The sequence below is a fragment of the Rouxiella badensis genome, from assembly GCF_026967515.2.
GTDB classification, from domain to species: Bacteria; Pseudomonadota; Gammaproteobacteria; order Enterobacterales; family Enterobacteriaceae; genus Rouxiella; species Rouxiella badensis.
Window position 1 is genome coordinate 1,090,820 of record NZ_CP114062.1, and the last position, 57,671, is coordinate 1,148,490.

Genomic DNA, 57,671 nt, shown 5'->3' on the forward strand with positions numbered 1-57,671 from the left:
TGCTCCCGGCAACGACGGGGCCAAATACCGGTGCCAGCAGCACGGGCACGGAAATATATCCGACCACCCGCGCCAAATTTTTGCCTGCGGCTCGCGCTATCACTGTTTGTGCCATGGGCGCGAGCAGGCCGCCACTCATGCCTTGTAAAATACGAAAGCCGATCAGCGAATTTGCCGACCAGGCCAGCCCACAGAGCGCCGAGGTGAGGGTGAAGGCCATAAAACAGGCGACATACACTGACTTAGTCCCTAAACGACTCACCAGCCAGCCGTTGAGAGGCAACGCCAGCGTCAGCGCCAGGAGATAGCCACTGATGACCCATTGAATCGTCGCCAGCGAAGCGTGCAGGTCGTGCGAAAGGCTGTCTAGCGAGACGTTGACCAGGGTAGAGTCGAGCTGAGACATAAAAGAGCCAAGCATCGTGACGCAGGCAATTTTCCACAGTGTGGCACTGACTTCTCCCGTTTCGGTAACGTATTCTGATTCATCGGTCTGTGGCTCAGGATTTGGCATGTTACCCCCTGAAGCAACTATAGCATTGAACGCTCAAGGGGCCGGTAAAGCTGCGCCTTTAAAAATCGGTTTTTGTTACGCTGAAGGCCAATATCAGGCAGGTGAGGGTACTCAGCGTAAACAGCAGATGCGACGCCAGCAACAGACCGCCAGAATCGATTACCTTACCCAGTAGAATCGGCACCCAATTGCCGACGTAAGCAATCACATAAAACAGCGAGATTAAACGGGCATGGCTGGCCTTGGGGGAAATCCTGTTCAGCAGCGTCGCGCTGCCGACAAAAATAGCGCCATAGGCATAACCTCCAATAACGATGCCAACTGCCGCCAGCGCGAGGGAGTGCCAGGCAATGGCGGCGGAAAAAATAATCACCGACAACGCCTGCATCAGACAGCCAACAATCAGCGAGTGACGGGCGTTAATGCCGCGACTGAGGATCTGGCTTATGCCAGCGATACTCAGATAGGCTGCTATCACATAGCCAAATACGCCGCGGTTATGCAGTCCCAGCAGCCTCTCTGCAACATTGGGCCCGAGGGACAGCATGCTGGCGGCGACGCCCCAGCAGGTGAATAGCGCGAGGGCACACAAGACGAATTTTGCTCCCATCGCCTTGAGGCCTGACTTCAGGCTGGTATCCCCACCGTGCAGCGGTTCGGAAGAGAGGGGAGTCAAAGAAACTTTCTCGCTCAACGTCCAGTTCAACGAGACCCCCGCCATGGCAATGGCCACCAGACCCATGATTATCATGAACGGTAACGTAGTGGGATGAAATCCCGTTTGCAGGGCGATGCCACTGAAAATAGGACCGAGCGCAAGACCCGTAGTAAAAGAGACGGTGGCAATTAATGCGGCTATTTTGCCAGAATCTTGGGGGCCGAAGCGCAGCAGGGCAATATTAGCCGCCCCGGTTAATGCCCCGGTCCCTACGCCTGCCAGCAAACGGGCAAAAAACAGCAGCCAAAAGGTATCGGCCAGCGAAAACAGCAGCGCACCGCAGAACACAATCAGCAGGGCAGGCAGAATGACGCGCCGCAGATCGGTAATGCGTCCGGCCACATTGCCGATACCCAGCAGCGAGATAAGAACGCCCCCGGCGTAAGCGCCATAGATTATCGTCAGGCTGATCGCTTTCAGACCTAAATGTTGTTGATAGAGGGGATAAAGCGGCGTCGGTGCGCTGCTGTTGAGCAGTGCAGCCATCAGTGCCATCGAAAGAAACAGTAAAATGGCAAAATGTGATTTACCGGCAGACGGCCGGGAGGTGAGCTGTTCAACGTTAAGACTTGATGACATGCGGTACTCCTGAGAACCCAATGGATGACCCGGCAATCGCCCGCCATACGTGTCGATGTATGGCGGGCGGATTCAGGGGATGCGCGCATCATAGCCTTGAGTAACAAGAGAAAAAATCGACAAGAATGCATCACGGTGATTCAATATTGCATGCTTAACATAAACCCTCTTGGGAAACGGAAATTTCAACATGAATTGGGATGATGCGCGTTTTTTCCTTGCGCTAGCGCGTTGTGGGACGTTACGTAAGGCTGCCGGTGAACTGAATGTCGATCAGGCGACCGTAGGCCGCAGAATAACGGCGCTTGAGGACAGCTTAGGTTCCAAGCTTTTTGTTCGCACGCCTAAGGCCTTTTCACTCAGCGCGCTCGGCGAAGCGCTGCTGACCCACGTTATCGAGATGGAAAACGCCGTCAGCGCGATAAACCGCAAGGCCAGCCATGGTGACGAGAGTCCGTCCGGCAACGTGGTGATTACCACCACCGATACGTTGGCGGAGGCCTTTGTGATCCCGGCGATTAAAATGCTGCGTCAACAGTATCCGGAAATCACCGTTTCGCTGCTGACGGCGGTCAACGTCTATGATATATCCTATCGCAATGCCGATCTGGCTATCCGCGGCGTTCGTCCTGAAGAGGATACGCTGGTGGTCAAGCGGCTCGCTAAGATTGAAATGGGGCTTTATGCCACTCAAGACTATCTCGACAGAAAAGGGATGCCGGTAAAAGGCACACAGCTACAGGGGCACGATCTGCTGATGTTTCCGCGCGATGCTGTACCTCGGCACTGGGCTAATTTTTGCGGAGAGAGTCTCACCAGTCCCAACGTCGTCATGCAGTCAAACTCACAGCTGTTGCTGCGTTCGGCCACACTTCAGGGATTGGGGATTGGCCTGCTGTCTTCGTTTCTGGCCGACAAGAGTCCGCAGCTTATTCGTCTTTTTCCCGAGAGCAAGGACTGGGTCGATATCTGGCTGGTGCTGCATCCTGATTTACAGCGCGCGGCCAAAGTCAGGGCGGTGATTCACGTGTTGGAGCAGGTGTTTGAAGGGGTCAACCGACAAGAGCTTCTTCCCTGAGGCTACCTGTCGATTGTCGCAACGCGGTTGTATGACTTAGTCCTCTGACTCAGGCCAAAACCAGCCCGAGAACGGCACCGACTGCCAGCACCCACAGGGGATGGATTTTCTTGTTCATGGCTAAAGCGGTGCAGAGCAGGATGACGCCGCCAAGCGCAAGGCTGGTGGCCGACGCCTCGGCAATCAACAGTCCGCTGGAAACCACCAGTCCGACGGTCACCGGCACGAGTCCGCTTTGTACGATTTGACGCCACGGCCTGTCTTTGTAACGCTTCCAGCCGCGCATCACCAACAGGGTGATGATTGACGACGGCCCAAATTTAGCGAGCGATGACACTAGCAGACCCGCCCATCCGGCAACCTGCCATCCGACCAGCGGCACAATCATCATGTTCGGGCCGGGAGCGGCCTGTGCAAGGGCGAACAGGGCGCTAAACTCCTGCGCGCTCATCCAGTGGTGGTTCTGCACCACCTCGCGCTGCATCTCGGGTAAAATGGTGTTTCCACCGCCGAAAGCCATCACCGACAGCTGGGTAAACAGCAGCGCCAGCGTGATTAATACGCCGATCATTTCTGGCTTCTCCAGTAAAGCAGGATGCTAACCGGTGCCAGCACCAGCATCACAAGCAGCATCGGCAGGCGTAAACCGGCAATAGCGAGAATACCGACGGCAACAATAGCCAGCGAGAGCCATTTTCCCTTCAGCGGCAGCAGCATCTTGATGCCGGTCGAAAGCAGCAGTCCGGCCGCACCCGCCGCGAGCCCGGCAAACAGGTGCTCGACCACCGGGTCATTCTGATAGCGGGCATAAACCAGACCCAGGCCAACCACAATGGCCGTCGGCGCGCAGATAAGGCCCAAAATTGCCGCCAGCGCCCCGCGCAGTCCGCGAAACTCGTTGCCTAACGCTACCGACAGGTTGATGATGTTGCCCCCCGGCAAAAACTGGCACAGGCCGAGCAACTCGGTAAATTCATTGCCGTCAAGCCAGCGTTTCTTCTCGACAATCATCCTGCGCGCCATCGGCAAAACACCGCCGAAGCCGGTGAGTCCTAAAATAAAGAAGCCCATAAAGAGGTCACGGCAGCTGGGCGCAGACGCGTGGTAGTCGATAACCTGTTCGGTACTGGCATTGTTATTCACGGGTGCAGGCATCAAAGGGCTCGGTAATAATAAAAGAGTTAATTGAGGTATGGTTTTTAAGTATGATGCCAGTTGAGATATCAATGTGTCTAATGCATTTGAAGACTATAAAGGATACCTAAAAGGTATGGCGGCGATTGACTTAAAACGTCTACGGGCATTTGTCACCGTGGTGGAAGAGGGCAATATTACTCGCGCGGCGCAGCGTCTGTTTATCCAGCAGCCTCCCCTCACAAGGCTTTTGCAGAGCCTGGAGGAGGAGTTCGGGGTGAAGCTGTTGGCGCGCTATCCTCGCGGTGTTGAACCGACCGAGATAGGTCGAGTGCTGTTTCAGGAGGCCAAGGCGCTGCTGGAACGCGCCGAAAATCTCAGCGCGACGATGCAGCGAGCCACCGAAGGTAAGCAGGGTAATATTCGGATCGGTTTTACCAGCTCGGCTGCGCTGCATGCCTTCGTGCCGACCGTGCTGCGGCGCTATCGCGAGGTTTATCCGCAGGTGACTGCGCAGCTTGAGGAGTCGGGGAGTACCGAGCTATTACAGGCGCTGGTTAACCGTACGCTCGATGTGGCGTTCGTGCGCACGCCGGTGCTGGGCATGCCGGAGCTGAAAATTGAACGTATCTTGCAGGAACCGATGATGGTGGCGCTGCCGGTTGGGCATCCGCTGGCACAGATTGGCGATGGCGCGGTCGAGCTTAAGACGCTTATTAACGAAGGCTTCATTCTGTACCGACGTCCGGCCGGACAGGGATTGTATGACGCGATTCTTGCCGCCTGTTATCGCGCGGGATTCAGCCCTCGCATTGTTCAGGAGGCGCCGCGACTGACCTCCTGTCTGAGTCTGGTGGGGGCGGGATTGGGGGTGTCGATCGTGCCTGCTTGTATGGTGCGACTCGGGGGTGAGGGCGTGGTCTACCTGCCACTTTCCGACGAGGCCAAACTGCATGCGCCGCTGTTTTTGGCGCAGCGCAAGGAGTCTTCGGCGATGATTGCGACATTCTGCGCGCTGGTTAAAGGCCAGCTTGATGAGATGAGTTAGGAGCGTTTATTTTGCCGCGTCGTCGTTTCGTTGATGTCGGGCGGTGGATTCCAGCGTGATATTGTCGTTTTCAACCGCGTGCAGCAGCGAGTCCAGCAGGCCAGGGAATCGCGCATCTAAATCTTCTCTGCGCAACGACAGCAGATTGGCACGACCGTCAGGGCGCTGCCAGATAACCCCACTCTCACGTAGCACCCGCCAATGGTGAGTCAGCGTCGATTTCGATAACCCCTGTAGCAGCATGCCGCAGGGATATTCACCCCCGTCTGCCAGCTTTTGTATCACCGCAAGACGTAATGGATTGCCTAACGCAGTCAGGACATTTTCGAGGCGGATCTGCTCGCGTTCAGGGTGGTTGGCAATCATATCTTTCCTGTTCGATACTCATAGGGTCGGCGTAAAAGCCCGGATGGCACGAGGCTTTGCAAGGCGCGGATCATAGCCCACAGCCGCTTGCCGATGCAATGTTCCTGCCAAAGAGCAGGACGATAGCACTGATAGTAAACAACGATTGTTCGTATATACTCGTACAATTGTAGTATGCTTTCGCGGTACAGCAATCTATCAACGCCGACGGGAAATGGTTCCCGCCTGATTCATTAGCCATCCTCTACTAAGGACATTATATGGCTCGCAAAACTCCTATCGAGCGCTACCGTAACATCGGTATCTCGGCACACATCGACGCCGGTAAAACGACCACCACCGAGCGCATCCTGTTCTACACCGGCATGAACCATAAATTAGGTGAAGTGCACGACGGTGGAGCGACAACGGACTGGATGGAGCAGGAGCAAGAGCGTGGCATCACCATTACCTCGGCGGCGGTAACCTGTTTCTGGCGGGGGATGGACCACACGTTTGACGAGCATCGTATTAATATTATCGATACGCCCGGGCACGTCGATTTTACTATCGAAGTTGAACGCTCGATGCGCGTTCTCGACGGGGCGGTGATGGTCTATGACTCCGTCGGTGGCGTGCAGCCGCAGTCTGAAACGGTGTGGCGTCAGGCCAATAAATATAAGGTTCCGCGTCTGGCGTTCGTCAACAAGATGGACCGCCCCGGCGCTGACTTCTTCCGAGTGCGTCAGATGATGATTGACAGGCTGAAGGCGAACCCGGTGCCGATTGTTATTCCAATCGGCAGCGAAGAGCACTTCACCGGCGTGGTTGACCTGCGCAAGATGCGCGCGATCCTTTGGGATGACGCGACGCAGGGGATGACGTTCAGCTATGCCCCGATTCCCGCCGAGTTGCAGGCGAGCGCCGAGACATGGCGTGAGAAAATGGTTGAGGCCGCGGCAGAAGCCAGCGACGAGCTGATGACCCAATATCTTGAGCAGGGCGAGCTGAGCGAAGACCAAATCACCTTCGGGCTGCGCCAGCGTACGATTGCCGGTGAAATTCAGCCGATGCTCTGCGGCAGTGCGTTCAAGAACAAGGGCGTACAGCGCATGCTCGACGCCGTCGTGGAGCTGATGCCTTCGCCGCTGGATATTCCTGCGGTAATCGGCACCGACGAAGACGGCAACGAGGTGCATCGTCACGCGGACGACGGCGAGAAGTTTTCCGCGCTGGCGTTCAAGCTGATGACCGACCCCTACGTCGGCCAACTGACCTTTGTGCGCGTCTATTCTGGCGTGCTGTCGAAGGGTGACAGTGTCTATAACCCGATTCGCGGCAGGAAAGAGCGTATCGGGCGTATCGTGCAGATGCATGCCAACGTGCGTCACGAGGTGGACGAAATCCGTGCGGGTGATATTGCCGCCTGTGTAGGGCTAAAAGAGGTGACGACCGGGGAAACTTTGTGCGATCCGAGTGAGATTATCACGCTGGTGCGCATGGAGTTCCCGGAGCCGGTGATTTCGCAGGCCATTGAACCCAAAACCAAGGCCGATCAGGAGAAGATGGGCATCGCGTTACAGCGCCTGGCATCAGAGGATCCGTCGTTCCGTATTCGCACCGATGAGGAGTCTGGGCAGACGATTATTTCCGGGATGGGCGAGCTGCATCTGGAGATTATCGTCGATCGCATGAAGCGCGAATTTGGCGTTGAAGCGAACATCGGCAAGCCGCAGGTGACGTATCGTGAGACCGTGCGTAAGAAAGCCGAAGACGTCGAAGGGAAGTTTGTGCGTCAGTCGGGCGGTAAAGGCCAGTATGGCCACGTCGTTTTCACGCTTGAGCCGCAGGAGTCGGGCAAAGGTTTTTCCTTTATCGATGCGACGAAGGGCGGCGTTGTCCCGCGTGAATTTATTCCTGCGGTGGAGAAAGGCGTGGTTGAGGCGCTCAACACGGGTATTTTGGCCGGTTATCCGGTGGTGGATGTCAAAGTGACGCTGACCTTTGGGTCGTATCACGAGGTGGACTCATCGGAAATGGCGTTCAAGATGGCGGCTATCTTTGGGTTCAAAGAGGCGGCACGGTTAGCGAGTCCGGTTATCCTTGAGCCGATTATGCGAGTCGAAGTGGAAACACCGGAAGACTACGCGGGGAGTGTGATGGGTGACCTGTCTTCGCGGCGCGGGACGGTGCAGGGCATGGAGGAAATTCTGGGCGGCGGGGGCAAGCTGATTAAGGCCGAAGTCCCGCTGTCGGAGATGTTTGGTTACTCGACGGTGCTGCGGTCAATGTCTCAAGGGCGCGCGACTTACAGCATGGAGTTCCACCACTATGCTGAAGCGCCGCGTAACGTCGCCGATGAGATTATCTCGTCGCGTTCCAGGTGATTGAAAGTAATATAAAAAGCCAGCCTGAAAGGGCTGGCTTTTTAATAAAGGAGGCTCAGGAGTACTGTTTGCCAATCCAACCAGTGGGAGCGAACTCCCCCCTGGTTTGCCCTATCTTAAGGGTTCACAGGCCATGAAAGCCGCAATCTCTGTATTTCCTCGTTTGATATGTAACTCGCATACCTCACCGCCCGTTATTATAAAGTCAAAGGTTTAATATTTTTAATGTTAGGGGCTTCAAGGTACCTCTTGTATAGGAAATCATCATTCTCTATATTGAGCTGATGAATGAAAATAAAATTTCCTCTCAAAAAAATATCATTTCAAGACAGCGCGGCAGACCGCGAGAATTTGACATGGATCAGGCATTGGACAAGGCGATAAAAGTCTTTTCCGAACGCGGATTTCACGCCAGTTCAATCAGCGATTTAACCCAGGCAATGGAGCTGGCCTCCGGTAGCGTTTATAAGGCGTTTAAAGACAAGCGCGCGATCTTTATTGCCGCCTTCGATCGTTATAAAAGCGTGCGCAATGCCCAGCTAGACGCCAACATCTCGCAGGGGATAACCGGGCGAGAGCAACTGGAACATGCGCTGCGTTTTTACGCCAATTCGGCGCAGGGTGAACAGGGAATTCTCGGGTGCCTGGTCGTCAGCGGCACCACGGAGCTGTTAACGTTTGACGACGAGATTGCCCTCAAGCTGAAGCTCAGCCTCGCCGCGAGTGAAAATATGCTCAAGGCGCTGATTCTCCGGGGCAAAGAGGACGATTCGATAGCCTCGACGGTTAATGAAGAAATTGTCGGCACGGCCATTCTCTGTATGACGCAGGGAATGAGGGTGGTAGGCAAAACAGGCCGCAGCAGCCAAGAGATGCAGTCAGTGGTTGATGCCGCACTTAAGATGCTTGGCTGAGAGGCGGCTATAAAATCCTCCTTGCTTGCTGCATTCCTTACGCAGGAAGCGGGGAGTTTTAGCTCTGCTGATAAATTTCCGGCCGGTTTATCTGCCAGACAAAGTTATCGGTATTGACCGGCATATAGCCCACCTTTTCATACAACCCGGCGGCCGTTGAGGTCACCAGCATAATGCGTCGCAGTTGCGTTAAGGTCGGGTGTTCAAGACAATAATTCATCATCCAGCGCGCGAGCCCCTGTCCCTGATGGTGCTCGATAATAAACACGTCGCAGAGATAACCAAAGGTGGCGAAGTCAGTCACCCGCCGTGTAAATCCGATCTGCTCACTGCCTTTATAGAGCCCAAAACACAGACTGTTGTCGATGGCTGCGTCAAGCCGTTCCCGGCTGATGCCTTTGGCCCACGTCGAACGGCTCAGGAAAGCGTGAATGAATGTCCTGTCGAGGGGAGATTTATCGGTTGTTATGACGTATTCACCGCGACGCCATGCGGCTTAATCTTTTTTCATCCGTCTCCGCCTAAAGATTATCCCAAAAAAAAGACCTTACAGAAGGCGTAAATCATTAGCGAGCCTTTGATATGCCTTTTCGACGGCGGCGATGTGCGCACTCTGTGAACTGGTATGCATCAATGCCAGCTCAGGGACGTCCACGACAAACGACGTACATAGCGGGTAATCCCGCACGCGGAACTCCGGTAAGATCGAGGTAAAAAACGCAGTCGTGGGGATCTCAAAGCCTGCTGCGGCATGCACTGCTGCCGAATCGCAGGTCATTAATGCGGCTGCATGTTTAATCCAGCTTAAAAAATGAACAGTTCTGGTTGAGAATCTGCTAATATTCACGTAACGAGGATGAACGACATCCGCAAACCCGAGTATCGGGAGTGCATATTTCTGCCACAGCTGCTCAACCATGCCGACGTGCAGGTTCGCGGGAATGCTGCGAATAGGCGTGCTCGCAGTCGGGCAAAACAGCACATAACCGCCGCTGTGCCAGGGTGAAGCGATCGCGGGCAACTCGAGCTGTTGCAGCCAGTGGTTACGCTTAAGTAACGGCGATACCGCGTCAGGAGCGACACCCAACGCCTGAAGGAAGAAGTCAATCATCGGCAAGGTCGAGAAATCGGGCCAAAAAACATGATTGCCAATATCGATGCGTAGATCCTGCTCGGGGATTGCCTTTAGTGAAACGGGAAGGGGCCGGCAGTGTGCGACCTTGCCTTCGGCTAAAGCATAGAGTTGCTCGACGTAATCGGGTGCCTTCGAGGGCCGATAAATTTTAACCTCGAGCGCAGGATTGAACGTTCGTAAGGCTTGAATCGCGGTGAGTCCAATGATGGAGTCGCCAAGAGCGACACCCATGCCATTGATGATGTGCAGAGTTTTTATCGTTGAATAGTCTGTTTCAATAGGCTGAGACGAGGCATTGGCTACGCCAATTTCTGGCGTCAAGGCAAAGTAGTCGCCGAAAATTTGGTCATCCTGCTCAAAATCGTAGGATGCGTGGATTAATCCATTGGCGTCGAGAAGACTGCCGCGATGGAAAAGAATGTCGTCGGGGCTGAGTTTCATAGCTATCCGTTGATTCACATTGCTTTAAAGTCGGTACTGGCTGCTTTTTTTACCTGTTATCGGCCCCTGAAAGGTCGGTTTTTTCCGCCAAAATGGGTTTTTTCGTGCCTTATTAAACGCCACTCGGCAGGTTATCTGTGGCATGATCGGGCAATAAATCAACAACATATTGATTCATATAGAAAAGGATAAACAAATCTACACAAAATAAATTATTGAGAAGATACCCCAAAAGCCCTATATTGGCCGCGATTTTTCACAGCGGTTAATTTTTCAATTCAATTTATTCAACTGCGGCGTTCCTGATAACCCGAGTTGTAGGAGAGATATGATGACGGATGAAGTCCGTATTGATACTTTAGGTGCAAATTCATTAAATGGAAACAATGAAACCTATTTGGCGAGACAAGCTGAATTTGAATCGAATGTTAGGAGTTATCCTCGCAAGCTGCCTTTGGCTATCGCCAAAGCGTTAGGCGTGTGGATCACCGACGTTGAGAATAATCAATATCTTGACTGCCTGGCTGGAGCGGGAACGTTGGCTCTGGGTCATAATCACCCTGACATACTGCAAAGCATCCAAAATGTCATTACTAGCGGCTTGCCGTTACATACGCTTGACTTGACGACGCCGTTGAAAGACAAGTTCTCGGCTTACCTGCTGTCTTTACTGCCTGGACAGGGTAAAGAGTACTGCCTGCAGTTCACCGGTCCATCCGGTGCTGATGCCGTTGAAGCTGCGCTGAAACTGGCTAAAAAGCATACTGGCCGTACTGGCGTGATTAGCTTCTCCGGTGGCTACCACGGTATGACCCATGGCGCACTGGCGGTAACAGGTAACCTGTCTCCGAAAGAAGCCGTTAATGGCATGATGCCAGAAGTGCAGTTTATGCCTTACCCACACCAGTACCGCTGCCCGCTGGGTATTGGCGGTGAAGCTGGCGTTAAGGCACTGACCTATTACTTCGAAAACCTGATCAACGACGTGGAAAGCGGTGTTCGTAAACCTGCGGCCGTGATCCTGGAAGCCGTTCAGGGCGAGGGCGGTGTTAACCCTGCTCCTGTCGAATGGCTGCAGCGCATCCGTAAAGTGACTCGCGAACACGGCATTCTGCTGATCATCGACGAAGTTCAGGCTGGCTTCTGCCGTACCGGTAAGCTGTTTGCCTTTGAACACGCAGGTATTGAGCCTGACATCATCGTTATGTCTAAAGCCGTGGGTGGCGGCCTGCCGCTGGCCGTTCTCGGTATCAAGAAAGAGTTCGATGCCTGGGAACCGGGTCACCACACCGGAACCTTCCGGGGTAACCAGCTTGCTATGGCAACCGGCCTGACCACGCTGAAGTACATGAAAGAAAATAATCTGGCCGATAAAGTGGCTGCGCAGGGCGAATGGCTGAAAGGCCAGCTGGCCGAGCTGCAGAAACGTTATCCGGTTATCGGCAACATTCGCGGCCTGGGTCTGATGATCGGTATGGAAATCGTCAAGCCTAACGAAGCGCCGGATCACATGGGTAGCTACCCGGCCGATCCACAGCTGTCCGCACTGTTGCAGAAAAAATGTTTCGAAGCTGGGCTGATCCTTGAGCGTGGCGGTCGTGGCGGTTGCGTACTGCGCCTGCTGCCATCCCTGCTTATCAGCAATGAAGAACTGGGTATTTTCCTGGATAAATTCGAACAGGCTTTGTTGGCCGCTGGCATCAAACCTGTCTGAGTGGAGTGATTTACCCTAATGTCCAAGTTAAACCCGATTCTGGCAGCTTCTGCGCAAAGTACTGAAGCCTACCAGCAGGCGATTGCCCAGAGTAGCGCGGCGGTTGTGCAGTGGCTGCAACAACCCGAGATGTATCAGGGTAAAACCGTTGCTGAGCTGCGTGAACGCATTACCCTGGATTTCAATCCACAGGGTCTGGGCAACCAGGCGGCGATTGAACGTGCGATTGAGTTCTTCCTGAAAGACAGCCTGTCGGTGCATCACCCTCAGTGCGTCGCACATTTACATTGCCCAAGCCTGGTGGTAAGCCAGGCTGCGGAAGTGCTGATCAACGCCACTAACCAGAGTATGGACTCGTGGGACCAGAGCCCATCAGCAACCATCATTGAGATTAAGCTTATTGAATGGCTGCGTTCTCAGGTAGGTTATCAGGCTGGCGACGCAGGTGTGTTCACCAGCGGCGGCACCCAAAGTAACCTGATGGGTCTGATGCTGGCCCGTGACGCTTTCTTTGCGCGTCAGGGGCACTCGGTACAGCAGGACGGTCTGACCGGTGACCTGAAGAAGATCAAAGTCTTCTGTTCTGAAAATGCACACTTCTCTGTGCAGAAGAACATGGCATTGATGGGTCTGGGTTATCAGTCGGTGACTCTGGTGAAAACCGACCGCTTTGCGCGTATGGATCTCAACGATCTGCGTGAGAAAGTGGAACTGGCGAAAGCCAACGGCGAGCAGATTCTGGCTATCGTTGCCACGGCGGGTACTACCGATGCGGGCGCGATTGACCCACTGCGTGATATCGCTGCGCTGGCGGCAGAACACAACATCTGGGTGCACGTTGATGCGGCCTGGGGTGGTGCACTGCTGCTTTCTGAGAAATATCGCGACTATCTGGACGGCATTGAGCTGGTGGATTCCATTACTCTGGACTTCCACAAGCAGTTCTTCCAGACCATCAGCTGCGGTGCCTTCTTGCTCAAAGAAGCGCGCCACTATGAGCTGATGCGCTACCAGGCGGCTTACCTGAACTCCGAGTTTGATGAAGCTCAGGGCGTGCCAAACCTGGTATCCAAATCGCTGCAGACTACCCGTCGTTTCGATGCATTGAAACTGTGGATGGGTCTGGAAGCATTGGGTCAGAAGCAATACGCAGAGATTATCGACCATGGCGTGACCTTGGCTCAGCAGGTTGCACAGTATGTGACCGAGCAGCCAGCGCTGGAGCTGGTGATGGAGCCTCAGCTGGCAAGCGTACTGTTCCGCTTCCGTCCTGAGCATCTGGCAGCAAGCAGCGATGCAGATATTGCGTTGCTTAACCAGAAGATTGGCGATGCGTTGCTGGATTCTGGCCGCGCTAACGTGGGCGTCACTGAATCTGACGGCATCACCTGCCTGAAAATGACGTTGCTGAACCCAACCGTTACGCTGGAAGACATCAAAGTCCTGCTGGCGCTGGTTGAAAGCACCGCGCAGAAACTGCTGACGGCGTAATACGTCTCTACAGCGGTTAAACGCTCTGAAAAGCCGATAACATCTCGATGTTATCGGCTTTTTTATTGCCTGAAATTCCCCCCACTTTATCTACACTCAATATTGCCATCTCTCATTTATGCATATACTATACCCCCCTATAGTATAAAGGATCCGATGAATGCCAAATTCAGCAGAAGATAAAAAGAAGGTCTTAGCCCGTATCCGACGCATTGGCGGACAGGTTGAGGCGCTGGAACGCGCGCTGGGCAGCGATGTTCCCTGCGTTGCCATGCTCCAGCAGATAGCCGCCATTCGCGGTGCCGCAAATGGCCTGATGGCCGAGATGATGGAAATTCATCTTAAAGACACGTTGTTGGCGGGTGAACCTTCCCTCAACGAACGAACTCAGTGTACCGATGAAATCTCTGGCTTCATCCGGTCTTATTTGAAATAGCCTTCGCGCCGACCGGCGACAAGGCCACCTGTTTATCTACCGATAGGAAGCATTATGAAATCACGTGCAGCCGTAGCATTTGGGCCTGGCAAACCGCTTGAAATCGTCGAAATCGACGTCGCTCCACCGAAAAAAGGCGAAGTGCTGGTAAAAATCACCCATACCGGCGTTTGCCACACTGACGCATTTACCCTGTCAGGCGACGATCCTGAAGGTGTTTTCCCGGCGGTTCTGGGCCACGAGGGCGGCGGTATTGTCGTAGAAGTCGGCGAAGGCGTAACGACGCTGAAGGCGGGCGACCACGTCATTCCTCTCTATACCGCCGAGTGCGGCGAGTGCAAGTTCTGTAAATCGGGTAAAACCAACCTGTGCCAGGCCGTGCGTGCGACGCAGGGTAAAGGGCTGATGCCAGACGGCACCACTCGTTTCTCCTACAACGGTGAGCCTATCTATCACTACATGGGCACCAGCACCTTTAGCGAATACACCGTGGTGGCGGAGATTTCGCTGGCCAAGGTCAATCCTGAAGCGCCGCTGGAAAAAGTGTGCCTGCTGGGCTGTGGCGTGACCACCGGTATCGGTGCGGTACATAACACTGCAAAGGTGAAAGAGGGCGACAACGTGGCCATTTTTGGCCTCGGCGGTATCGGCCTGGCGGCGATTCAGGGCGCGGTACAGGCTAAAGCCGGTCGCATCATTGCCATCGACACCAACCCGAGCAAATTCGAGCTGGCGCGTGAAATGGGCGCAACAGACTGCATCAATCCAAATGATTACGATAAACCGATTCAGGAGGTGATTGTTGAGATGACCGACGGCGGCGTGGAGTTCAGCTTCGAGTGTATCGGCAACGTCAACGTGATGCGTGCCGCACTGGAATGCTGCCACAAGGGCTGGGGGGAGAGCGTGATTATCGGCGTTGCGGGCGCAGGACAGGAGATTCGTACTCGTCCGTTCCAACTGGTGACTGGCCGCGTATGGCGTGGTTCAGCGTTTGGCGGTGTGAAAGGGCGTTCTCAGTTACCGGGGATGGTAGAGGATGCGATGGCGGGTAGAATCAAGCTAGATCCGTTTATCACCCACAAGCTGCCGCTTGAGAGCATCAACGAAGCGTTTGACCTGATGCACGAAGGCAAATCAATTCGTACGGTAATTCATTTCGGCGAGAAGTAACCCTCTACGTCACCCCGCTCTGCGCTGAGAGGCGCAGAGCGGGGCATTATCAGGGTCAAGACAGGGTAGAAACAACCAACCGACTGCGTTTAAGCTCGCGGGAATAGAGCACATAGCGGAGGGTGTGCAGCACTACCAGACTCAGCAGCATACGGAAGTTCCAGGCGATGGCCGCGCCGATAATCCCATAATGATGGGTCATCCACGGCAGATAAATCACGTACAGCGCAAGGTCGACAATCTCACACATCGCGATAATCCACGGCTTTCCACAGGCCTGGATCCACACGAAGGCCGGTTGAACCAGACCGTGCACCAGATACCCCGCCAGAAACATCGAAAAGATGATCCACGAGTGTTCGGCGAATCCTGGATTAATCCACACCGACAGGAACCATTTCGACAGGAAGATTCCGGCTACCGCAGGGATAACCAGTATCGCGAAAATCCCCAGCATGACTTTGTTGAAGTAGGCGTTAGCACTGCGAATATCGGTCGCAATCTTGGTGACCAGCATCGGAAACAGTACGCCACAAACGCTTACCGCGACGATGGCGATACGCGAAACCACATCGTAAGGCGTGGTGTAGTAGGCAAACACCGTGGCCCCGACGATAGACGCAACAAAGAAGCGGTCGATATAGAGCATAATCGGCGCAATGATGTTCCCCACCGACACCCAGCCACCGTACCTGACCAGTTCGAGTGCGATAGCTTTGGTGGTCGGGACGCTCATCAGCGAAATCGGCGTTACCGTTTTAATTTCGCTGCGCATCATCAGGTAAAAGGCGACGGCCATAATGCAGCGTAAAATGCACAGTGAAAGGGTGATGTAGAACAGACTTGGGGTGAAGAATGAGATGATCATTGGAACCAGATACATCAGGATCGAAAAAGGGGCCTTTCCGATGCTTATCTTCTTGAAGGCGCCAAAGGCTTCCATTACGCCGACAAAAATGGTTTGTGCGATAACAAATGGCAGGCTAAACGCCACAATCTTCATGCTACCGGCGATCTCTTCACGTATCTGCTGATTGGATACGTTAAAGAAATGCTCGGCTATCCAACGGCTCTCGACCCAGAACAGTACCGAAATCACCAATAAAACGCAGGTGATCATTAACCAACCGGTTTTCACCACGGTCAGCATGGCCCGCTCATTTTTCTCATCGAGATATTTTCTCACCGAGTTGGTGACCGAGCGTGTAATACCAAAATCAAAGACGGTCATTGAGCCTATCAGCACAATGATGAGAGTCAGAACCCCAAAACGTTCCAGACCTGTGTGCTTCATGACTACCGGGATCATAACGATCGCAACCAGGACCGGCAGGGCATATCCCAGCAAATTCCAGGATATATTGCGGATAAATCCGCTGCTGAAGATCTTCGAGATGTATTGTTTCATGGTGAACGTTGGCCTGGTAGACAGGAAATTTAGCAATAAAAAATGCCAGTACCGAATACACCAGAGAACTTATAAGCCTTTTATCTCAAGGTTATAAAGGGTGCATTCGGACTGGCACATGACTTGCCTGGCAGCCCGCTAGGCCTGCACGATTAGTCTTTATCGATGTGGCGTTTGTACTCGTAAGTATAGAATGCGTCGTAGCTGTAGTTCTGGCTATAGTAGTTCGCAGAGCGACGTACGATGGCGTTCAGGATACAGCCTTTAACGTTAACCCCACTCTGTTCCAGACGCTTGATACTGACCTCAACTTCCTTAACGGTGTTGAGTTCGAAGCGCGCAACCATCATGGTTGTACCGACAATCTGACCGATGATGCTGGCATCCGTTACGGACAGCACCGGCGGGGTATCGATAACCACCAGATCATAGTTCTGGTTAGCCCATTCCAGTAAATCTTCAAAACGCTTGCTGGTCAGAAGTTCTGCTGGGTTAGGCGGCGTACGGCCACGGGTAATCACCTGCAGTTCCGGGATCTCGGTCTCATGAATGACTTCAGAAACCGTCTGCTGTCCGGCGAGTACGCTTGAAAGCCCTTTACGTGGGTTGAAGCCGAAGTATTCGTGTGCAGAACCGCGACGCATGTCGGCGTCAATCAGCAGCACCTTCTTACCGGTCAACGCGATAACGGCCGCAAGGTTAACGGAGATGAAGCTCTTACCTGCCTGAGGTACCGCACCGGTAATCATCAGGATATCGTTTTTCGCTTCAATCATCGCAAAGTGCAGGCTGGTACGCAGGCTACGCAGCGATTCGACGGTAAGGTCGGCCGGGTCGGTGATAGCCAGGACTTCTCTGCTCTTCTTGGCCTTATTATTCTTGCTCAGATTACCCAGGATAGGGATGCTGGCCAGTCGGCTTTGATTGGAGGCAAAAGGAACGTTCGCGTAAACGGTAATGCCTTGCTCTTCAAGTTCCCGCGCACCTTCAATACCACGGCGCATCATGATTTTCATCACGATGAAAATAATGGCCAGCATTGCACCTAAAATCGCGGCCATAACTTCAATCAGTCCCAGACGCGGGAAGACAGGCGCAACTTCAGAGGTGGCGAAGTCGACGATACGAACGTCACCTACGGTACTGGCTTTATTGATGCTCAACTCTTGCTGCTTGCGCAGCAACTGCATGAAGATTTCCTGCTGAGAGTCAACGTTGCGCGTAAGGCGCATCAACTGTTGCTGGGTCTGTGGCAACTGGCTGATTTTATTGTTTAATGCCGCTTTTTCGTCTTCAAGAATCTTACGTTTCTCAAGCAGAGCACGGTAAGTAGGGTGCTCAGGAGTATAAAGTTGAGAAATTTCGGCTTCTTTAAACGTCAATTCGTTTAACGAGTTGTCCAGGTTGACCATGGTATCGAGCGCGGAGCGGATCTCGAGGCTCATATCAACAGAATCACGCTTTTGACGATAGGCGTTCAGGCGGTCTTCAGAATCATCCAGGTCTTTATGGACCATAGGTAATTGCTGTTTCAAGAATTCAAGGCTGTTTGCCGCTTCTTGAGAATTTCGCTCAACGTTCTGCAACAGGAAGTTATTCGCGATGCTGTTAAGGACTTTTTGATCTCTGTTCGGGTTTTCACCCTTCATTTTGAGTTCAATCATCCCGGTATCAATACCGGCATCGTTTGCCGACAGGCTTGCGACCAGCTTGTCATAGGCGTCACGGATTGGCACTTTACGTACCGTAAATACGGTGCCTTTTACCGCTTCCATTGAATCAACGGTAATCGTGATTCCATTTTGGGTATGCTGCTCACCCACTGTGCCTTCGAGTACCGTTTTACCTTCATTACTGAGGGTATAGGTATTTGGGCCCGTTACAGTGAACGTCAGCCAGAAGCCCATCGCGGCGGGAGGAACGTCAAGTTTGCTTATTTCGAGCTCACTAACAGGTGCATGCGTCAGACGAGCCCAACCTTTCCCGAAGAAAGGAAAAAAGTGTTCTTGCTGTTCAATGTCTAGATGTAAATCTTCGATAGTTTTGAACTGGACCAGCTTAGATTCAATCAATTTGATTTGAGCATCTGATTTAGGCTGGGAGTCAGGCAAGTATCGTTGAATATCGTTGAGAAGAGTAGAACCCGGATTACTTTCCACCTGTACCATGGCATCAGTACTGTAGATTGGAGTGGCGAAAAAGTAGAAAATTACGCCAAACACCATCATTACTGCTACGGTAATAACCACAAGCCAGCGGTCGTCGAGTATTGCGCCATATAAGCGCCCCAGGTCCAAATTATTGGCGTTGTTTTCTATCTTGGCTAATGTTGCGTCTCGTTTCTCTGACATTGTTAATCCCGCAATCAATGTGGTTATGGAATTTTGCTTAAAAGAACTTTCGTATAAACAGATACTAGCAGCTCAGGAAGAAGCCAAACAGTCACTTCGGCATACGCCGTTTGCTTTAAGGGTATGAGTCGATATGCGGGTTCCTTTTTTATTTCCTGTACTGGCCTAATGCCCAGGTTTACGGTTTGAAAATGACGCATTATTGTTCAAACACGCAATATATTGGCAACAAACTGCATTGGGTCGACTAAGTCTTGCCTAACCTGGAAATCATAACCCGATACTCGCCATGCAAAAGCGCCCTGATTCCAAAGTACTGCCTGAGCAACCATAGGTTCTTTTACCGAAGAGTCAGACGTCAGACTGACCAAAAACTCACCGGCCACACCGAGAATATTGGTTTTGATATACACCTTATACAGATTCAGCTCCTGCAAATATCGATCTTCCTGTGATTCTTGCAGGCTAAACAGGGTAGTGAACTCAGAGGTTGAACGTCTAATTACTTGTGCAACGCCCGTTCCCTCATACAGTCGAGACTGCATATAAAGTTTTTTTTGGAAATTTACGAAGTCAGAGGTGATATTGGCGAAGGCGGTATCACTTTCTGCCTTATTATAGAGAGCCAGTATCGTCCCTGAATTAGTTATCCCCAGCCCACGCAAATTATCCGTCGTGGATGAGAAACTATTTTGTGCCGTAATAAACGACGTAAACATCATCGAACCGTAAATACCGCTGCAGTAACCTAGCACAGCCTGTATTTTTGCAAATGGCTCACCTTCAAAATCGTGAAGGATATCGATGTAGTTTGTTCCTGACTCATTATCCGCACAGCGATGTGCGGCTAATATCCTCCTTTTAGGCGAAGACCCGCGAGAGGCTTTCAGAGTTTGACCTTTTTGGAAGCTGCTGTTTGTTCCCTGATGCGCAGAAACATCTTCAACCTCCATCAACATCAGCCAGGATTTATGCTGGTCCTGAAATGCCATCAACACTTCAGAATTCGCCCGGCCATTGGTAACAAACATTCCTCTTTTGAGGCCATCCAGACTATCAACTTGTACCATCGAAAGATAGCGGCCATTATAGTCGTAGTCGCCTGCAATTTGAGTATATTGCGACCCGCCTCGAATTAAGATTCCACCGTAACGGTTATTGGCAATAAATTTTACGTCTATTTTCCAGGCTTCAGAAATAGGACTGGTTCCTTTGGTGCCGCGTGATAAATAAACGCCAAGCCAGTTTTCCGTCCAAAAGTCGCCGGTTATTTGTACTGAGGCGTTTGGCCAGATTTGTTCGCCATTCGCAATAACGCGAATACAGTCTCTGGCATCACCAATATGTAGGTGAGAAAGTGAGAAACCGGCTTGGTTAGCACGAATACCGTCTGCACGTCCCGCACCGTTTAACATGTTGATGCGCAGATTCAACCCGGTGACCTGGGTATCATCACCGATAAGAATCATCGGCTTTGCATCCCACAGACTGTAGTTTTGAGGCCAGTCTTTATTGGCAATCAGGTGCGAAAGGCTCAAATTAAGGCCTTTATTGCCCAAGATTCCTGATATCACGACGGGGCTACTCAGGGTGTAAGTTCCCGTACCATAAACATCGTGTATCCCTGCCTCGACGGCATAATCAATTGCCGCCTTAATCGCTGAACTCCAATCACCGGCGGCACTATTTTCATCGGCAAAATCTTCAATCGTGATGAAATGATTGAGCTTTGCGCCGACGGTGCCGCGAGTATATTTCTGACGAATGGCGTAACCAGAGAGGCCGGCGCCACTATTGGAGTTTAACTGTTGGACGGCAGAGGCCGCCGAAAGCTGCGCCTGCGTTGCCTGAGCGTGCTGCACAGGCTCGTACGCTTGAGCTCTGCCTCCCATCCAACCGGCAAGAGCCGAAGGAACGAGCCAGCTAAAAAAGCGTCTGCGGGAAATAGTCATCGCTGTACGACCCCTGGTTAGAGCCAGATTTCACCGGCAGTTAACCCCTGTACAATTAACCTTGGGACAATAAATTTTTTGTACAATGGTAAGCCTGCCGGAACAGCACGTCATTTCCGACAGAAGTATTAAGTACACAACGGTACGGTCAGTTTATCCACGGAAGGCATTACACGCGTTAATAATATGTTCAACGTCAGCGTACGACAGAGAAGGGTCTGCAGGCAGACTTAGAATCTCATCATGGATAGCCTCATTGAGCGGGAAGCTCAAATGATTCATTTCAGGATAGGCTTCCTGTAAATAGGGTGGTTTAGGGTAGTGAATGATCGTATCAATGCCTTTCTCGTACAAATAGGCCTTCAACGCATCACGCTGTTCGCTGCGCACAACGAAAAGATGCCAGGTATGTTGCTCAGGCGTATTAACCACGGGGAGTTTAATCAACGGGTTGCTGATGCCCGCCAGATAACGATCTGCAATGCTGCGACGACTCTCTACTTCCGGCCAGAAGTACTTTAGCTTGACACTCAGCAGAGCAGCCTGAATTTCACTTAGTCGGCTATTAACACCCTGATAAATATTATAATAACGCTCTTGTGAACCATAATTACGAAGTGCTCTCAGGGTTGCCTCAAGTTCTTCATCGTTGGTCGTTGCAGCACCAGAATCACCCAGCGCTCCGAGATTTTTGCTCGGATAGAAGCTGAACGCCGAGGCGTCGCCCCAATAGCCTGCACGATGTCCATCAAGGGTAGCACCGTGAGACTGAGAACAGTCTTCGAGCACCAAAAGGTTAAACTCACGCGCGATTTCCATGATTTCTGGCATCGGGGAGAGGTAGCCATAGAGGTGTACTGGCATAATCACTCGGGTATTTGGGGTAATCGCTTCACGAACTTTGCTGACGTCGATGTTATAGCTATCGGCGTCCGGCTCTACAAACACCGGCTTTAAATTGTTTTCTGTTATCGCTAATACGCAGGCGATATAGGCATTGGCCTGAATGATGACTTCATCACCGTCTTTGATTTTACCCAGCAGTTTCCAGGCGCGAAGCACAAGCACAAGTGCATCGAGTCCGGACGCTAATCCGATACACGTTCTCACCCCACAAAATGCCGCAAATTCCTGCTCAAACTTGCGGACTTCAGGCCCGAGAATGTAATACCCGGAATCAATCACGCGTGCGCTTGCTGCTTTAAGCTCTTCCGCATAGGGTGTATTGATTTTCTTGAGATTGAGAAAGTTGATCATTTACGCATCCTTTTCTGGAGCATCTGGCAAAATAAAGTGTTCATTTTCTTTGTAGAAAGTCGCCAACATTACCGGGACATCGATTTCGTAAAAATGATTCGTCTCATCCTCGCCGTGATAGCGATGCGATATCTTCTTGATGAAGCGTAAGGCGGGGGCGTTGTCTTTACGTGCATCGACAACTAACACACCAATCCCTATATCATTCATAGATTCCAGCATCAGCAAAATACTTTCGATTGCTGAGGTCATGGTTTTATTTTCATTGAGAATCCAGCTGCCACAGTGGGCAATACTTTTCTCACGATCGACGCCGTAAGCACGCAAAGAACCTATGGGCTGCTGATTATCGATACGTTGAATGATGAAATAATATTCTTCACCTGCGGCTTCGCGTTTTTTGTAGTTTTCGAGCCACACTTTTTGCTGCAACGGGTCATCATCAACCGGTGTCAAAAATTGAGTACTTTTTGGGGCAACACGCAGGCTGTGAACAAATTCATAGTCGCTGGTTTCAACGGGGCGAAGCAGTATGGTTTTGCCATATTTATTCTTCATACTTGGCCTTTGCCTCTTCGATGAATACATCGTAATCGTGAATGTAATCGCCTTTGTCATACTTTTCGCTTGAGAGCACCACTAATGCACAGTCTTTACTAAAGTCATGCATTTCTACCCACACCATGTCATTGACCAACAGGCCTTTAGAGGGACTGTCCAGCCAGTGATCGCTGATTTTCATCCCGTCATTCAGGCGAACGCGCAGTTTACCGACCAGACAAATAAGGAACATTTTGTCACGACGGTGGGCGTGAAAGCCGCGATTTTGATTGGTATTGGTATTGAAGATGTAGAAAAGCCTTTTGATTTCAAAAGGAACTTGATTCATGGATTCCACGCTGACCAAACAGCCACGTTCATCGGTAAAAGTCACCAGGTCTATCACCGAATGCTGTGGCGGCTGCAAGGAGTCTGCTTTATCAGTGTGTGTAAATAAATTCATAATAATGCCTCTAACCTTATGATTAGTTATGATTTGGGGCCTTGAGGTTCGACCTCTTAAGCCAATACTTATGCCATCTGCCCGAACAGTTGGCTCTTCTATCACGTTCATCAACGAACGTGTATTGACAGACATCCCTGGTGGAATAAATTTTTTATATCATAAATGTCTTCGATGACCGCATTGCATGCACAATATCGCCGTCATGGCATATTTGAAATTTTTATAATTTAATTATTATAGTGCTCAGTTTTGTGAGCGAATTTATTGATTTACTTCTGGTCTGTTTTTGAGTGCAGCCCACGCGTGCCGACGTCAAGATTTATTAGAAACCCATGCCATAATTATTATTTAAATCAGCCGCATACCTTACCATTAAGCTTTTAATGCATTCCACACGATGAAAGCCTTGTTAAATACCGACATTCTTAGGAATAGGCGCATAAAAAGTTTCCGGTCATTGCGATAGAGATAATTCATAACGACCGGACTTACCGGAGTAAAAACGGTATTACGAACTTGCAGGCAGGTTGTATCCCCCTCCCACGGTACCAGATTTTCCATATTCAGCGTCGAAGGTTGAGACTCGTAAAGACAACCCAGATAGCGAGCCTTGACCCCTTCAAAGCCGTTAACGTCAATTATCTCTTCCACAACCCCCTGATCGTCGTAATGGCTAATGGTATGCAGAACTTCTTCAATACTTTTTCTTTTCAACTTATCGGCCGGCGAATAGCCCTGTATTCGTGAGATTAATCCAATTCCCCGTTTACCTGCGAGAACCTGCTCAGCGAAGGCAGTTCCGCCCGGGAACGGGTAACTGTCGACGTAAAAATCTGCTTCTTTGGCCAGTGCAAGATATTGCTCGTAAGGTAAGTACCTAAGTATCTTAATACGTTTTCCGTAGCGAATCTTTAACGGCCACCACCATAAGTTGGTTATCGGATTAATGCCAACCAGCGTAAAGCTAGCGTTCTTCCAGGTGTTCAAAATAAGTTTGATAAGCGGCCGCATATCATGGCCACGAAAGGGTTTGAACTTGATGGCTGACCCCGCGCTGAAGAAATTAAGCGGCTCTGCGTGGTAAGCCGCATGCTCAGCGCGAATATCTGCCACCGGGATGCCCAGAAACGAAGAGCGTCCCGCAATGGTTTTGTTCAAATCCAGACGTGCTCCATAGCTGCTCAACTGGAAATAGTAATCCGCTATTGAGCTGCCAAAGGTGAAGGCGTGGTCTGCATGATTAACGAAATAAACCTGAGTCTGTTGACGTTTTCTTACCAGGCCACAGGCGACGACGGCGGCAATGTCATCACAGTGAATATGCAGCACAATGCGCTGATATTGCGCGACCCACTGACGTATTTCAGTCACTTTATCGACGAGGTTATCTGCTGAAAGCACATGGACCTGACTAAACAGCGTTTTAGCGCGCGTCAGGGCTTTATCATCAGCTTTACGCGTAATTAATAAATCGGGTGAAGCCGGGTGCATTGCGGCCAGCTTTTCCATCAAACGCGTGTGGCCACCGATGATATAAGCTTCTGAAATAACGTGAAGGCAATCCTTCACCGGAACGTCTGGCGCCAGAGAGGGCAGCTGCGCCTCGGCTTTGTTAATCAGCGCCTGTTCCAACTCAGGATCGTCATATTGCCCAATATCCACGGTATGCAAAAGTGACCCATAGACTTCCGCAATTTTTAGGTTTTCTTCTAAATCAGAGGCATCAAATGCTTTTTGTCTGAAAGGCTGAATAAACGTTTTCATGCTGCTCCTGCCGTCACACCCTATTAGGCGTATCTTCTTTGAAACCGTCCACAATTGCATGGTGGCGAGCGGCGAAGAACAAAATAACGCCGCCGGATGAGCCAAACAGTAATGGGTTAAAGAAGCCGCCGGTTATCCAAAGTGCCAGGAAGAGTAAACTTAGCGCAATATTGATAAATCTACTTTCGATGCGGTTATAGCAATAACCAAAGATAACCATACCCAACGTCAGCAAAAACACGACTACGCCAGCGAACCCAAGGTCCATAATCATTGACAGTGATTGGTTCTCATAGAGATAGGGCGTATCTTTCGCACGAATCAGGCTGGGCAGGTAGTAACCTATTCCATGACCAAATATTGGATCATCCCAGATTCGCTCGGATAATGCGGTTGTTTGCACTACACGATAAATATCGGAGCTTGAGTTTACGTTCGCACCAAAGCGCGTGCCTACAATCTTGTCTGCAAAATCTCCGAGCGGCGTAAAGGCATACAGAAAATAACCCACCGCCATAAAGATGACCAAATAGGTCATTTTGGTCTGCATTTTCGAGTTAAAGATAAAACTTAACGCCATCAGCATCAGGCCCGATGCCCAAAAGAATCGTGAGAAGGTTAGCAGCAAAGAAAACAGCAACAGCAAAAAACAGATGTTATTTCTGATGCGGTGTTGAGTACTCAGCAGAATTTCGCTCAGCAAGACATAAAGCAAGAACGGTGTCGCGGAGTCGATAGGAATCTGTAAACGGGTCAGGAAGCTGTCGTCTACCCCCAGGGTCATCAAGTGAATATCCCACACCTTCGAGATGAGCTTAATGATGACGAGCGGGCTTATGCCGGTAACCGCACCTATTGCCAGGATGACGATTTTAGCAATCGCGATAAATACGGCTGCATTTTTTAGCGCCTTATATGCCAAGACTTCTCCTCCGAAACTTGCCGGAATCGAGGCCAGGAAGCCAAAGACTACAAACGTCAGCATCATGTCACGCACCTGACCTATTACGTTCGACATTTGGTTCAGGTTGTTAAGAGAATAAATCGCAAAAATGAAAATCATCAACGCCAGAGGCATTACGAGCTTAAAGAAACGTGCCATCGCTCTCGAATCGCATATTAAATGCAATCCGATCATCGGCACGCACAAAAAGCTCCTGCCCATGATGAGATAGATAGCAATTTTGGACAGAATCTTTTTCGGTTCATTGATCGTGAACATTCGAATAACCTTTTACCTGGCTATGGCATTGCATAGTTGCTTCACCAGGCATAGCGAAAACGGGACAACCCACAGTAATGTCTCAGCCAGTGCCGGGCTTAGCAACCTAGTACGTAAATAATGAAAAAGAATATATTTCGTACCAGACCGGTTTTACGAATGCTGTGGCTGCTAAATAATTTGAAACGAGAGAATATCCCTTTTTCAAACGATTCAATATAGGCAGTCAACAAGGATTTATCTTTGGGTTTAAGCACGTGTCCGTAATCTTCGAGAAAAAGCTGCGCTTGCGCACGCGTATTCATGACTGACTCACGAGCGCGCGTGAATTTTTTCTTCATTGATGCGCCGAACAGCATGTCACCCAGTGAGGCTGATTTAGCACCTACCTGATTGTTACCATGCTGACGGTAAAGAATAAGCGAATTATCCAGGAAACTAATGCGGCCAGTAGAAGAAGCCAGCAGGGCAATATACCAGTCGTGCATGATGGACTCGCTGATGCGGCTGTTCTGAGTCTCAATCAGAAGCTCGCGGTTAAGGGCCATCACGCAGCCTGTGACAGAGTTACTGACGATCAGCGCGGCAAAGTCAGGATTACGATTCAAATTCTGATACGTAAACATTGAAATATGCACGGGTGACAGATTTTTATCAGCCACACAAAGGTCTGAATGCAGGAGTATCGGGCCGCTTTGCTGTTGTTCAAGTTCGATAAATCTGTCGATGAACAAGCGCATTTTATTTGGCAGCCACAGGTCGTCCTGGTCGCTGAAGAACGTATAGTCCGCGTCGGTATTGGCAATCAAATAATTGAAGTTTTCCCGAGGCCCACCTTTTTTACCGTTATCGAGCAACTCTATCCGTGGATCCTGCTGGTTAAAACGTTGGATAATCGCCGAGGTATTATCAGAAGAATTATCATCCGAAACCAGAATGTGGCAGTCGTACTCTGGTAAATGTTCGAAATTTAACAAAATGGACTGAATCTGCTCTGTTACGTATTTCTCACCGTTATACGTAGCCAGGATAACGTTTATTTTTCTCATAGCGTCTCAGCGTTCAGGATCTTTTTAAGCTTACCCATCGCTAACCTTAAATGAGTAAGCTTTAAGACTTTGGTGTTTAAATCAAAACTTGCGAATTATTTCAGTAAGCGCGGCTTCCCAATTTGACAGCTGTACGCCCAAAGACTTTATCTTTTCGCCGGCAAGGACAGAATAGGCCGGACGTCGTGCAGGCGTTGGGTATTGATCAGTTGTCACTGCGTTAAGCGTCGGTTTCTTCTCGATTCGCCCTTGAGAAACGGCAACATCAAAGATCTTATCCGCAAATTCAAACCACGAAACTTCACGATCGCCGCCAAAATGGTAAATGCCCCCTTGGGCGTTGCTTTGAAGAAGCTCAATGATTGCAGTTGCCAGGTCGCCTGCATAGGTCGGACAGCCACGTTGGTCGCTTACAATGCCTAGTTCGTCACGTTTTTCGGCAAGATTGACCATCGTTTTCACGAAGTTACTGCCGTATTCGCTGAACACCCAGGCGGTACGAATAATCGCCGCTTCAGGTAAAATGGCCTGAACAGCGTTTTCGCCGTCAAGTTTGGTCTTACCATACACGCCAAGAGGATTCGTTGTATCCGTTTCACGATAAGGTTGGGTGCCCTTACCGTCGAATACATAATCGGTAGAGACATGGATCAGTTTAGCCCCGACGCTACGCGCGGCGTGAGCCAGGTTTTCAGGACCCAGCGTGTTTACACGAGCAGCGGATTCAGGTTCACTCTCTGCTTTATCAACGGCGGTGTAGGCACCCGCGTTGACGATGGCATCGGGTTTCCATGAAAGTACGGCTTCTTCAACCTGAGATTTGTTGCCGATATCCAGTTCGGCAGATCCCAGAGCGCGCACCTGCCAGCCCTCCGGGAGCCTGTCCTGAAAACAACGTCCTAACTGTCCGTTGGCACCCGTCAGTAAAATTTTCATTTAACCAGTTCTCGCAGTGTTTTGCCGCGTTTGTCTTTGTCTGACAGCAGTGGGTTATCGATTGGCCATTCAATGCCGACGTCCGGATCGTTCCATATCAGACAGGCTTCAAGCTCTGGCGCATAATAATTGGTGCATTTATATTCAAAATCAGCAACATCAGACAGCACCACAAAGCCGTGTGCCAAACCCGGTGGTACCCAAAATTGGGTCTTGTTCTCTTCGGAAAGCAGTACGCCGTACCACTTGCCGTAGGAAGCAGACTCAGGGCGAATGTCGACGGCCACGTCATAGACTTCACCACGAACTACGCGCACCAGTTTGCCTTGAGGATTAGCAGTCTGAAAATGCATGCCGCGCAAGACGCCCTTGCTAGAGCGTGAATGGTTGTCCTGAACAAACTCCAGATCGATGTTCAACATTTGCTGGTAACGTTTTTTCTCAAATGTCTCAAGAAAGAAACCACGACTGTCGCCGAACACCTTAGGTTGAATAATTTTGACGCCTACAAGCGGAGTATCAATGATTTCCATGTTAGATGTCCTTAAATTCAATCAGCTGGGTCAGATATTTTCCATAGCCGGTTTTTGCTAGAATTTTCGCCTGTTGTGCAACTTGTTCATGCGAAATCCAGCCTTTACGGAAGGCAATCTCTTCAAGACAGGCCACTTTAAAGCCCTGGCGTTTCTCAATGGTATGAATAAATTGAGAAGCTTCGAGCAGGCTGTCGTGTGTTCCTGTATCTAACCAGGCAAAACCGCGACCCAATTGTTCAACTTTCAGGTTACCAGCTTTCAGGTACATCTCGTTCAGCGTGGTGATTTCAAGCTCACCTCGGTGCGAAGGCTTGATTTGCTTTGCCATTTCAACAACGTGATGATCGTAGAAATAAAGACCGGTTACCGCCCAATTTGAACGAGGCTCAGTCGGCTTTTCTTCAATGGAAATAGCGCGATTCTTTTCGTCAAACTCTACGACGCCAAAACGCTCTGGATCCATTACCTGATAGCCAAAGACGGTAGCGCCATCAATATTGCTCACCGCGTGCTCAAGTTTACGACCGAAGCTTTCACCGAAGAAAATGTTATCACCAAGGACCAGTGCACAGCTTTCACCGGCAATAAAATCCTCGCCGATAATAAAGGCCTGGGCTAAACCATCCGGGCTTGGCTGAATAGCATATTGCAGTGAAATACCAAATTGGGAACCGTCACCCAAAAGACGAACAAATGCATCATTATCTTCGGGTGTGGTAATAATAAGAATGTCTTTAATACCAGCCAACATCAAAACAGAGATCGGATAATAGATCATCGGTTTATCATAAATAGGGAGCAACTGCTTCGATACACCGCGGGTAAGGGGATATAAACGCGTTCCTGAGCCGCCAGCCAGAATGATACCTTTCATGATTCTGTCACCTTAAAATTTATTTAGAAAGACCAAGACGCTCAGTCCAAGTACCCGCTTTAATAGTATTTACCCACTCGAAGTTATTCAGATACCATTGCACTGTCTTACGAATACCACTTTCGAAGGTCTCTTCCGGTTTCCAACCTAATTCACGGTCAATTTTTCCGGCATCGATGGCGTAACGTTTGTCGTGTCCAGGGCGGTCGGCAACCCAGGTAATCAAATCACGATAGTGTTTAATTCCTTCAGGTTTCTCTGGCACCAGTTCTTCAAGTAAATCGCAAATAGTATTAACTACCTCAATATTCTGGCGCTCATTATGGCCACCGATATTGTAGGTTTCGCCGACTTCACCTTCAGTCACAACCTTGTGCAGTGCACGGGCGTGATCTTCAACATACAACCAGTCACGAATCTGATCGCCTTTGCCATAGACCGGCAGAGGTTTACCCGCCAGGGCATTCAGGATGATCAACGGAATCAGTTTCTCAGGGAAATGATAAGGGCCATAGTTGTTAGAACAGTTCGTCACCAGGGTAGGCAGGCCGTAGGTGCGTTTCCATGCTCTCACCAAATGGTCACTGGCGGCCTTGGACGCAGAATAAGGGCTACTAGGGGAATAGGGGGTTTCTTCGGTGAATAGGTCGTCCACGCCGTGTAAATCACCATACACTTCGTCGGTGGAAATATGGTGGAAGCGGAAGGCGGCCTTGGCTTCTTCAGTAAGAGATAACCAGTATTCACGCGCGGCTTCAAGCAGGGTATAGGTACCCACTACGTTGGTTTGAATGAATGCGCCAGGACCATCAATAGAACGGTCAACGTGGCTTTCTGCCGCGAGATGCATCACCGCGTCAGGTTTGAATTCAATGAATACTTTTTTCAACGCTACTGCGTCGCAAATGTCTACCTGGGCAAAGCTATAGCGCGAATCATTGCTTACTGGAGCCAGTGAAGCCAGATTACCCGCATAACTAAGGTTATCGATAACCAGCACTTCATCATTGGTGTGCTGAATAATGTGTCTAACGACGGCCGAACCAATAAAGCCGGCACCACCTGTTACGATAATTTTCATTGTATCCTCAACAAATAAGGTAGAAGCAACGGAGGAGTTGTTATTTCCAATAGCGTTTGTGCATACTCAATGCGCGGTTCCATCCGAATGGCAGGGTTTTGTAATTCTTCCCCAACTTATATCCGGCTATTTTCATTGCATTATTTATACATGCACGTGGGATATACATAACTCCGTGTTTGAGCAAAAAGCGCAGCTCAGAAAAAATAAATTTTTTACCTTCACCACCTGCACCGCCAAAATTTTGATGAATCCACCGTTCTTTACCGTGGAAAACACCAATATCAAAGTAACGCTTAAATTCTTCAAGAGAAGTGTAATTATGAGAGTGACGAACCTGAGCTTCAGCCACATAGGCCACTTTATATCCTGCTAATACCGCCTTCCCGGCGAAATACATATCTTCACTGAGAATAGTATTAGAGGGGAATCCTCCTAACTCTTTAAATGTTGATATTCTATAGGCAGCAAATGAATTAGAAATGAAAACTGTTTTCAGGCCGACGCGGGCTGCGTCTGCCTGAGTATAAACATAGTTTTGAGCGGTATAGTTAAAACTGCGTGCATGCTGAGAGATAGGGGTCGCGTCAACATGAGGTAACTGGCGTCCATAGGCACAGGCAACTTTGGGATCTTCAAAGGCTGCAACCAGTTTTTGCAGGCTTCCCTCTTCCGGTATCGCATCCTGCGTTAGGAATATCACTATGTCACAGTCGGCGGGGGCGCAGTCTACTGCAAGATTTCGCGTCCCACCGTGATTAAACTCTTGAGAACTTATCCCAATGACATTGAACCCGGCCTGTTCCGCTAAAGCAGCCGTACCGTCACGGCTGCCAGAATCGATAACCTGAACATAAAGATCTTCAGGTACATACTTCTTAATGTTAGCTATCGACTCTTCCCATATTTTTCCACCGTTGTAAGTGGGTATAGCCAAGAAGTATTTCATCATCTTTTCCTGGTTTAGCCAGAGATGAATAATTGCCCCCACGCAATAATTACGTCATCGCTGACATATTGACGCGTGGGGACTCAGTCTTAATTCCAGTCACGGATATATCTTACTGTTTCAGTCAGGTTATTAACGCCGGTGATCGTTGGTACGATCTGGCTGATAACGCGGTTCCAGCGCACGATAGGCGCTGCAGTGACATAAACAATGTCGTAAGGCTGTAACTGGAAGTTGCTGCTAAGAACCATCGCCGACGCATCTTTTGCATTCAGCTGATAGATGTCGGCAATTTTTCCTTTATCTTGACCTGTTCCGTTGTGAATACCACGGATGACAAAGACACCGGAAGCATCAGCCATATCCTGAGCAATACCGTTAGCATTACCCAAGGCCTCGGCCAGGGTCATACCACTGCGGTCCATTTTAAGCGTGCTTTGCTGGCCAACTTCACCCATGACGAAGACTTTGAGATCGTCATTGCGTGGCACGTAAAGAATATCGCCAGGGTAGAGCAGACGGTTTTGAGTCATGTCACCGTTTTGCATCAGCGCCTGGAGGGAAATACGTTCATCGTGGCCGTTATGAGTCAGCACCACATTGCGCCAGTCGGCATTGGCGGTCAAACCGCCGGCGGCGTTGATAGCATCGACAACGGTCAACGGAATATTGGTAATTGACTGCTGACCTGACGTTGTCACTTCACCTGTTATATAGGCTCTCTGTGAGCGGAACGAGGCTACGCTAACGTCAACCTGTGGGCTTTCTACGAAAGCAGACAGACGTTTAGCAATCATGGTACGCACTTGATCAAGCGTGAGACCTGCAACGTGAACCTGGCCAATATAAGGATAGAAAATATTACCGTCTGCACCGACCCAGTTACCCGTGTCACTGGCGCTACGGTATTGGCCTGCTGGCGTGGTTAATTCTGGGTGATCATAAATAGTTATCATCAACACGTCACCGATCCCGATGTGGTACTGATAACTTTTTAAAAGAGTTGTTAATTGTGGATTAGGACGTGCAATTGCGGCAGGGGGCTGCATCTTATTGACCAGATAGGGGGTCATTGGATAGATGTTGACCAGCTTGTCCAGGTCGTAATCGCTGTCTGGGACCTCGACGACATTTTTACTCCCGGTAATTAAGCCTTGCCCTGGTATAACTGTACAGCCGCCCAAAATACCCACAGCAAAGAATAGCGCAGAAAGTTTAAACAGATTTTTGTGCATAGGTTCCAGACCATCTCGTTTTTTAAGAGTTACTGTCTTTATCATCATCATCATCTTCGACGTTAAAGAGATAACAGACCCAGGCGGGGAATGCATCCTGCTTGCCGGAAAAGGTGTGTGAAATCTCGCATTACTTCTGAAGTGTTCAAGTGTTAACCGGGAAAGAGTACGCTACCGCCCTTGGCTCGTAGCTACCAATACACTAAAAAAATAAGCATATAATCTTGGTCCGCACTTCAGAGTACAGACAATAACAGCCCTTGCTCTCCAAATAAATTAGCTTCGCTAAATTATTTCGACAGCTTAGGAGGCTCTGCGCTGTCGTTTATATTATTATTCCGCCTTGCACTTGATGTTTTTACATCTATGGGCTACGCACAATCCTGTTGACCTAAACTGTCGCGAAGGCTTGACTCACAGGGGTTTAGTTGTCAGTTTTTCTCACTTTCTCTGCTGAAATGAACTTCGTGGACAAATTCGCTTGAGCAAAACAAGGTTAACAAAACCATTCAAACTATCTTCTGGAGAACCTGTTTTTCAGATAATGCCTATTATCTTCAGAGCCAACATTACAAAATAAAGTAGAGATTAAGACTGATTTTTTTTTGCGCTTTTCCCGTTTTATCCGCATCAATGATTTAAATAAAGAGCATTATAAAAATCGCTTTAGCGCAGGTTTGGGTCAGAGTCGCATTGTTATTTGGCTTACAGCCTCCCAAAAGATTAAGGCTCGTTACGTTTTCATCAGGTCCGGTGAGGCAAGATCCGAGCTGTTATAGCGTATCTGGCGGTTAACAAGGGGCAATTATATCCTGTTGCTTTTTTTGCATTGTTTAAAAAAACGCATCTAGGATTAATCCTATGCTAGCATCATAGCAATTTGAAACAAGAGCGGCCAGAGCAAATTTTGGCGAAACGTCATATTTTTCAAGGTTTATTGCTTGCATTTTTTTGACGCTCTGCGTTTGAAACAACGATAAGTATATATAATACGATTGTTCCAGATTCGCAACACCTTAGTGAGTTCCTGACAGAGGTTTTTTTAATAATCTTGTCAAAAGTTTGTATAAAACTTGCCGTTCTATAACAGTTTCTTATGGTAGAAGAGGGGCCTGCGCGGCTTGGTGGGGCACAATAATTACCTGAAGTAACTATAAGGTCTGTTTTTACCGCCAAATTTATAGACAATCGGTCAAAAATTAATTCTGACGTTACTCTTTTTGAACAGCTGCTTTTAATTTATACGCAATTTGACTTTGTTTAAGCCTGATACCTTTTCGCCTCCTTGGGAAATAGTAGGGATAAAATACAAAAAGCGTTTTCTTTGGCGAGTCAAAACTTGAAAACGTTAAGATATGTGACGAGGCGTAAATAGAGGCATTATTCCCCACCTATCCTTATATGCTCGGATTGTTAAAATAATATTTCGGTGGTTAATTTCGCGGCCTTCGTGTGCCACTGAGTTCTGGCATTACTGTGCGAATTAATTCCAGAAACTTTAGAAGTCGAGCGGGATAATAGCTGGCGTAAGGATAAACCAGGTACACGGGTAAGGGTTTAGCGTGCCAATCGGGCAAAATATGTACCAGGGTTCCGTCAACGATATTTTCGCTCACAACCCAAGCGGATACTATTGCTGCCCCCAGCCCGGTTTCTGCCGCCTTACGCGCGGCATACAAACTGTCGGTGCTTAATTTGGGTTTAATCTCAAAGCTGGCGCTTCTCCCACTTTCCCCATGACTTAACGTCACTTCGTTACGGTAAAAGGTACTTACCGCTATCCAGGGCAATCGGGCAAGACTGTCTATTTGCTTGATAGGAGAGTAACCCGCGAGAAGCGACGGTGAGGCAACGACGATTCTCGGCACCTCGGCGAGCAAGACCGCGACCATCGAGGGATCGGTTATCTCCCCAACTTGAATCATGCAGTCGATGTGTTCGGCGATAAAGTCAGGGGTACGGTCATTCAGCATCCAGTCAACTGACATATTGCCGTAGCGCTGCAGATATTCAGTCAACGGGGCGATCAGCTGGTCTTGTCCGAAGGCGTGCGGTGCACGGACGCGCAAAATGCCCTCTGGTTCTTCGCCATCGCCTCGGAGGTCGTCCTCGAGTGCACTCCACTGCTCAATGAGCAACTTGGCATGGCGATAACAGCGTTGTCCGTCATCGGTCAATTTCATCGCATGCGTGGTGCGCAGTATCAGTTTTGCCCCAAGCATACGCTCCAGCGCCTGCAACCGCCTGCTGACGGTGGGTTGGCTGGTTTGCATTTGTTGTGCAGCCGCCGAGAGGCTGCCGCTTTCCACGATACGTATAAAGGTACGCATCAGGTCTATGCGGTCGATACCGCCTGAGGAAGTTTTGCTCATACGTATTATGTATAACAGTTTTACCTTTTAGATGACTACCACTTATTGGTGACATACATAAAAATGCACACATCGGATAGCAGCCAGAGCGACCACGCACAGTATCGCCAGTCAGCGATACTTAACCTTTCGGCAAAAAGAAAGTCACCGGGGATACCACTATGTCAGAATTAGAAACAACACAGAATATTGCACCCGTGGAAGAGCCCGCGCTTCCCGGTAAAATGGTGTTTACGCTCGCCGCAGGCACCGGGCTGAGCGTTGCCTCTATTTATTACAGTCAGCCTATGCTCGGTATTATCGGGCCTTCTCTTGGCGCAAACCTCACGCAAACGGGGCTTATTCCCACGCTCACTCAAATTGGTTATGCGTTAGGAATTTTGTTTCTTATCCCGTTGGGTGACCGTTTTGACCGCCGCACGATTATCTTGCTGAAAAGTGTGTTACTGACGTTGTCACTGCTGCTGTGTGGTTTCGTGCCCGGAATTCACGGCGTGCTCCTCACCAGTCTATTAATCGGTGCAACGGCGACCCTGGCGCAGGATATCGTTCCCGCCTCGGCGGCGCTTTCCCCGGCGGCACAGCGGGGTAAGACGGTGGGCACCGTAATGACCGGTCTGCTGGTCGGGATCCTGCTTTCTCGCGTGGTCAGCGGCGTCGTGGCCGAGTACTTCGGCTGGCGTGCGATGTATCAGTTGGCGGCGGTGAGCGTGGCGCTGGTGGGACTGGCGCTGTGGCGGGTGTTGCCACGATTTACGCCCGGCACTGAGCTGAGTTATCCGCAGCTGCTGCTCTCCATGCGTCACCTCTGGCTGCACTACAAAACGCTACGCCGCGCTGCGCTGTCGCAGGGCCTACTGTCGGTGGCCTTCAGCGCTTTCTGGTCAACGCTGGCGATTATGCTGAACGAGACCTACCATTTGGGCAGCGGCGTGGCAGGGGCGTTTGGCCTCGCGGGTGCCGCAGGCGCACTTGCCGCACCCTTGGCGGGTAAACTGGCTGACAAGCAAGGGCCTGCCCTGGTGACGCAGATAGGTTCGGCGCTGGTGATGGTGTCATTTGCCGCCATGTTCCTGCTGCCGTTGCTGTCGCCGCATGCGCAGATAGCGCTGATTGTTCTGAGCGCAATTGGATTTGATTTGGGCGTGCAGGCTACGCTGGTGTCACATCAGTCCTTGGTATATGGCCTGGATCCTGCGGCCCGTGGACGCCTGAATGCACTGCTGTTTACGGTGGTGTTCATCGGCATGGCCGTCGGATCGGCACTCGGTAGCAAAGCCCTGGAGCTAGGGGGATGGCAGGGCGTTATCGCGCTTGCGACCCTCGCCGGTGCGGGAAGCCTGATCGTGCGAATTATGAGCCGAAAAATCTAAACTTTCGCCGTCTCGCACGATAAAGCAGCAGTGTTTCTCATAACAGCACAGGGAGATCATCTGCCCACTGGTTCAAATTGCTTTAAAAGTGTAGCCTGTGGGCAAGGTGCTAACACCACGGTGTTTAAGAAGAGGAAAAGACAATGACTATTGAATACGCAATCGTAGCGGGCGGCTGTTTCTGGTGTACGGAAGCTGTGTTTAAAGATGTGATCGGCGTTGAGACCGTTGAAAGCGGCTATATTGGCGGCACGACGGAGAACCCGACCTACGAACAAGTATGTACTGGCGAAACCGGCCATGCTGAAGCAATCCGCATCGGTTTTAACCCAGACCAGCTGAAATACGGCGATTTGCTGGACATCAGCTTTGCGACTCACGACCCTACCCAGCTCAACCGTCAGGGTAACGACATCGGCACCCAGTATCGTTCAGCTATTTTCCCGCTGAACGACGAGCAGAAAGCCGAAGCCGAAGCGGCTATCGCCCGTGCGCAGGAAAGCAATACCGATCCGGTGGTGACTGTAATCGAGCCGATCGCGCCTTGGTATCCAGCAGAGAACTATCACCAGGATTACTGGGATGGTGCAGGCCAGCGCAACGGTTACTGCATGGCGGTTATCCCGCCTAAGCTGCAAAAGCTGCGTAAAAGCTTTGCTAACCGCACTAAGTCCCTGCAAGACAAGTAAGCCTTAAGGCTGCTGCCAAGACAGCGCAAACTCAGACAGTTTGCGCTGTTTTATTCTCTGATACCGCGACTTCGGACCTATCCTCCCAGACTTAACCCACCGTCACACACGATATTCTGCCCGGTAATAAAGGTATTTCTCACCAAAAAAGCAATCGCTTCGGCGACGTCCTGTGCGCTGCCGACTCTCCGAACAGGGGTCTTTTGAGCATATTCAGCAAACAGGCCGCTCTTCTGGTGGTCATCCAAAAAGTCCCACCAGGGGGTATCAATCACTCCCGGAGACACCGCATTGACTCTTCGTGGGCAGATTTCGGCCGCCAGCGTTGGAACCCATCCGGCAATCGCTGCATTGGCTGCACCTATCCCACTGGTACCCGGCATCGCCGTCAGAGCCGTGATGGCGCTTAGGAAGGTGATACTGCCGGTGGCGCTTAAAGTGGGCAGCGCTGCCTGTGCACAGTTGAAATGTGGAAAAACCTTTTCTTCAAATCCCTGACGCACTTCATCAACGCTGAGGCTGGCGAAGGCGCCCACGCCCTTACCGCTGCCCAGCGCCAGAATCAAGTGATCGAGCGGCCCTAGGTCGGCAAAAACGTCGGGGAGTTGAGAATGAGCCGTGGCATCGACAACAACCGTATCCAGCGGGTAAGGCGCATCGCGTTGAGCCCGATACAGTTTTTCGGCATCGCGCCCTGCGATAGTGACACGGTAGCCCTGCATCGCCAGTAAATTTGCCGTTGCCAGACCAATACCTGATGAACCGCCAATAACCAAAACATGTTGCGTCGTCATAATAAAATTATCCATAGTGATGAGAGTAAAAGGACTCGTGCCGAAAGGCGTTATCCAATCGGCGCCCGCAGCGCTATCCTTGCGTGTTTAAAGAACCCTAAACAGTCTTCGGTTTATCATGGTATTCGCGACTACCTGTCTGCATAAGGAGAAGGTCATGAGCGCAAGAAATTTCAGGGAGTTGGGCAATTTTCTTCGCGCTCGCCGCGAATCGCTGCTGCCGCAGGACGTCGGCCTGCCCTTGGGGGAACGACGGCGCACGCCTGGCTTGCGCCGTGAAGAGGTTGCACAGTTGGCAAAAGTTGGCACGGCCTGGTACACCTGGCTTGAACAGGGGCGTGAAGTGAAGGCTTCAGCAGGCGTACTCCTGACTCTGGCCGATGCGCTGCGTATGACGGAGACCGAGTGTGCCCATCTGTTTGCGTTGAGCGGCAGGATGATGCCCCAGCGCTTGCCTGTGAACGAGCCACCGCTTGAGGCGGCGCTCCAGCGGATGCTTGATGATCTGAGCTTTCAGCCCGCGTACATTACGAATAAACGTTGGGATATTGTCGGCTGGAATAATGCGGCCTGTGCAGTTTTTGGCGATTATTCCCTGCTTGAGGGCGATGACCGAAATCTGCTGTCGATGCTGTTTGCCAATCAGGCACACCGGGAGTTATTGGTGGACTGGGCTGAGATAGCCCCCGCCGCGCTGGCAATTTTTCGCGCCGAAACGGCACACTGCGTCAACGAGGCGCATTTTGCGACGCTTATCGACAGATTGAATGTGAAAAGCGAGACCTTTAGGCAGCTGTGGGCGCGGCAAGAGGTATTGTCACAGCTGACCAACATCAAGCGTATTCATCACCCCATTGCCGATGCGATGTCGTTTGAATACCACAGTTTTCTCCTGTCCGACGGGTCCGCTCGCAGACTCACGGTCTATTCGCCCCAGGAAGTCAGTCGAGACAAACTGCAGGCGTTATTGCCGGTGCAGCGGCTCAACAATATCATGCGCCTCGAGAAGGAACATAAATGAACAACGACTGGATAGACGTGCGTCATTCGCCCGAGTACCAGATTGAAACTATTCATGCGCATTTTGAGGGGCACGCCTACGACGCACACTGGCATGACAGTTATCTGGTTGGCGTCACGCAGCAGGGCACACAGCAGTTTCACTGCCGACGTAATAAAATCACCAGCACGCCCGGTGACATCTTTTTGCTCGAACCTGGCGAGATACATGACGGTGACGCTCCAATAGAGGGCGGATTCACTTACCAGACCTTTTATCTCAGCCCCGAATGGCTCGACCGTGAAATTCGTCACCTGTTTCATGACACGCCGAGCAGCTATGAACTTTCATTTGCGAAAACATTAAACAGCGACCCCCGACTGGCGCAGGCCATCGCACAGACTTTTCAACTGCTGCATTTTGGCGAATTCAGAATTGTGCAACAAAGTGCGCTCGATAATCTGTTAGCGCATTTGGCTCCGCATATCCATTGGCGTGCCGAGGCGTCAGCGGCGCACCTTGCTTTGGGCTGCGCTCATCAGGCCCGTGAATATATGCATGCGCATTTGAATGAGGACCTGTCGCTGCAGGAGCTGGCCGCTGCAACAGGCACTGATCGATTCACGCTGACGCGCGCCTTTAAGCAGGCGTTTGGTATAGCGCCGCATGCTTATCTGGTGCAGTTGAGACTGGCCGAGGCGCGCATCAGACTGTCGCAGGGCGAAAAACCTGTCCAGGTTGCCGCAGAGCTTGGTTTTGCTGACCAGAGCCATCTGGGGCGCTGGTTCCGCCGCGCCTATCGCCTGTCTCCGGCGCAATATCGGCAAATCTGCACAAATCTTCCAGACTAGCGATACGCTATCACTGACAATCGGTTTTTATTCGTTAAATGGAGTAAAACCGTAATGTCAGTCTCATCTATCACGACTTCCCCGCTAAGTGAACCGACTCAGCCTGAACGTCTGGTGATCGTCCTGAATGAAAGTCTTCCGGCAGGAAAAGCCGCTAATGCGGCGGCGGTGCTAGCAATGACGCTAGGCCAGCGTCATCCTGAATTAATCGGTTCACCTCTCGAAATTGCAGACGGAAAAACCTATCCCGGACTCACGCCGTTGGGCATCAGTGTGCTGAGCGGAAGTGACGAAGATCTCAAATCGGTGTTAGTCAATGGCACGTCGCGTGGCTGCGATATAACCGTTTTTCCCCTTGAAGGTCAACAAACTACGCACTACGAGGCCTTCCTTGAGGCGGTCGCTTTGCAGACAGAAGGGAGTCTTCAACTGCTGGGAATTGCCCTCGCCGGAGAGAAAAAATCGGTACGAAAAGTGGTCGGCAAGCTCAAGCTTTTTGCCTGAAATTTGAGATTGATCACGAGCATCCCCAAGAGTGTTGGGGATGTTTCGGTCAATATATCGACTATATGGCAAAATATCGTACTGATAAGCGCATTTATAACGATTTAAAATGAGGTTTTTTTTGCCTCAATCCAAGAGAATAGGGTAGCATCTTCCGCCGTCGCCGAATTTAACCCCTCGTTAACCTCGGTTGGTCAAGAATAATACAGTGGCGATAAGCCACGACAGGCGTCAGCAATTGCAATCGTTTGCTCATGTTGAAGGCCGAGCGTGAAAGAATTCTTTTGGAGAACAGGTAAGAAATGAAACGACATAAAAAAACTGCGGAAGAACAACACGCAGCCAAAAGGCGTTGGCTGGATTCTCATGAGGATGGTTATCACAAGAGTATGGGCAATCGTCAGGTGCAGATGATTGCTATCGGTGGCTCTATCGGTACCGGTCTGTTTTTAGGCGCCGGTGCGCGTCTGCAAATGGCGGGTCCGGCGCTGGCGCTGGTCTATCTGGTTTGCGGTATCTTCTCATTCTTCATTCTGCGCGCATTGGGCGAACTGGTCCTGCACCGTCCAACCAGCGGCAGCTTTGTTTCCTACGCCCGTGAATTCCTTGGCGAAAAAGCCTCCTACGTGGCGGGCTGGATGTATTTCCTCAACTGGGCGATGACCGGTATCGTGGATATCACGGCGGTTGCGCTATATATGCACTACTGGGGCACCTTCAGCGACGTTCCACAGTGGATGTTTGCGCTCGGTGCACTGGCCATCGTCGCCACCATGAACATGATTGGCGTGAAGTGGTTTGCCGAAATGGAGTTCTGGTTTGCGCTGATTAAAGTGGCAGCCATCGCTATCTTCCTGATGGTGGGGGTGGTCTTCCTCGGCAGCGGCAAAGAGCTGGCGGGTCAACCTACCGGCTTACATCTGATTACCGACAACGGCGGTATCTTCCCACACGGGCTGCTGCCAGCGTTGGTGCTAGTCCAGGGGGTAGTCTTTGCCTTTGCGGCTATCGAACTGGTCGGTACTGCTGCGGGCGAAACCAAAGAGCCTGAGAAAATCCTGCCTAAGGCTATCAACAGCGTTATCTGGCGTATTGCACTGTTCTACGTCGGTTCTGTGGTGCTGCTGGTGCTGTTGTTGCCATGGAACGCCTATCAGGCCGGTCAGAGCCCGTTCGTGACCTTCTTCAGCAAACTGGGTGTCCCTTACATCGGTACCATCATGAACATCGTGGTGCTGTCTGCGGCACTGTCGAGCCTGAATTCAGGCCTGTACTCGACCGGGCGTATTCTCCGTTCGCTGTCGATGGGCGGTTCTGCGCCTAAGTTCATGTCAAAAATGAGCAAGCAACAGGTTCCTTACGCCGGTATTCTGGTCACTGTTGCAATATACATCGTGGGTGTGGTGCTGAACTACTACGTGCCCTCACAGGTGTTTGAAATCGTTCTGAACATCGCATCGCTGGGTATTCTGAGCTCATGGGGCTTCATCGTGGTTTGTCAGATGAAACTGCGTAAGGCTATCAGAGAAGGCAAGGCGAAGGACGTTTCGTTCAAGATGCCAGGTGCACCGTTCACCTCATGGCTGACGCTCCTGTTCCTATTCAGCGTGCTGGTGCTGATGGCCTTCGACTATCCGAACGGGACTTATACCGTGGCGACTATTCCTGCACTGGTGATTCTGCTGGTACTGGGTTGGTTCGGTCTGCGTAAACGCGCAGCGGAAGTGAAAGAGCTTGAGAAAGAACACGCAGAGACGTTTGAAGCGAAGTAATCGACGATTCTGTATGAAGAAAAACGGCCCCCTGCGTGCAGGAGGCCGTTTTTTTATGGCTTCACGCTCAGCGTGAAGCTGAACTCACCGATGCCTTCAATGCCCCCCGAGACCACATCGCCCGGCTGGACAGCACCGACACCCGATGGCGTACCGGTAAAAATCACGTCGCCCGGCTGGAGCTCTACCGACTGCGACAAATAGCTGATAACGTCGGCAACCTGCCAGATTTGGTCGCCCAAGTCACCTGTCTGACGCGTCTCGCCATTCACCGCCAGCCAGATTTTTCCGCTGGCCGGATGGCCAATTTTACTGACAGGCAGCAGCGCATTTGCCGGAGCCGAATGATCAAAACCTTTGGCGAAATCCCATGGACGACCCATTTTCTTGGCCGTAGCCTGCAGGTCACGACGCGTCAAATCTACCCCCACCGTATAACCCCAAACGTGGCTCAGCGCCTCTTCAGGTGAAATATTCTTCCCGCCTTTACTCAGTGCAACGACCAGTTCAACTTCATGGTGCAGGTCTGAGGTCAAAGGAGGATAGGGTACTTCACCCTGAGCGGGCACGACGGCATCGGCCGGTTTCGAGAAAAAGAACGGCGGTTCGCGGTCCGGATCGTGACCCATTTCACGCGCGTGCTCCGAGTAATTGCGGCCTACGCAGTAAACGCGACGTAATGGGAAACGAGCATCTTGTCCTTCTATTGCCAGTGAAGCGGCTTCCGGTACGGGGATAACAAATTCAGTCATTTTCACTCTGCCATGGTTTAGTGTTTTGACCAGCGGTCATAACAGGGAGGATAAAAGTAGATGTTAAAAAACTGTAGTAATAAGTTTATCCAATGTAACCAGTGTCTCCGCCGCTTGCAACGAGGGCAGTTGTAAGGACTCATTAATCAAGGATTAACGATAACGCGGGGCCGCATGACTCTGTAAAAACTCCGGCAGTAATGCCTTGCGTGCACCGTCCAGCGCCAGCCATTTATTTTCATCCTGCAGCGGGGGGATGGTGACGGCTTCTTTCTGGTCAAAGCCTGCCAATGCCGCATCGACCAGTTCTCCAACCTCCATCACGCCCGGAACTTCATCAATATTTTTGCCGCCTTTCTCCCAGATATCGGTGCGCGTTGCTGCGGGTAGCACGGCCTGGAAATAGACCCCGCGATCGGCAAGCTCAACCTGAAGCGACTGGGTGAAGGTGAGAACGAACGCTTTGCTCGCCGCATACACCGGGCCGCTGATTTCAGGCGCCAGCGCCAGCACAGAGGCAATATTGATAATCGCGCCGTTTTTGTGAGTCTGTAGTCCGTCGAGCGCCACGCGGGAAAGGCGTACCAGTGAGGTCACGTTCAAACGGATAAGCTCATCGATGGCGTCAGCATCGGCATCGGTAAATTTACCCGGCAGGACCGATCCCGCGTTATTTACAAGCAGTGAGATAGCCGGGGTATCGCGGATAAGCTGTTCAACGCTTGCCAGGCTGGTGGCACGGGTAAGATCGGCGGGGAAAACGCGCACGTTGACGCCGGTTTTGCCGCTGAGCTGGGCGGCCAGGTTTTCCATTTTGGCGGCGTCGCGGGCGACCAGAATAAGATCATACCCGCGATGAGCCAGTCGATCGGCATAGGTTGCGCCGATACCGGTGGATGCGCCAGTGATAAGCGCTAAAGGTTTAGACTGTGTTGTCTGAGTCATGGTGTGTTTCCTCTGTTCTCGTCATTGCCAGGTTGAATGAATCATGGGGTTTCATTATTAAACCAGATGATTTTTAGCACCGGAGGTTTTATAATGCAACCAGATTAGGTTTCGCAGCACGGAGTGATAAATGAAACGCACCAGTTTTAACGACAGTGTGTGCCCGATCGCGCGTTCGCTTGACCTGATAGGCGACTGGTGGACTCTGCTTATCGTGCGAGATGCGCTGGGGGGCATTAAACGCTTCAGTGAGTTTCAGCGTAGTCTGGGGGCGGCTAAAAATATCCTCAGTTCGCGGCTGAAAACGCTGGTTGCGGAGGGCATTCTCGAGATTGGACCGGCGTCTGACGGCTCCGCCTATCAGGAGTATGTTTTAACGCAAAAAGGTAAGGAGCTGTATCCGATCCTGATAGCGTTGGGACAGTGGGGAAATCAGTATCTGTTTGCTGAAGACGAGGCCTGTAGCCGTGCGGTAGACAGGTTGAATTTGCAGCCTATCGAGCCGATAAGGTTGCACGCGAAGGATGGCAGGGTGCTAGGCGCGGAAGACATTCAGGTGATCCCCGGCAATAGCGGTGAGTAAAAACTGATTCAGCGTTCAATGCTAAAATCAGGTTTTACTCAGTTCTTACTCAGAGTGGAGCAGCGCGAAAGTGTGCTAACCGTTTTCCATCATTTGATGAATCACCTCGCCGACGCGTTTGATAGCCGGTTCGTGGATCTTCTCATCGAGCTGAGAATAGTTTAGCCGCAGGCAGTTACGGTATTTCCCTGAGGCAGAAAATATCGATCCGACGGAAATTTGAATCTTCTCAGGTTCCAACAGGCGGTTAAGCTTCTGTGTATCAATCTTCTCATCCAGTTCGACCCACAGTAAAAATCCGCCCTGCGGACGGCTGACGCGCACGCCTTCTGGGAAATAACGAATCACCCAGTCGGTCATGACACAGAGGTTTTGCTGATACTGTTGGCGAATACGGCGCAAATGAGTTTGGTAATACCCTTCCTTGATAAAATCGGCAATGGCCAGCTGCGGATGGGTGGCGCTTGCGCCGGTACCGATGTATTTCATGTGCAGTGCGCGATCGCGGTAACGGCCTGGGGCAATCCAGCCCATGCGCAGACCGGGGGCCAAAGTTTTAGAAAATGAGCTGCACAGCAGGACGCGGCCGTCATCGTCGAACGAGTAGATTGTCGCGGGGCGCGGATACTGATAGGCCAGATCGCCATAAACGTCGTCTTCAATAATGGCGATGTCATAACACTGTGCGAGCCGCAGCAGCGCCTTTTTGCGCTCATCGGGCATGTTGTAACCCAATGGATTATTGCAGTTTGGCGTGAGCTGGATGGCCTTGATGGGCCACTGTTCGAGCGCCATTTCCAGCGCCTCAATGCTGATACCCGTGACCGGATCGGTCGGGATCTCCAGCGCCTTCATGCCAAAACCTTTCAGGGTCTGCATCGCGCCGTGGAAGCTCGGGGAATCTACCGCCACGATGTCGCCAAACTCACAAACGGAACGAATGGCAATCGACAGCGCCTCGTGACAGCCGGTGGTAATCACCAGATTCTCGGCGTCGATACTGCTGCCGCTGTCGATCATCAAGCGTGCAATCTGATCGCGTAGCTCTTTCGAACCGTCGATTAAATCATAATAAAGCGCGCTCAGGTCAGTGCGTTGTGCGACCTTGACCAAGGCACGGCTGAGGGGCCTTAGGCTGGGTAGGGTCAGGTCAGGTGTGCCGCCGCCAAGCGCTATCATACCGGGGATAACGCGGCTGGTAATTTGGGCCAGCACCTGATCCCACTGAGAGATATCGACGGGGCGTTGCGGCGTGCGGCATACGGCCGGCAGCCCCGGCAGGCGTTTACTGGCCGAGACAAAGTAGCCGGACTTTGGGCGCGCCTCAACCAGAAGCCGGTCCTCAAGCATCCGATAGGCCTGTTGCACGGTGCTGACGCTGACGCCGTGCTCGTTGCTTAACATGCGGACCGAAGGCAGACGCTGGCCCGAAGGATAGAGTCCCTGTTCGATACGCTCACCCAAAACGTTGGCTAAATGCTCATAGCGATTCATATTGTCACCCGATAGCAGTACAGATAGGCATAATTTACGCCCAAATCTGTCTTTAAGGCGAGAACTGTATGCTGAAAATAATTAAAAACTGAATCTGTATTGTTTTCTGCCGTTAATACATTCTGTGTGTAAGGGTTAACAGGAGGGCAAATATGAAAAGAATCAGTGATAGCGATCAATTTACCACCAACGCGAGTGCTATTCAGCAAACGGCAGCCGACGCGTCTAAGCATGACGTTAGCGCGCAGTTGAGTGATAAATATCTTGATAACGGTGAATTAAAGCTCGGTTGGTGGGAGACGTTTGTCAGATCCTATGCAAACTGGCGTGAGCGCCGTCATACGATGAAGATACTGCGTGGACTCAGCAGCTGCCAGTTGAAAGATATTGGTCTGTCATGCGGTGACGTTGATAAACTGTATGGCAACCGCAATGAGGATCGCAAGATTTGGCCAAATTGGCCTAAATAGGGGGGAGGATTGACCGATCGTTCCATGGGTTCAAGAATTGGATCTTTAGGTCAAAATTTTTGGTTTCGAGTCTTAAAGGTCAAAGTCTTTTAGGTCAAATGTATGCGCCGCCTAGTAAGCGAAGCGCATGCTTTTGATCTTAGAGACCTTAAAAGACTCTGCAATAAACTCCCTCAAGCGCATTGGGTAGCCACCCAAACTCCCCACCGCTTAGTCAAGCCACCAGCACCTTTACGCCGACTGCCTCAAACGCAGCCTTGGATTCGGCGCTAATCCCGCTGTCGGTTATCAGATAATGAATCTTCGACCACTCGCACGGCAGCGCAAACATCGACACTTTATCAATCTTGCTTGAATCAGCGACCACGTAAACCACGTTGGCCGACTGAATCATCGCGTTTTTTACTTTGATATCCGTCTCGCTAGGGAAGCTGAGGCCCGCGCGCGGTGAGATACAGGCCGTTGCCAGAAACAGCTTCTCGGCCAATACGTTCTCAAAAAAACTGGCCGCTTTTTCTCCCGAGGTCGAAAGAGTCGGAAACTTGAAAGTACCGCCGGTCAGCAAAATGTTAACGCCGGGCTCACCGCCGAGCTGTAGGGCGATATTCACCCCGGTAGTAATGACCGACAGACGTTTAATATGCCCAAGATGGTTGGCAATCGACGTGGTGGTGGTACCGGAATCGAGAATAATGGTGTCACCTGACTCGATAAAACTGGCCGCCAGCTGTCCGATGGCGTCTTTTTCCCGCATCTGTGTCTGACGCTCGAGCAGCAGGGCGTGAGTATTTTGTTTGCCGTCCATTAGCGTCGCACCACCGTGATAACGCTGAATAAATCCCTGTTTCTGAAGCACCCGCAGATCGGTTCGGATAGTCGCCTCGGTCAAGTTAAAGGCGTCAGTGAGCATTTTCACTGTGACGGTGCCATCTTCCCTGATCATTTCTAATATCTTGTCGCGACGATGCTGCATATCCGCCAATTGTTCGCTTTTGCTTTTCAATTGAAATACTCCTTATCCGTTCACTGGCACCATTTTAGCGGCATAGGGCCGTTAAAACCTGCTTTAAAGCCAAATTATCGCGACATGATGAAAATAGTAACGTTGCAGCAGATCTAAAGCGAGGAGCAAAAAAACCTTTTTTGATTTTCATATGAAAATCAAATCAGTGTTTTTGGTCATTATTCCTCGTATTACATAGTGTTATCATTTTTAAGAACAAGTCTTATTTATGTATATTTCTAATATTTAAGGATTTTAATAAAAAACCTGTTTTTGTATGAAACTTGATCAACCGCGCATTTTTCCCTAAAACGATAATTTATAGTTTTATTCGAAAATGAGTTGCGCCGTTAGCGACACTGTTCATGGGGGCAGTAGAAAGTGAACGGCAAGGTCAAGACGAGGTAAAGATGGACGCTCAGGAAATGAAAACGTTTCAGGAAATAAAAACTGTCGCCCGGCAGGCACGCCGTTACGTTTTGCAAATGAATCACCACGCAGGCAAAGGCCACACCGGGGCCGATCTTTCTGAAATCGATATCATCTGCACCCTGTACATGGCAGTGATGGACCGCGCACAGGCGAGTCCCGACAGGGATCGCTTCATTCTTTCCAAAGGTCACGGCGCAGGCGGCCTGTATTGCAGTGCGGCGGCGATGGGACTGTTAGACCCGAACGTGCTCGACCAGTTTATGGGGGACGATACGCTGCTGGCGGGTCATCCGGTGCACCAAAAGCTTCCGGACCTGGTCGAGATTAATTCTGGCGGTCTTGGCCATGGCCTGCCGATTGCCGTTGGGCTGGCGCTCGGCAATAAAATCAGCGGTCGCGCATATCGCCGTGCGTACGTGTTGCTAGGCGACGGTGAACTCGCCGAAGGCTCCAACTGGGAGGCCGCGATGTCTGCCAGCAAGTTTAAGCTCGACAATCTTATTGCCATTGTCGACCGCAATCGCCTGCAGCTCGCGGGCAAAACCGAGGACATCATGCCACTGGAGCCGCTGGCCGATAAGTGGCGCGCCTTCGGTTTTGAGGTGCTCGAGTGTGACGGGCATGACCCGGCGTCTATTCATGCCGCCGTCACCCAGCCGATGCAGGGCAAACCCCGCGTCATTTTGGCCAATACCGAGAAAGGCCACGGCATTTCGTTTATGGCCAACGTACCCGCCTGGCACCACGCCGTGCCTAACGATCAACAGCTGGCCGAAGGGTTGGCAGAGCTGGAGGAGTGATCATGCAAGACTTGCGCGACGCCGTCGTTTCGACGCTGATAGAACAACAGGAGCAGGGCGCCAACCTTAGCGTGATGGTGGCCGACTCGACCTCAACTTCAAAAATTTCGCCGTTCGAAAAGGCTTATCCGGACCGGGTGATAAACGTCGGCATAGCCGAGCAGAACATGGTCGGCATGGCCGCGGGTGTCGCACTGAGCGGCCACGTGGTGTTTACCGCTAACGCCGCACCTTTCCTGTTTGCCCGTTCGAATGAGCAAATGAAAAACGACGTCTGTTATTCAGAAACCAACGTGAAAATGCTTGGCCTCAATGCCGGGTTTGCCTATGGCCCACTGGGTGCAACGCACCACTGTACCAACGATATCGCCATCGCCCGTACCTTGGGCAATCTGCAGGTCTTCGCCCCCGCGGACGCCAGTCAGGCGCAGGCCATTGTTCGCCATGCCATCAAACATAAAGGCCCGGTCTACATTCGCATGGACAGCGACAAGCTTCCGGTGTTGCACGACGAGGATTATCGCTTTATTCCGGGTCAGCCGGACGTACTCGCCGAGGGCGACGACGTGGTGGTGTTCACGCTTGGCACGCTGGCGCATGAGGCACTTGCCGCACGCGAACAGGGCTGCAATCCGACGGTGGTGTCGCTGCCGTCGCTGTGGCCGCTCGACGAGCTGGCGGTGGTCGAGCTGATTAAATCGCATAAAAAGGTGATCACCATGGAAGAACACGCATTGAGCGGTGGTCTGGGCACCATCATCGGTGAGTTAATCCTTAAATACCGTTTGAGTCAGCCGCTGCAAGCGTTCGGCATTCCGGCCTACGAGTTCACCCACAGCAGCAGTCGTACCGCACTGCGCCGTCAATTTTCTATCGATACATCCGGTCTGGTTGCCGCACTGAAGGGGCCAGCGATTGCCGCTGCACGGGAGGCTGCGAATGAGCACTAATCAATACGACGTCAACCTGCGCTACGGCGTGGACACCCACCTGTCGCTAGAGGGAAAAGTCGTGGTGGTCACGGGGGGATTCGGCGGTATCGCGATGGCAAGCAACCGTATGATGCTGGAGAAGGGCGCGCATCTGGCGCTGCTCTATCCACAATTCGAAAGCGCTCTGAAACAGCAGATAGTGGATGAGCTGGGAGAACGTCAGGTTAGCTATTTCGAGTGTGACGTCACTTGTCCCTCTCAGGTCGTCGACGTGTTTCGCCAGGTCGAACAGCAGTGTGGGCAGATTGATATTTTGGTCAACTGCGCAGGCTACGTACATCTCGAACCGGCGGTAGAAACCTCCTTTGAACAGTGGCAGAAAAATCTGGCCGTTAACCTGACCGGACCGTTCCTCTGCTCACAGGCGGCGGCGCGCAGCATGATAGCACGCGGTAGAGGTGGGAAAATCATTAACATTGCCTCGCAGGCGGCCTCGATTGCTATCGATAACCACTGCGCCTACACCTCTGCCAAGGCCGGGTTACTCGGTATGACCAAGGTCATGGCCAAAGAGTGGGCACCGCACCGTATTAATGTGAATACGCTCTCCCCAACCGTGGTGCTGACGCCGATGGGCGAGAAGGCCTGGCGCGGCGAAAAAGGCGAAGAGATGAAAAAACTCATCCCCCTTGGACGCTTCGCTTATACCGACGAAATCGCCGCCGCTATTCTGTTTTTCTCGAGCAACGGCAGCGACATGATTACCGGCGCGGACCTGATGATCGACGGTGGTTTCACCATCTGGTAAGCCCGGCTTGCAGTAAGACTCTAAAAAACGGCGTTAACCCTACAAAATAAACGCCCAAAAGCTCTATAAAAAACAATAACATTGAGAGAACTTCACCATGAAAAAACACCTTACCCTGTTAACCGTTCTTGCCAGTCTCGTCGTTCCTCCCGCCTTCGCCGTAGAAAAAGGCACCCTCGCTATCCTGGTTAACTCTCTGGATAACCCGTATTACTCCGCCGAGGCGAAAGGCGCCGAAGCCAAGGCCGAATCGTTGGGATACAAAACGCTGGTGCTTTCGCACGGCGAGGACGTTAAACGGCAGGGTGAGCTGATAAGCCTGGTTATTGGTCGCAAGGTTCAGGGCATTATTCTGGACAACGCCGACTCTCAGGCAAGCGTTGCCGCCGTGAAGCAGGCCAGAGATGCCGGTGTGCCGGTGGTGCTTATCAACCGTGAGATCCCGGTCGACGGCGTGGCGTTGGCGCAAATTTCCCACAACAACTTCCAGGCTGGCTCTGACGTCGCCAATGAATTTGTTGAAAAAATGGGTGAGAAAGGCACCTATGCCGAACTGACCTGTAATCTTGCGGACAACAACTGCGTGACCCGTTCCAAGTCGTTCCACAACGTTATCGATCAATACCCTGATATGAAAATGATCGCCCGTCAGGACGCCAAAGGCACGCTGATTGACGGTAAGCGCATTATGGACAGCATCCTGCAGGCGCATCCAGACATCAAAGGCGTGATAACCGGCAACGGTCCGGTAGCGCTGGGTGTTATTGCGGCCCTCAAGGCGGCGAACCGTAGCGATGTTACCGTCGTCGGCATTGACGGCAGCAACGACGAGCGCGACGCGGTGAAATCGGGTGCACTGTACGCCACCGTGATGCTTCAGGCGCAGGCGATTGCCTCTCAGGGCGTGGAAATTCTTGACCAATATATCCAGAAAGGCAGCTACAGCGGTAAAGAACGTATTCTGTTCCGCGGCATTCTCATCAAGAAAGACAACGCCGACAAGGTCAACAACTTCAATTATCAGAAGTAAAGATTGGCGCGCATAGAGCAGATACAGGCCCCGCCTGGGCGGGGCTTAAAGGAGAAGCGTAATGTCTAGTCGCTTGATGTGGATACTCATGGCAACGCTGCTGCTTTGCAGTTGCCGAATAGTTTCCGAAAAAAAGCTGGCGGAACTGAAGAATCCCCCGAACCCTCACCTGGCACAGGCGGCGATGCTGTTTGACCAACAAATTGCCCCGCAGATAGTCAGCTCTGCCAAGCCGCTTGCTACTTTACTCGGCCAGATAGAGGGGGCGAAAGACTTTGATACCGCTTGCCAGCAGCTTGGTTATCGCAGTCAGGACGAGAATCCCTGCGTATTCAACACCACCGTGAGTGGCACCGTCAGTGAGGTCAATACTGAATCACGCAACGGCCAGATTGTGCTGAAGAGCGATGACCCGAAAGTAGGGGAAGTGAAAGTGCAGATTGGCCCAACGTTTCGCGGTACCGAGCTGCGCGACAGTTATCGTGGCCTGAGCTACAGCGACTTCAACGATCAGAATATGTTCGGTGATTTCGGTAAAGCCATCAATCAGCGGGCCATTGCCTCGCTCGGCAAACCGTCGTTTAAGGTCGGCGATAAACTGACGATATATGGCGTATTTAGCGCCTTTGATACCCCGCAGCCACCCATTCTGCTGACACCTGCGAAAATCACGGCTGACAAGGCCACGCAGTAAGGAGTCGCGATGTTTGAACAACGCAGTAGCAGCGCACAGCCGGAGCCTTTCGCCAACCCTCTGCTTCAGGGGGGACCGGTGATTATCGAAACCCAGGGCGTTTCGCGCGTCTATCCCGGCGTAACGGCGCTCGATAACGTCAATTACCGCGTCTATCGCAACAAGGTCAACGTGCTTATCGGGGAAAACGGTGCCGGTAAATCGACGATGATGAAGATGCTGGCCGGCGTTGAAGTACCGTCCAGCGGCGAAATCCTGCTCGACGGTGAACCGGTGTCGCTCAGCTCGACCCATCAGGCGGAAAAGCACGGGATCAGCATCATTTTTCAGGAACTGAATCTGTTTCCGAATATGACGGTGATGGACAACATTTTTATCGGTAACGAATTTTTCCAGCGCGGCAGAATCAACGTCGATTATCAGTACCAGCTGGCGAAGTCCTTGCTGGAGCGCCTGGAGCTGGACGTTGATCCGCTGACGCCGCTGGAAGAGCTGGCAATCGGCCATCAGCAGCTGGTGGAGATAGCCCGCGCGCTGTCGAAGGATACGCGGGTGTTGATCATGGACGAACCCACTTCGGCGCTGAGTCAGTCCGAGGTCAAGGTTCTATTCAACGTTATTGAGCAGCTCAAGCGACGCGGTGTCACCATCATCTATATCTCGCACCGGCTGGAAGAGCTGATGGAAATTGGTGACCACATTACCGTCTTCCGCGACGGCAAGTTTGTCGCCGAGCAGGAGGTCAGTCAGGTCAGTATTCCCTGGATAATTTCCAGCATGGTCGGTGAAAAAGAAAAGCAGTTTGACTATCGCTGCGCCGAAAAAGGTAGCGCGGTGTTGCAGGCCAACGGTCTGACGCTGCTGCATCAAAACGGCGGTTATTCACTCAATGACGTTAGCCTGACGCTACATCAGGGCGAGGTGGTGGGTGTTTACGGACTTTTAGGGGCCGGGCGGACCGAGCTGTTCAAGACCCTGATTGGCCTGCTGAAACAGGACGCGGGCGAGATCTGGCTGAAGGGGAAACGCATGGAGCACAGCCCGTTTGCCTATCGGCTCAAGCACGGCATGGCGCTGGTACCCGAAGACCGTCAGGCGGAAGGGCTTATTCAGCTGCTGTCGATAAAAATCAACATGACGCTTTCCAGCCTGTGCAGCAAAAGTTTCCTAAAAATGCTGTTACCGATCCGCGATGTGCCCGAAGACGCGGCGGTAAAAGAGATGATTGCCAAGCTGTCCATCAAGGTGAGTGACGCCTGTCTGCCGGTTACCTCGATGAGCGGCGGTAACCAGCAAAAGGTGGTGATCGCCAAGGCACTCATGACCCATCCGCAGGTGGTGTTTCTCGACGAGCCAACGCGCGGCATCGACGTCGGCGCGAAAACCGACGTTTATCATCTGATTGGCGCGATGGCGCAGCAGGGACTGGCGGTGATGTTCTCGTCATCAGAACTGGATGAAGTGATGCAGTTGGCGGACCGGGTAATTGTCATGGCGGACGGCAAAATTACTGCCGACCTGCGGCGTGCCGACGTGGACAGAGAAAAGCTGATCCGCGCGTCGACACCACACGATTAAGAATAAGGAACGGCTATGCAAAGTCAAAAGTATCTCATTTACATGTACTTACTCAAGGCGCGCACCTTTATCGCGTTATTGATTGTGGTCGCTTTCTTTAGCGCGATGGTGCCCAACTTTATTACGCCGTCCAACCTGCTGATCATGACCCAGCACGTCGCTATCACCGGCCTGCTGGCGGTCGGTATGACGCTGGTCATCTTAACCGGAGGGATCGACCTCTCGGTGGGGGCCGTGGCGGGTATTTGCGGCATGATTGGCGGAGCGTTGCTGTCGTTTGGCATCCCGCTTTGGGGCGACAAACTGCTGTTTCTTAACGTGATTGAGGTCAGTGTCGTGGTCGCTGTCGCCGGAGTAGTGATAGGAACGCTTAACGGGCTGGTGATCACCAAACTTGGCGTCGCGCCCTTCATCTGCACCCTGGGGATGATGTACGTGGCGCGCGGTGCGGCACTGCTGACTACCGACGGCAAAACCTTTCCCAATCTGAACGGGGTCGAAGCTTTGGGTAACACCGGTTTTGCGACGCTCGGTTCAGGCACCTTTCTCGGTATCTATAATCCTATCTGGCTGATGGTCGCTGTGGTACTGCTCGGTATTTATATCACCAAGAAGACGCCGCTCGGTCGTTATATCTATGCCATCGGCGGCAACGAATCGGCTGCCAGGCTGGCGGGCGTGCCGATAGCCAAGGTCAAAATCTTTGTCTATGCCTTTTCCGGGTTCTGTGCGGCGCTGGTCGGGCTGGTGGTGGCATCGCAGCTGCAAACCGCGCACCCGATGACCGGCAATATGTTCGAGATGGACGCCATCGGGGCCACGGTACTCGGCGGAACCGCGCTGGCCGGTGGCCGTGGCCGAGTGTTTGGTTCAATTATCGGTGCCTTTGTTATCGTGTTCCTGGCCGATGGGTTGGTGATGCTTGGCGTCAGCGAGTTCTGGCAGATGGTGATTAAAGGTCTGGTTATCGTGACCGCTGTGGTTATCGACCAGTTCCAGCAGCGTCTGCAAAGTAAGGTCACGCTGATGCGCCGTCACGAAAAAAAGCAGCAGGCAACGTCTCCGCTGTCTGAGGTGAGCCATGGTTGAGGTAAAGACCCGACACAGGGACGTCATTGTGGCGATCGATGAAGGCACAAGCAATGCCAAGGCGGTCGCTATCGACGGCGGAGGGCGAGTGGTCGCCCAGTCTTCGCGGCCCTTGCAGGTACAAACGCCGCAGGCGGGATGGGTCGAACAAGATGGCGAGGTATTGGTCGAAGCTTCACTCACCGTGCTGCGCGAAGTCATCGACAGCGTGGGCATGCAGCGTATTGCGGCACTGGCGATAAGCAATCAGCGCGAGACGGCCATCGGCTGGTATCGCGCCAGCGGCAAACCGGTCGCGCCGGCACTGACCTGGCAATGTTCGCGCAGCGCGGCGTTTTGCGAGCAACTGCGCCGTGACCATCAGGAACCGGTCATTCGTGATATTACCGGCCTGCCGGTTGCCCCCCTGTTTTCCGCCTCCAAGATGCGATGGCTGCTCGACAGCCTGCCGGACGGCGCAGCGCGCGCGGCCTCCGGCGAGATTTGCCTCGGTACGATAGATGCCTGGCTGCTGTGGAATCTGACCGGCGGCGAGGCGTTTCGCTGCGATACCTCAAATGCCGCCCGCACCCAGCTGTTAAATCTACAGCACGGTGACTGGGATCCGCAGATGCTGAAGCTGTTTGGTGTTCCGCGCGAGGCGTTGCCGCAGATTTGTCCCTCCAGCGGTTTCTTCGGCGAGACGCGCGGTCTAGACGGGATCCCCGACGGACTGCCGATTCTTGCGATGGTCGGCGACTCTCACGCCGCACTCTATGGCCACGGGCTCGGCGAGTTCGGCGGCGTGAAGGCCACCTACGGTACGGGATCTTCGGTCATGGCGCCTATTCCTCAGCCGCAGAGCAGCATCACGCAGCTCGCGACCACCGTGGCCTGGCACGATGGCCAAAGAGCCGTTTATGGGCTGGAGGGCAATATCCCGCACACCGGTGATGCGGTGGCGTGGATGGCGCAAATCACCGGCCTGACCGACGGTAAGGGCGAAACCCTGAGCCGGGCGTTGACCGAGCTACCGGCCAGCGTCGAATCCACACTGGGCGTCTATTTTGTTCCTGCACTGACCGGCGCGGGGGCTCCCTGGTGGGACGGACAGGCGCGGGGCGTGATAAGCGGGCTGAGCCGAGGCGTGGGGCGTTCGCATCTTATCCGTGCTTCACTCGAGGCCATCGCCTATCAAATCGCCGACGTCATCGACGCCATGCGTCAGCATCCCGACTTCCACCTTAGTTCTCTGCGGGTAGACGGGGGGCCGACGCGTAATCCCTGGCTGATGCAGTTTCAGGCTGACCTTTTGGGCTGTGAGGTGTTGCGCAGCAATACGCCGGAACTCTCTGCGCTCGGCGCGGGTCTTCTTTCCCGCAGGGCGCTTGAGGGGCTGGACGACGTCAGGCTAAGGGCACTGCTGCCACAGCATGACGTCTTTAAGCCCAACGCTGAACGGCATCACATTTTGCAGCAGCACTGGCAGGGCTGGAAAGCCGCAGTGGCCAGCATGCTGGAGCAGTCCGCTAAGCATTCACAATAAGGAAACGCGAAGATGAACAGAGACTTTAGTGGCAAGACGGTGGTGATAACCGGCGCATGCCGCGGCATTGGGGCCGGAATTGCCGAACGCTTTGCCCGTGATGGAGCCAATCTGGTGATGGTGTCGAACGCGGAACGGGTGTTTGAAACCGCCGAGACGCTGCGTCAGCAGTATGGCGTCGATATTCTTCCCTTACAGATTGACGTCACCAACGAACAGCAGGTGCAACAGCTCTATCAGCAGGCGCTGGAAAAATTTGGCACCGTCGATGTGTCTATCCAGAATGCCGGGGTGATCACTATCGATCGTTTCGACCGCATGCCAAAACAGGACTTCGAGCGGGTGCTGGCCGTCAACACCACTGGCGTCTGGCTGTGCTGCCGCGAGGCCGCGAAAATCATGGTCAAACAGCGTGCGGGGAGTCTGATCAACACCTCGTCGGGCCAGGGGCGTCAGGGCTTTATTTATACGCCACACTATGCGGCCAGCAAGATGGGCGTCATCGGCATTACCCAGAGTCTGGCGCTTGAACTCGCTCCTTATAACATCACCGTCAATGCATTTTGTCCCGGCATTATCGAAAGCGAGATGTGGGATTACAACGACCGCGTGTGGGGCGAAATCCTCAGTAGCGACGAGAAGCGTTACGCCAAGGGGGAATTAATGGCCGAGTGGGTGCAAGGTATTCCGCTAAAACGCGCCGGCCAGCCGCAGGACGTCGCCGGGCTGGTGGCGTTTTTGGCCTCTGACGACGCCCGCTATCTGACCGGACAGACTATCAACATCGACGGCGGGCTGATTATGTCGTGAGGCAGCTCAGAAGAAGGTGCTGATATCGCCGACGCAGCGATATTCATCGTCGATAAGCGGCAGATAGCGCCACTTGTCGAAGGCGGTGCAGGGGTGAGAAATACCGCATCCTACCCAGTCACCGACCGCCAAAAGCAGATCGGCGGGCAGGCTAAGATAGGCGTGCTGATCGTTGACGGCGGTTATGGTGCTCTGCGCCGCCGTGCGAGGATGCGAACCGTCACGGTCGCGGAAAAAGTGCGGCACTGGCAGGTCCTGATCGAAAGGCACGTCGCGGCGGCCAAAATCGAGAATAGCCAGACCCGGCTCCGGGCGCGACAGTACGCGGCCCCAGATTTCCAACGTCGCTTGAAAGGTGAATTCAGCGTTTGGTTGGGCAAAAGGGGCAAGGCGCGAATAAAGCCCGTCGTCGTGTGCCATGTAGGCACCTGAGCGGATGAGCGTCACGGTCGGGCGGCTAAGTTTTACCGCTGCAAACATTTCGACCACGATATCAAAGAAGGTGCCACCTCCGGCGCTTAACAACACTTCTCCCGGCGCAAAAAGCGCTTCGGCATCGATAGCGCGGGCGGCGCTGACCATGGTTTGGCAATAGTCTCTCACTGCGGCTAGCGATTCCTCGCTGCGATCGCCGGCAATCGCGC

55 protein-coding genes (2 of these 55 running past the window's edge) are annotated in these 57,671 nt (G+C 51.9%); 25 read left to right on the plus strand and 30 right to left on the minus strand.

The annotated features are described in order from the left end of the window. Positions 1-514 carry the 5' end (the start) of a DHA2 family efflux MFS transporter permease subunit gene (locus tag O1V65_RS05180; RefSeq protein WP_269130245.1) on the minus strand. 899 nt of this gene lie to the left of the window's left edge, so 514 of the gene's 1,413 nt are visible here — the first part of the coding sequence; it begins with the start codon at positions 512-514; the stop codon falls past the left edge of the window. A gap of 58 nt (positions 515-572) precedes the next feature. Further along, on the minus strand, positions 573-1,811 hold the full coding sequence (locus tag O1V65_RS05185; RefSeq protein WP_269130246.1) for an MFS transporter: 1,239 nt from the start codon (positions 1,809-1,811) through the stop codon (positions 573-575). A 190-nt stretch (positions 1,812-2,001) separates the two neighbouring features. Here O1V65_RS05185 and O1V65_RS05190 point away from each other — a divergent pair, with 190 nt between their 5' ends. After that, on the plus strand, positions 2,002-2,889 hold the full coding sequence (locus tag O1V65_RS05190) for a LysR family transcriptional regulator (protein WP_227977525.1): 888 nt from the start codon (positions 2,002-2,004) through the stop codon (positions 2,887-2,889). Between the two features lie 49 nt (positions 2,890-2,938). Here the strand turns inward: O1V65_RS05190 and O1V65_RS05195 are convergent, their stop codons facing one another. Both O1V65_RS05195 and O1V65_RS05200 read right to left on the minus strand, forming a co-directional pair. Then, complete coding sequence (locus O1V65_RS05195) at positions 2,939-3,460, minus strand: chromate transporter (protein WP_017490077.1); 522 nt, start codon at positions 3,458-3,460, stop codon at positions 2,939-2,941. After that, positions 3,457-4,044 carry a chromate transporter gene (locus tag O1V65_RS05200; RefSeq protein WP_017490076.1) on the minus strand — a complete coding sequence of 196 codons (588 nt, stop codon included), beginning with the start codon at positions 4,042-4,044 and terminating at the stop codon, positions 3,457-3,459. Before O1V65_RS05200 ends, O1V65_RS05195 begins: the two co-directional genes overlap by 4 nt. Positions 4,045-4,159: 115 nt before the next feature. Between O1V65_RS05200 and O1V65_RS05205 the strand changes: the two genes are divergently transcribed. After that, positions 4,160-5,071: a LysR family transcriptional regulator gene (locus O1V65_RS05205; protein ID WP_192503814.1), complete on the plus strand. Its 912-nt coding sequence runs from the start codon at positions 4,160-4,162 to the stop codon at positions 5,069-5,071. Between the two features lie 6 nt (positions 5,072-5,077). Here O1V65_RS05205 and O1V65_RS05210 read toward each other — a convergent pair whose 3' ends face one another. Further along, a complete protein-coding gene (locus O1V65_RS05210; RefSeq protein WP_269130247.1) occupies positions 5,078-5,437 on the minus strand; it encodes an ArsR/SmtB family transcription factor in 360 nt (119 codons plus the stop codon). 260 nt (positions 5,438-5,697) lie between these two features. Here O1V65_RS05210 and fusA point away from each other — a divergent pair, with 260 nt between their 5' ends. Continuing rightward, the gene (gene fusA, locus O1V65_RS05215) at positions 5,698-7,803 is read left to right on the plus strand and encodes an elongation factor G (protein ID WP_017490073.1); all 2,106 of its coding nucleotides are present in this window, start codon (positions 5,698-5,700) and stop codon (positions 7,801-7,803) included. A gap of 111 nt (positions 7,804-7,914) precedes the next feature. On the opposite strand, the gene O1V65_RS23130 is transcribed toward fusA, so the two are convergent. Beyond that, positions 7,915-8,004 (minus strand): Hok/Gef family protein, encoded by a 90-nt coding sequence (locus tag O1V65_RS23130; RefSeq protein ID WP_081601379.1) that lies wholly within the window; start codon positions 8,002-8,004, stop codon positions 7,915-7,917. Between the two features lie 155 nt (positions 8,005-8,159). Here O1V65_RS23130 and O1V65_RS05220 point away from each other — a divergent pair, with 155 nt between their 5' ends. Next, positions 8,160-8,717 carry a TetR/AcrR family transcriptional regulator gene (locus O1V65_RS05220; protein ID WP_227955117.1) on the plus strand — a complete coding sequence of 186 codons (558 nt, stop codon included), beginning with the start codon at positions 8,160-8,162 and terminating at the stop codon, positions 8,715-8,717. A 58-nt stretch (positions 8,718-8,775) separates the two neighbouring features. Here O1V65_RS05220 and O1V65_RS05225 read toward each other — a convergent pair whose 3' ends face one another. Continuing rightward, positions 8,776-9,186 (minus strand): GNAT family N-acetyltransferase, encoded by a 411-nt coding sequence (locus O1V65_RS05225; RefSeq protein ID WP_269130512.1) that lies wholly within the window; start codon positions 9,184-9,186, stop codon positions 8,776-8,778. Positions 9,187-9,264: 78 nt separating this feature from the next. Next, positions 9,265-10,293 carry a glycosyltransferase family 9 protein gene (locus O1V65_RS05230; RefSeq protein WP_269130248.1) on the minus strand — a complete coding sequence of 343 codons (1,029 nt, stop codon included), beginning with the start codon at positions 10,291-10,293 and terminating at the stop codon, positions 9,265-9,267. A 328-nt stretch (positions 10,294-10,621) separates the two neighbouring features. Between O1V65_RS05230 and O1V65_RS05235 the strand changes: the two genes are divergently transcribed. The 4 genes from O1V65_RS05235 to O1V65_RS05250 all read left to right on the plus strand — a co-directional run bounded on the left by O1V65_RS05235 (position 10,622) and on the right by O1V65_RS05250 (position 15,107). Further along, entirely contained in the window at positions 10,622-12,007 is a 1,386-nt protein-coding gene (locus O1V65_RS05235) for a diaminobutyrate--2-oxoglutarate transaminase (protein WP_026110281.1), read from the plus strand. Positions 12,008-12,025: 18 nt separating this feature from the next. Next, positions 12,026-13,498 carry a pyridoxal phosphate-dependent decarboxylase family protein gene (locus O1V65_RS05240; protein ID WP_017490068.1) on the plus strand — a complete coding sequence of 491 codons (1,473 nt, stop codon included), beginning with the start codon at positions 12,026-12,028 and terminating at the stop codon, positions 13,496-13,498. Between the two features lie 160 nt (positions 13,499-13,658). Continuing rightward, complete coding sequence (locus O1V65_RS05245; RefSeq protein ID WP_017490067.1) at positions 13,659-13,934, plus strand: metal/formaldehyde-sensitive transcriptional repressor; 276 nt, start codon at positions 13,659-13,661, stop codon at positions 13,932-13,934. Positions 13,935-13,988: 54 nt separating this feature from the next. Further along, positions 13,989-15,107 (plus strand): S-(hydroxymethyl)glutathione dehydrogenase/class III alcohol dehydrogenase, encoded by a 1,119-nt coding sequence (locus O1V65_RS05250; protein ID WP_017490066.1) that lies wholly within the window; start codon positions 13,989-13,991, stop codon positions 15,105-15,107. A gap of 55 nt (positions 15,108-15,162) precedes the next feature. Here O1V65_RS05250 and O1V65_RS05255 read toward each other — a convergent pair whose 3' ends face one another. From O1V65_RS05255 to O1V65_RS05330, 16 genes are all read right to left on the minus strand, one after another. Continuing rightward, a complete protein-coding gene (locus tag O1V65_RS05255) occupies positions 15,163-16,515 on the minus strand; it encodes a flippase (protein ID WP_017490065.1) in 1,353 nt (450 codons plus the stop codon). Positions 16,516-16,667: 152 nt separating this feature from the next. Continuing rightward, positions 16,668-18,866: a polysaccharide biosynthesis tyrosine autokinase gene (locus tag O1V65_RS05260; protein ID WP_227953083.1), complete on the minus strand. Its 2,199-nt coding sequence runs from the start codon at positions 18,864-18,866 to the stop codon at positions 16,668-16,670. Between the two features lie 206 nt (positions 18,867-19,072). After that, entirely contained in the window at positions 19,073-20,818 is a 1,746-nt protein-coding gene (locus O1V65_RS05265) for a hypothetical protein (protein ID WP_227955120.1), read from the minus strand. A gap of 153 nt (positions 20,819-20,971) precedes the next feature. Then, entirely contained in the window at positions 20,972-22,075 is a 1,104-nt protein-coding gene (locus tag O1V65_RS05270; RefSeq protein WP_227953087.1) for a DegT/DnrJ/EryC1/StrS family aminotransferase, read from the minus strand. Continuing rightward, the gene (locus O1V65_RS05275; RefSeq protein WP_227953089.1) at positions 22,076-22,633 is read right to left on the minus strand and encodes a GNAT family N-acetyltransferase; all 558 of its coding nucleotides are present in this window, start codon (positions 22,631-22,633) and stop codon (positions 22,076-22,078) included. It abuts the gene before it with no gap. Next, on the minus strand, positions 22,623-23,078 hold the full coding sequence (locus O1V65_RS05280; protein WP_227953091.1) for a sugar 3,4-ketoisomerase: 456 nt from the start codon (positions 23,076-23,078) through the stop codon (positions 22,623-22,625). The genes O1V65_RS05275 and O1V65_RS05280 overlap by 11 nt, the downstream gene beginning before the upstream one ends. A 375-nt stretch (positions 23,079-23,453) precedes the next feature. After that, a complete protein-coding gene (locus O1V65_RS05285; protein WP_227953092.1) occupies positions 23,454-24,845 on the minus strand; it encodes a group 1 glycosyl transferase in 1,392 nt (463 codons plus the stop codon). Between the two features lie 13 nt (positions 24,846-24,858). After that, positions 24,859-26,067: an O-antigen ligase family protein gene (locus O1V65_RS05290; protein ID WP_227953094.1), complete on the minus strand. Its 1,209-nt coding sequence runs from the start codon at positions 26,065-26,067 to the stop codon at positions 24,859-24,861. A gap of 98 nt (positions 26,068-26,165) precedes the next feature. Continuing rightward, complete coding sequence (locus O1V65_RS05295; RefSeq protein WP_227955123.1) at positions 26,166-27,116, minus strand: glycosyltransferase family 2 protein; 951 nt, start codon at positions 27,114-27,116, stop codon at positions 26,166-26,168. An 81-nt stretch (positions 27,117-27,197) separates the two neighbouring features. After that, positions 27,198-28,052 (minus strand): dTDP-4-dehydrorhamnose reductase, encoded by an 855-nt coding sequence (gene rfbD, locus O1V65_RS05300; protein WP_017490057.1) that lies wholly within the window; start codon positions 28,050-28,052, stop codon positions 27,198-27,200. After that, entirely contained in the window at positions 28,049-28,585 is a 537-nt protein-coding gene (rfbC, locus tag O1V65_RS05305; protein ID WP_017490056.1) for a dTDP-4-dehydrorhamnose 3,5-epimerase, read from the minus strand. Before rfbC ends, rfbD begins: the two co-directional genes overlap by 4 nt. A gap of 1 nt (position 28,586) precedes the next feature. Beyond that, the gene (gene rfbA, locus O1V65_RS05310; RefSeq protein WP_017490055.1) at positions 28,587-29,462 is read right to left on the minus strand and encodes a glucose-1-phosphate thymidylyltransferase RfbA; all 876 of its coding nucleotides are present in this window, start codon (positions 29,460-29,462) and stop codon (positions 28,587-28,589) included. A 19-nt stretch (positions 29,463-29,481) separates the two neighbouring features. After that, the gene (gene rfbB, locus O1V65_RS05315) at positions 29,482-30,543 is read right to left on the minus strand and encodes a dTDP-glucose 4,6-dehydratase (RefSeq protein WP_017490054.1); all 1,062 of its coding nucleotides are present in this window, start codon (positions 30,541-30,543) and stop codon (positions 29,482-29,484) included. A 40-nt stretch (positions 30,544-30,583) separates the two neighbouring features. Beyond that, positions 30,584-31,492, minus strand: coding sequence for a glycosyltransferase family 2 protein (locus tag O1V65_RS05320; protein ID WP_269130513.1), 909 nt, complete (start codon positions 31,490-31,492; stop codon positions 30,584-30,586). Positions 31,493-31,581: 89 nt separating this feature from the next. Beyond that, positions 31,582-32,727, minus strand: a complete 1,146-nt coding sequence (locus O1V65_RS05325; RefSeq protein ID WP_227953098.1) for a polysaccharide export protein — start codon at positions 32,725-32,727, stop codon at positions 31,582-31,584. A gap of 1,433 nt (positions 32,728-34,160) precedes the next feature. Beyond that, positions 34,161-35,099, minus strand: a complete 939-nt coding sequence (locus tag O1V65_RS05330) for a LysR family transcriptional regulator (protein ID WP_017490051.1) — start codon at positions 35,097-35,099, stop codon at positions 34,161-34,163. Between the two features lie 161 nt (positions 35,100-35,260). Here O1V65_RS05330 and O1V65_RS05335 point away from each other — a divergent pair, with 161 nt between their 5' ends. Continuing rightward, complete coding sequence (locus O1V65_RS05335) at positions 35,261-36,472, plus strand: MFS transporter (protein WP_269130249.1); 1,212 nt, start codon at positions 35,261-35,263, stop codon at positions 36,470-36,472. Between the two features lie 143 nt (positions 36,473-36,615). Beyond that, entirely contained in the window at positions 36,616-37,161 is a 546-nt protein-coding gene (gene msrA / locus O1V65_RS05340; RefSeq protein ID WP_017490049.1) for a peptide-methionine (S)-S-oxide reductase MsrA, read from the plus strand. Between the two features lie 77 nt (positions 37,162-37,238). Here msrA and O1V65_RS05345 read toward each other — a convergent pair whose 3' ends face one another. Next, positions 37,239-37,955 (minus strand): SDR family oxidoreductase, encoded by a 717-nt coding sequence (locus O1V65_RS05345; RefSeq protein WP_026110280.1) that lies wholly within the window; start codon positions 37,953-37,955, stop codon positions 37,239-37,241. A 157-nt stretch (positions 37,956-38,112) separates the two neighbouring features. Between O1V65_RS05345 and O1V65_RS05350 the strand changes: the two genes are divergently transcribed. The 4 genes from O1V65_RS05350 to ansP all read left to right on the plus strand — a co-directional run bounded on the left by O1V65_RS05350 (position 38,113) and on the right by ansP (position 42,082). Further along, the gene (locus O1V65_RS05350; RefSeq protein WP_017490047.1) at positions 38,113-38,976 is read left to right on the plus strand and encodes a helix-turn-helix transcriptional regulator; all 864 of its coding nucleotides are present in this window, start codon (positions 38,113-38,115) and stop codon (positions 38,974-38,976) included. After that, entirely contained in the window at positions 38,973-39,806 is an 834-nt protein-coding gene (locus O1V65_RS05355; protein ID WP_192503808.1) for an AraC family transcriptional regulator, read from the plus strand. Before O1V65_RS05350 ends, O1V65_RS05355 begins: the two co-directional genes overlap by 4 nt. A 54-nt stretch (positions 39,807-39,860) precedes the next feature. Further along, on the plus strand, positions 39,861-40,310 hold the full coding sequence (locus O1V65_RS05360) for a DUF2000 domain-containing protein (protein WP_017490045.1): 450 nt from the start codon (positions 39,861-39,863) through the stop codon (positions 40,308-40,310). Between the two features lie 302 nt (positions 40,311-40,612). Continuing rightward, positions 40,613-42,082, plus strand: coding sequence for an L-asparagine permease (gene ansP / locus O1V65_RS05365; RefSeq protein WP_017490044.1), 1,470 nt, complete (start codon positions 40,613-40,615; stop codon positions 42,080-42,082). Between the two features lie 53 nt (positions 42,083-42,135). Here the strand turns inward: ansP and O1V65_RS05370 are convergent, their stop codons facing one another. Next, the gene (locus tag O1V65_RS05370) at positions 42,136-42,834 is read right to left on the minus strand and encodes a fumarylacetoacetate hydrolase family protein (RefSeq protein WP_269130250.1); all 699 of its coding nucleotides are present in this window, start codon (positions 42,832-42,834) and stop codon (positions 42,136-42,138) included. Positions 42,835-42,987: 153 nt separating this feature from the next. Beyond that, entirely contained in the window at positions 42,988-43,779 is a 792-nt protein-coding gene (locus O1V65_RS05375) for an SDR family NAD(P)-dependent oxidoreductase (protein WP_269130251.1), read from the minus strand. 130 nt (positions 43,780-43,909) lie between these two features. On the opposite strand from O1V65_RS05375, the gene O1V65_RS05380 reads away from it, so the two are divergent. Continuing rightward, on the plus strand, positions 43,910-44,362 hold the full coding sequence (locus tag O1V65_RS05380; protein WP_017490041.1) for a winged helix-turn-helix transcriptional regulator: 453 nt from the start codon (positions 43,910-43,912) through the stop codon (positions 44,360-44,362). A gap of 75 nt (positions 44,363-44,437) precedes the next feature. On the opposite strand, the gene O1V65_RS05385 is transcribed toward O1V65_RS05380, so the two are convergent. Next, complete coding sequence (locus O1V65_RS05385) at positions 44,438-45,856, minus strand: aminotransferase-like domain-containing protein (protein WP_017490040.1); 1,419 nt, start codon at positions 45,854-45,856, stop codon at positions 44,438-44,440. 152 nt (positions 45,857-46,008) lie between these two features. Between O1V65_RS05385 and O1V65_RS05390 the strand changes: the two genes are divergently transcribed. After that, complete coding sequence (locus O1V65_RS05390; protein ID WP_017490039.1) at positions 46,009-46,326, plus strand: DUF1127 domain-containing protein; 318 nt, start codon at positions 46,009-46,011, stop codon at positions 46,324-46,326. A gap of 214 nt (positions 46,327-46,540) precedes the next feature. On the opposite strand, the gene O1V65_RS05395 is transcribed toward O1V65_RS05390, so the two are convergent. Then, positions 46,541-47,329 carry a DeoR/GlpR family DNA-binding transcription regulator gene (locus tag O1V65_RS05395; RefSeq protein ID WP_269130252.1) on the minus strand — a complete coding sequence of 263 codons (789 nt, stop codon included), beginning with the start codon at positions 47,327-47,329 and terminating at the stop codon, positions 46,541-46,543. 410 nt (positions 47,330-47,739) lie between these two features. On the opposite strand from O1V65_RS05395, the gene O1V65_RS05400 reads away from it, so the two are divergent. The 9 genes from O1V65_RS05400 (at position 47,740) to O1V65_RS05440 (ending at position 57,027) form a co-directional block, all read left to right on the plus strand. After that, positions 47,740-48,561, plus strand: a complete 822-nt coding sequence (locus tag O1V65_RS05400; RefSeq protein WP_017490037.1) for a transketolase — start codon at positions 47,740-47,742, stop codon at positions 48,559-48,561. Between the two features lie 2 nt (positions 48,562-48,563). Next, a complete protein-coding gene (locus O1V65_RS05405; RefSeq protein WP_017490036.1) occupies positions 48,564-49,511 on the plus strand; it encodes a transketolase family protein in 948 nt (315 codons plus the stop codon). Further along, positions 49,501-50,301: a GolD/DthD family dehydrogenase gene (locus O1V65_RS05410; protein ID WP_017490035.1), complete on the plus strand. Its 801-nt coding sequence runs from the start codon at positions 49,501-49,503 to the stop codon at positions 50,299-50,301. Before O1V65_RS05405 ends, O1V65_RS05410 begins: the two co-directional genes overlap by 11 nt. Before the next feature lie 97 nt (positions 50,302-50,398). Continuing rightward, positions 50,399-51,331 carry a D-ribose ABC transporter substrate-binding protein gene (locus O1V65_RS05415; protein ID WP_269130253.1) on the plus strand — a complete coding sequence of 311 codons (933 nt, stop codon included), beginning with the start codon at positions 50,399-50,401 and terminating at the stop codon, positions 51,329-51,331. Positions 51,332-51,392: 61 nt separating this feature from the next. Continuing rightward, positions 51,393-52,025, plus strand: coding sequence for a DUF2291 family protein (locus O1V65_RS05420; protein ID WP_026110278.1), 633 nt, complete (start codon positions 51,393-51,395; stop codon positions 52,023-52,025). A 9-nt stretch (positions 52,026-52,034) separates the two neighbouring features. Beyond that, positions 52,035-53,603: a sugar ABC transporter ATP-binding protein gene (locus O1V65_RS05425; protein ID WP_017490032.1), complete on the plus strand. Its 1,569-nt coding sequence runs from the start codon at positions 52,035-52,037 to the stop codon at positions 53,601-53,603. Positions 53,604-53,618: 15 nt separating this feature from the next. After that, positions 53,619-54,692, plus strand: a complete 1,074-nt coding sequence (locus O1V65_RS05430; RefSeq protein ID WP_269130254.1) for an ABC transporter permease — start codon at positions 53,619-53,621, stop codon at positions 54,690-54,692. Further along, positions 54,685-56,217, plus strand: coding sequence for an FGGY family carbohydrate kinase (locus tag O1V65_RS05435; RefSeq protein WP_017490030.1), 1,533 nt, complete (start codon positions 54,685-54,687; stop codon positions 56,215-56,217). Before O1V65_RS05430 ends, O1V65_RS05435 begins: the two co-directional genes overlap by 8 nt. A 12-nt stretch (positions 56,218-56,229) precedes the next feature. Further along, complete coding sequence (locus O1V65_RS05440) at positions 56,230-57,027, plus strand: SDR family oxidoreductase (RefSeq protein ID WP_017490029.1); 798 nt, start codon at positions 56,230-56,232, stop codon at positions 57,025-57,027. A gap of 6 nt (positions 57,028-57,033) precedes the next feature. On the opposite strand, the gene O1V65_RS05445 is transcribed toward O1V65_RS05440, so the two are convergent. Further along, positions 57,034-57,671, minus strand: the 3' portion of a protein-coding gene (locus O1V65_RS05445; protein ID WP_017490028.1) for an amino acid deaminase. 601 nt of this gene lie beyond the right edge of the window; the window shows 638 of its 1,239 coding nt (coding positions 602-1,239); its start codon lies beyond the right edge, outside the window; the stop codon is at positions 57,034-57,036.

Bases quoted from the DNA above. Each gene is read 5' to 3' on its own strand.
- O1V65_RS05185 (WP_269130246.1), bottom strand. From the start codon at position 1,811: ATGTCATCAAGTCTTAACGTTGAACAGCTCACCTCCCGGCCGTCTGCC.
- O1V65_RS05190 (WP_227977525.1), top strand. From the start codon at position 2,002: ATGAATTGGGATGATGCGCGTTTTTTCCTTGCGCTAGCGCGTTGTGGG.
- O1V65_RS05195 (WP_017490077.1), bottom strand. From the start codon at position 3,460: ATGATCGGCGTATTAATCACGCTGGCGCTGCTGTTTACCCAGCTGTCG.
- O1V65_RS05200 (WP_017490076.1), bottom strand. From the start codon at position 4,044: ATGCCTGCACCCGTGAATAACAATGCCAGTACCGAACAGGTTATCGAC.
- O1V65_RS05205 (WP_192503814.1), top strand. From the start codon at position 4,160: ATGGCGGCGATTGACTTAAAACGTCTACGGGCATTTGTCACCGTGGTG.
- O1V65_RS05210 (WP_269130247.1), bottom strand. From the start codon at position 5,437: ATGATTGCCAACCACCCTGAACGCGAGCAGATCCGCCTCGAAAATGTC.
- fusA (WP_017490073.1), top strand. From the start codon at position 5,698: ATGGCTCGCAAAACTCCTATCGAGCGCTACCGTAACATCGGTATCTCG.
- O1V65_RS05220 (WP_227955117.1), top strand. From the start codon at position 8,160: ATGGATCAGGCATTGGACAAGGCGATAAAAGTCTTTTCCGAACGCGGA.
- O1V65_RS05230 (WP_269130248.1), bottom strand. From the start codon at position 10,293: ATGAAACTCAGCCCCGACGACATTCTTTTCCATCGCGGCAGTCTTCTC.
- O1V65_RS05235 (WP_026110281.1), top strand. From the start codon at position 10,622: ATGATGACGGATGAAGTCCGTATTGATACTTTAGGTGCAAATTCATTA.
- O1V65_RS05240 (WP_017490068.1), top strand. From the start codon at position 12,026: ATGTCCAAGTTAAACCCGATTCTGGCAGCTTCTGCGCAAAGTACTGAA.
- O1V65_RS05245 (WP_017490067.1), top strand. From the start codon at position 13,659: ATGCCAAATTCAGCAGAAGATAAAAAGAAGGTCTTAGCCCGTATCCGA.
- O1V65_RS05250 (WP_017490066.1), top strand. From the start codon at position 13,989: ATGAAATCACGTGCAGCCGTAGCATTTGGGCCTGGCAAACCGCTTGAA.
- O1V65_RS05255 (WP_017490065.1), bottom strand. From the start codon at position 16,515: ATGAAACAATACATCTCGAAGATCTTCAGCAGCGGATTTATCCGCAAT.
- O1V65_RS05260 (WP_227953083.1), bottom strand. From the start codon at position 18,866: ATGTCAGAGAAACGAGACGCAACATTAGCCAAGATAGAAAACAACGCC.
- O1V65_RS05265 (WP_227955120.1), bottom strand. From the start codon at position 20,818: ATGACTATTTCCCGCAGACGCTTTTTTAGCTGGCTCGTTCCTTCGGCT.
- O1V65_RS05270 (WP_227953087.1), bottom strand. From the start codon at position 22,075: ATGATCAACTTTCTCAATCTCAAGAAAATCAATACACCCTATGCGGAA.
- O1V65_RS05275 (WP_227953089.1), bottom strand. From the start codon at position 22,633: ATGAAGAATAAATATGGCAAAACCATACTGCTTCGCCCCGTTGAAACC.
- O1V65_RS05280 (WP_227953091.1), bottom strand. From the start codon at position 23,078: ATGAATTTATTTACACACACTGATAAAGCAGACTCCTTGCAGCCGCCA.
- O1V65_RS05285 (WP_227953092.1), bottom strand. From the start codon at position 24,845: ATGAAAACGTTTATTCAGCCTTTCAGACAAAAAGCATTTGATGCCTCT.
- O1V65_RS05290 (WP_227953094.1), bottom strand. From the start codon at position 26,067: ATGTTCACGATCAATGAACCGAAAAAGATTCTGTCCAAAATTGCTATC.
- O1V65_RS05295 (WP_227955123.1), bottom strand. From the start codon at position 27,116: ATGAGAAAAATAAACGTTATCCTGGCTACGTATAACGGTGAGAAATAC.
- rfbD (WP_017490057.1), bottom strand. From the start codon at position 28,052: ATGAAAATTTTACTGACGGGTGCCAACGGACAGTTAGGACGTTGTTTT.
- rfbC (WP_017490056.1), bottom strand. From the start codon at position 28,585: ATGGAAATCATTGATACTCCGCTTGTAGGCGTCAAAATTATTCAACCT.
- rfbA (WP_017490055.1), bottom strand. From the start codon at position 29,462: ATGAAAGGTATCATTCTGGCTGGCGGCTCAGGAACGCGTTTATATCCC.
- rfbB (WP_017490054.1), bottom strand. From the start codon at position 30,543: ATGAAAATTATCGTAACAGGTGGTGCCGGCTTTATTGGTTCGGCCGTC.
- O1V65_RS05320 (WP_269130513.1), bottom strand. From the start codon at position 31,492: ATGAAATACTTCTTGGCTATACCCACTTACAACGGTGGAAAAATATGG.
- O1V65_RS05325 (WP_227953098.1), bottom strand. From the start codon at position 32,727: ATGCACAAAAATCTGTTTAAACTTTCTGCGCTATTCTTTGCTGTGGGT.
- O1V65_RS05330 (WP_017490051.1), bottom strand. From the start codon at position 35,099: ATGAGCAAAACTTCCTCAGGCGGTATCGACCGCATAGACCTGATGCGT.
- O1V65_RS05335 (WP_269130249.1), top strand. From the start codon at position 35,261: ATGTCAGAATTAGAAACAACACAGAATATTGCACCCGTGGAAGAGCCC.
- msrA (WP_017490049.1), top strand. From the start codon at position 36,616: ATGACTATTGAATACGCAATCGTAGCGGGCGGCTGTTTCTGGTGTACG.
- O1V65_RS05345 (WP_026110280.1), bottom strand. From the start codon at position 37,955: ATGACGACGCAACATGTTTTGGTTATTGGCGGTTCATCAGGTATTGGT.
- O1V65_RS05350 (WP_017490047.1), top strand. From the start codon at position 38,113: ATGAGCGCAAGAAATTTCAGGGAGTTGGGCAATTTTCTTCGCGCTCGC.
- O1V65_RS05355 (WP_192503808.1), top strand. From the start codon at position 38,973: ATGAACAACGACTGGATAGACGTGCGTCATTCGCCCGAGTACCAGATT.
- O1V65_RS05360 (WP_017490045.1), top strand. From the start codon at position 39,861: ATGTCAGTCTCATCTATCACGACTTCCCCGCTAAGTGAACCGACTCAG.
- ansP (WP_017490044.1), top strand. From the start codon at position 40,613: ATGAAACGACATAAAAAAACTGCGGAAGAACAACACGCAGCCAAAAGG.
- O1V65_RS05370 (WP_269130250.1), bottom strand. From the start codon at position 42,834: ATGACTGAATTTGTTATCCCCGTACCGGAAGCCGCTTCACTGGCAATA.
- O1V65_RS05375 (WP_269130251.1), bottom strand. From the start codon at position 43,779: ATGACTCAGACAACACAGTCTAAACCTTTAGCGCTTATCACTGGCGCA.
- O1V65_RS05380 (WP_017490041.1), top strand. From the start codon at position 43,910: ATGAAACGCACCAGTTTTAACGACAGTGTGTGCCCGATCGCGCGTTCG.
- O1V65_RS05385 (WP_017490040.1), bottom strand. From the start codon at position 45,856: ATGAATCGCTATGAGCATTTAGCCAACGTTTTGGGTGAGCGTATCGAA.
- O1V65_RS05390 (WP_017490039.1), top strand. From the start codon at position 46,009: ATGAAAAGAATCAGTGATAGCGATCAATTTACCACCAACGCGAGTGCT.
- O1V65_RS05400 (WP_017490037.1), top strand. From the start codon at position 47,740: ATGGACGCTCAGGAAATGAAAACGTTTCAGGAAATAAAAACTGTCGCC.
- O1V65_RS05405 (WP_017490036.1), top strand. From the start codon at position 48,564: ATGCAAGACTTGCGCGACGCCGTCGTTTCGACGCTGATAGAACAACAG.
- O1V65_RS05410 (WP_017490035.1), top strand. From the start codon at position 49,501: ATGAGCACTAATCAATACGACGTCAACCTGCGCTACGGCGTGGACACC.
- O1V65_RS05415 (WP_269130253.1), top strand. From the start codon at position 50,399: ATGAAAAAACACCTTACCCTGTTAACCGTTCTTGCCAGTCTCGTCGTT.
- O1V65_RS05420 (WP_026110278.1), top strand. From the start codon at position 51,393: ATGTCTAGTCGCTTGATGTGGATACTCATGGCAACGCTGCTGCTTTGC.
- O1V65_RS05425 (WP_017490032.1), top strand. From the start codon at position 52,035: ATGTTTGAACAACGCAGTAGCAGCGCACAGCCGGAGCCTTTCGCCAAC.
- O1V65_RS05430 (WP_269130254.1), top strand. From the start codon at position 53,619: ATGCAAAGTCAAAAGTATCTCATTTACATGTACTTACTCAAGGCGCGC.
- O1V65_RS05435 (WP_017490030.1), top strand. From the start codon at position 54,685: ATGGTTGAGGTAAAGACCCGACACAGGGACGTCATTGTGGCGATCGAT.
- O1V65_RS05440 (WP_017490029.1), top strand. From the start codon at position 56,230: ATGAACAGAGACTTTAGTGGCAAGACGGTGGTGATAACCGGCGCATGC.